The organism is Novosphingobium fuchskuhlense, from assembly GCF_001519075.1.
Classification (GTDB): domain Bacteria; phylum Pseudomonadota; class Alphaproteobacteria; order Sphingomonadales; family Sphingomonadaceae; genus Novosphingobium; species Novosphingobium fuchskuhlense.
Map to the genome: position 1 here is coordinate 340,565 of NZ_KQ954244.1, position 57,215 is coordinate 397,779.

A 57,215-nucleotide genomic window follows, 5' to 3' on the forward strand; every position below is an offset into this window, starting at 1 on the left:
CTTCGTCATTGCCTGCATTATGGCGTGGGCGAGAGCGATGGCGCAGCCTCTCATTCGGTCAAGCTGTGGGCCGACAGCGCAGAATGTTCTGGTCATTGATGATGGGGGCAGCCCGGTTCGGGTGCCTCATGCATGGCATATTGATACGCGCGAACACCGTCTGCGTCCTGATCGCAGCGACCCGCACATGCTCGATCGGCTTGGCATGTTCCTGACCAACATGGACCGGGTGATCGTCACATGCCCGCAAGAACGCCGCAAGGACTGGGCGCTCGTGTTCAAAGGATCCAATATCTGCGGCGAGATCGTGGACCCCGAAGTGCAGGAACTTGGGGTGCTAGGAGCCGGTCGCGGAAATGGCTTCGGATCGCTTGTCGTATCCGTCGGTCCGCTCGGCCTTAGGGCACGGGCAGTCAAACGCGTGATGGACCTTAGCATTGCCGGCGGCGCGATCCTTGCGCTGGCACCACTGCTGATGGTCGTCGCCTTGCTGATCTGGCTAGAAGATCGCGGCCCGGTGTTCTTCCTTCAGCAACGGCAAGGTCGGAACAACCGCCTGTTCTGGATCTACAAGTTTAGGTCAATGCGCGTCGAGAAACTCGATGCGTCCGGTACCCGCTCAGCCAGCCGGGATGATGATCGTATTACCCGAACCGGACGCTTCATTCGGAGAAGCAGCATCGATGAGCTTCCCCAACTGCTAAATGTACTGCGCGGCGACATGAGCATTGTCGGCCCGCGTCCACACGCGATCGGGTCGCTCGCTGGGCAAAAGCGGTTCTGGGAAGTCGATCCGCGGTATTTGTTGCGGCACTCGCTGAAGCCTGGGCTCACGGGCCTGGCCCAGATTCGCGGTTTGCGCGGCGCAACCGATTCGGAGCAGGACCTGGCCAGCCGGCTTCAGGCGGATCTCGAATATCTCGATGGCTGGACAGCCGTTCGCGATATGAAGATCATTTTTGCGACGTTTGCTGTTTTGGTACATGATAGAGCGTTTTGAGATAAGCTGGTTACGCAGCGCGGCAAACCGTTTGCAGATGCGAATTTGCAGCAACATTGAGTGCGATACGCTTAAACATACGGAATTTTTTGCGCTTCGCTGGCGCAGCATAAAGGTTCGCGCGGGACAATATTCGGGTTGAACGAATCACTAAAGTTCACTAAACGACATCCTGTAGAGTTAATGGAGTGTGGGACAATGAGCCTGTTTAAGATCGCCTTGGCCAGTGCGGCCACGATTTGCGTGGCGTTTGCCGGCACCGCCGCGAACGCGGAGCCCGTGCGCGCCGCAGCCGCAACGCCGGGTGTCATCTCGGTAAAGAAGGTGAAGGCAGTGCGGACCACCGCGCCGGTGTCGCGCGAATCTCGCGAAGTCAGCGGGGCGGACATTGGCCTCTCCATTCTGGCTGCCGGCGCTGGTGGGTTCGCGCTTTACGAAGCTACCAAATCGGATAGCACTGGCGGCTGAAGGTTTATTTCCCAGATTTGATCTTGAAGGGCCCGCAATTTTGAGTTGCGGGCCCTTTTCGTAGGCTCCGTTTTCCCGAGTATCTTCGCCAAGCTCTGCTGTTGGCGCAAGCCTCTGGTAGCACCAGATATTTGGGACTCCCTCTGAATCGCTCAAAATCGGGATTGCTTGTGGGAGTGGGTTTGAAATGCCGGGTGGGTTGAATTCCATGGCAATCGACGGCGGGCGTCAAATCGAAAAGCGGCGTAATCCTGCTACGGTTGCCGATATCGTGCCAGCCCTGAACAAGCGCTGGCTCCCCGGTCCAGCACTTTGCATGCTGATATTGCTGCTCGCGATGATGCTCGGCGGCGGCGGGACAGTAAACCCGCAGACCGAGATGGTTCTGCAGGTTCTGATAGCATTGACAATGATCCCGCTCGTGGGGTCAGTGAGATGGCAGCACGGCCTCGGTCCAGTCCATCCTGGTGCATGGCTTCTCGCAGCACTCATCCTTGTCCTTCCGGTGGCCCAGCTGATCCCGCTACCACCATCGCTCTGGCAAGCTCTGCCAAATCGGTCGATTGAAGCGCAGGCACTTGCGGCAGCCGGTGCCGTCGGGGTTTGGATGCCGTTGAGCATGGCTCCTGCCAGGACATTCGCGTCGCTCATCGCTATGATTTGCCCTGTGCTGGTGATGATTCAGGTCTCCCGGCTTTCGTTGCAAGGGCGTACCCTGCTCTGTGCCGCAATCATCGGCGGAGGCATCCTTTCGCTGATCCTCGGCGTCCTTCAACTTTCGCAGACAGGTGGCTGGAACTGGTCTCTCTACAACCAGTACAGCGAAGGCTTCCTCGTCGGCTTTCAGGCCAACCGCAACGCGGAATGCGATGTTCTGATGATCGCCTTGCTGGCGATTGGAGTGCTTGGCGCAGTCCGGCTCGACGATGGTCGCCAGCATCTGCTGACTATGGGGGTAGTCGCCCTCGGGTTACCAGCTTTCCTCGTAGGCGTATTGATGACAGGATCAAGGACCGGCATCGCCCTGCTCCTGCCTGCGGCTCTGGTACTTTTCGGAATATTTTGGCCAGTCCTGCATCGGCGCATCAACATGCTGCGGTGGTTTGGGGGGGTGCTCATTTTACTGGCCCTCACAGCGACGACATTGGCCCAGTTGCAATCTGTTCAGAAGGTCATCGCGCGCTTTTCGATAACCACTGAGGCAAGATGGGACCTATGGGCGGACACGTGGTATGCCATCGGGCAAGTTTGGCCTTTCGGCAGCGGCATTGGCACAATTGTGCCAATGCTCGAAGCGGCTGAAAGACTAGATGTGGTCGATATGACATCACCCGTCCGCGCGCACAATGATTGGCTCGAATGGACCCTGGAAGCCGGTCTCCCAGGGCTTGTCGTTCTTGGAATTGTCATCCTTGTTATCGGCTGGTTTGCCGTGCGCGCCATAATCAGCTCAAACCGCGCGGGGGTCGCACCGGCGAGACGTGCGCAGGTTGCCTTTGGGACCGGCGTCCTAATCATTGAGGGGCTTCACGCGATCGTCGATTATCCTATGCGGAGTATGGCCTTGGCGATCCTTTCCGCAACAGCGTTGGCATTTCTATTTGAGCCCACCGCATCGCAGCGAAACGAGCCATGAGAGCGAGGTTTCCTGGGCCGCGATCCGATGTTGCGCTCCGCCAGAGAAGCTGGCATCGTCGACAACACAGGGCAGGCTATCGCTTGAGAGGGCATTGTAAAAAGTGAAAAAAATAGCGGCCCACGTCCTGCTTTCGGTCAGTCTGGCCATCACCGGATGTTCATCCCAGTTGTATAGCGCATTGCCGGTTCGAGACGCGGCGTATGCCATCATGCCGCCGATCGACAAGGCGACTGCACCAGATCAATACCTTATCACGCCCGGTGATATCGTTTCACTTGCGGTGTTCGGCGAACCCGAACTAACACTCGAAAAGTTGCCAGTCGACGATGCTGGCTTCATTCAGGTGCCTCTCATTGGCCCGGTTGCAGTCGCGAAGTTGACACCGGCACAGGCTTCAACTTTGATCGCCACAAAACTCGGCGCGCGATACCTTCGCAATCCGGGTGTGACTCTGAACGTCGTCGAGCAAACCGGGCAGGTGGTGACCGTCGAAGGCCAGGTTTTGAAGGCTGGCTCTTATCCCATTGATGGTCAGACCACGTTGCTCGGTGCCATCGCTCTGGCACAAAGTCCGACCAGGATTGCAAAGCTAAATGAGGTTGTTGTGTTTCGCACGATCAACAACCAGCGCATGGCGGCACGCTTTGACTTGGCTCGAATTCGCGCGGGTCGAGATCCCGACCCACAAATTCTGGGTGGAGATGTTGTCGTGGTTGGCTTCTCGCAGGCGAAATCGATCTACCGCGATGTCCTGACGGCGGCGCCTTTGTTCAACGTCTTCACTCGGTTTTAACCACGGCGGTATTGTGCAACAGATCACCTCATCTTCAGATCGCGCCGAGAACGCACTCGTTCCCGAGCAGGTTGCATCGTCTGCTAGCTACGGCAGTTACGGTGACGTCAGTCCGGATGCGGATAGCGAAATGTCATTCGATATTCGCGAGATCATTGCGATCATTCGCGCAAATCTTGTCGTCATTGTCATCATCGTCGCTGCCTCACTTACGATCGCAACCGTTGTGACGATGCTGCAAACGCCGCGCTATACGGCCGAAACCACCATCCAGATCAACGACCAATCGGCGCAGGTTCTGGGTAAACAGAATGACACCATGCAAGATCCGGTGGTAGTGGCATCGGATACCGAGCGCTTCCTCCAAACCCAGGTCGACATTCTCAAGAGCCGCGCGCTGGCCGAGCGGGTTGCCCAGAAACTCCGACTAATCGGGAATCCAAAGTTCTATGACGCCATGGGAATTCGGCGTCCGAGTGGAGACATTTCCAAGGAAAAGCTCGAAGACGTCACTATCAATGCGATTGATGCTGCGCGTGGCGTGGATCTTCCGCGCAAGACCCGCCTCGCAACTGTCAGCTTTAACAGCACGCAGCCCGAATTAGCCGCGCAAATCGCGAACGCGTTTGCATCGGAATATATTCAGACCAACCTTCAGCGGCGGTTTGACAGCTCGGCCTATGCGCGGGAATTTATTTCCGGACAGCTTTATGAAGCACGAGCGAAGCTAGAGCAATCTGAGCGCGAACTGAACGCATACGCCAGAGAAGCGGGCATTATTCGTGATCGTGACGGATCTAGTGACGGTTCAGGCAGTGGCGGAGCAGGAAGCTCTGTAACCACGAAAAGCCTTTTGGAGGTCAACACCGCGGCCAACCAGGCCGAGGCCGCCAGGATCGCGGCCGAACAACGGTGGCGACTGATCTCCGGATCATCGGCGCTGAATTCGACCGAGGTACTCGCAAATCCTGCCATCACTTCGCTGTTGGCTGATCGTGCTCGCGTGACCGCCGAGCTTGAGAAGCAGCGCGCCAGTCATCTTGAAGACTATCCTGCAGTACTGCAACTTAAGGCCCAAGTCGGCGTTATCGATGCGCAGATCAATTCACTGGCACACAGCATAAGCCTCTCAGTGAAGCAGCAGTACGATGCTGCGCGGCAGCTTGAACGCAGCCTCAAAAGCGAAGTGATGCGGCTCAAAGGGTCTTCACTTGAGGAGCAAGATCGCTTGGTGCGGTATCGTATCCTTGAGCGCGAGGCCGACACCAACCGGACTGTCTATGAGGGTCTTCTGCAACGATTCAAAGAGCTCAACGCGGCGGCCGGGATCAGTGTCAGCAATATCTCGATCATCGACCCTGCCATTGCGCCGATCCGTCCGACGTCGCCCAATCTGTTCCGCAATCTTCTGCTCGCGATGCTGGCAGGCCTGAGCATTGCTGCGGTGTTCGTCTATCTTCGCACCCAGCTTGATGACACGGTCAAGGTACCCGAGGACGTCGAGGGCAAGCTGCAGATGCCGTTGCTCGGCGTCATTCCGCTTGTCCCGGAACTCGACCTCGACCTGGCGATGCTCGATCCAAAGTCGCCTATCAGCGAAGGCCACAACTCGCTGCGGAGCGCTTTGCTCTACTCGACCTCGTCTGGCCTGCCCAAAACCATGCTGATTACCAGCTCGCAACCGTCGGAAGGCAAATCGACCACTTGTTATGCTGTTGCAGCAGGTATCGCCCGTCTTGGCCGACGCGTTGTTCTGCTTGACGTCGACCTTCGGCGACCGGCGCTACATCGTTCTATTGCGTCACTCAACGGCGACAACAGCCAGGGCGTTTCTAGCATTCTGACGGCGCAGTGCTCGATCGATGACGCCATCCGCAAGACTGATGTCGAGAATTTGGATGTGGTAACGTCAGGCCCAATCCCCCCGAGCCCTACAGAACTGCTTAGTTCGATCGCGATGCATCAGTTGATCGATGATCTTTCTAAACGCTACGATCTCGTATTGATTGACAGCCCGCCGGTTCTCGGTCTTGCAGACGCGCCCGTTCTCGCGGCGCTGGTCGAGAGTGTGGTCGTCGTAATCCAGTCAGACCGCAGCCGCCGTGGTTCCCTCAAGGCCTCGTTGCGCCGCCTGAGGAGCATGCGTTCCAATATCATAGGTGGTGTGCTGACCAAGTTTGACCCAACTGATACGGGCAACCGTTACTCAGAATATTACGGGTACAGCTACTACCAGTACAGCAACTCCTCGACGAGCTGAGCCGAATGCGGGAGCAACGCGTCTCCGGTGCCATCGCGCGCCTTGGCAGAGCAGCAGCGGTGGGAGGTCTGATCGGACTTGCCATTGTGGCTCTACTGAGTGGTTCGGACCGGCAGGCGCGGGAATTCCCAAGCTCTCCGAGCTATGTCGGCTGGCCGTATGATACTGGTGCAGCGCGGGCAAAGGCACTGCTTGCCTTTGTGAGGACAGGGCCCGCGAGCGCGATACCCTATGCGCGCCGCGCGATCTTGTCGGACCCGATTTCGGCGCAGGCGGTATCGATACTCGGTCGTTCGCAGCTTTATGCACAGCAGTTTTCTGCAGCCAATAGGAGCTTTTCGGTCTCAGGCCAACTAGGTTGGCGCGATACAATGACCCAGATCTACTGGCTGGATCAGGCCCTTCAAGGCGGCGACTATCAGATCGGTGCACAGCGGCTGGACGCCATTCTTCGGCAAGCGCCATTGACCGAAGAGCGCGACCGCTTCGTGTCCGCCATCGCGGCCACACCCGAAGGACGCGCTGCGCTTGCGGATCGGCTGAAACTGGCTCCGATCTGGGCGAAGCCGCTTATGAGCGAGGTGTGGCACTTACCGGCTGATCAGGTGCTACAGCGCGTCGACCTCATGCGCCGGACAGGCAAGGGCGTTTGGGCCTGTGCGGACTCGGAGAAGATTTCTCAACGCCTCATTGATCTTGGATTGATCGATGAAGCACAGTCAGTTTGGCGGCTAAACTGCGGAACGTCGCATTCTCTGGTGTATGACGGCAGCTTCGAGCACTTTGACACGCTCAAAACGACGACCGCATTTGACTGGCAGCTATTCAACCGAGGCGATGCCAACATCTCGATCGCTCAGGATCCATCGGGAAATCGGAGCCTCGCCCTCGAAGTGACCGCATCGATTACCCTGCCGATCGTCCGGCAGTTTGTTGTTTTAAAACCCGGCCGATATCGTCTGGTTTGGCACACGCCTGATACACCGCAGTCGCAGACGAAGGGCTTGCGCGTTTCCCTCACCTGCAAGAGTGATCTGAGCTTTGCGTTGGGTGGGATGGTCATCGCCGGAGAGTCCGACGCTTGGTACCAGGATTTCTCGATCGGTAATGACTGTGCGGGGCGCCAACTAATCTTCTGGCTGGCCCCGCACCTGCCCGTCCATCTTGATGATGTAAGTCTCGACGCCATCGGCTGACGCGTGGCAGCCCGACTGGTTGTGTTGAATTTGCAGCTGCGGCCAGCAGGAAAGGCCGCACTGACGTCTCAGCAACGCAGCGGGCTCTTTGGCACGGCCGTCCCCACTTCGCCCCCCATCGCACCGGGAGGTTACTGCGCCGAGGACCCGAGCTCTACTTGCAGCTTAGCACAAGCGGTTCCTCGAAGATTTTCGGTGGACGGGCGCACATACACACCGTGTGTGCAGCGTGGCTCATGAAGTCAGCTTTTGCGCCAATATGCTGGCCAAAGGCGGTCCTGTGGTCACCCAGGTCCAGCATCTGGGACTCTCATTGGGCGCAGGTTCCACTCTCCTCAAGTAACCAAATAGGTTGTTTTCTGTTGACTTGTAGGAATGCTTTTGGAACAAACAAAGAACACCAAGCGAGCAATTTCCACCATTTGTCCGGAACTCCATCGACCCGTTCCGACAGGAGTCTGCCATGCCAGATTACACCTACACAACCATCGGCAACCGCCAAAAGCGGCTCATCGACATGGGCGACGACACTTTCGCCGAAATCACGGCACTTCCAGCGATATTGCCAAGTTCGTGGGTGCCCACAACGGCATTCAACGCACGCATGTACTCCGAAGTCGAAATACAGATCGTCGGAGCGCCGACGACACCTTACGTTTTTCAGGACAGCTTCGACGGCGTCAACTACAATGACTGCAATCTCTGGGACAAGAATGGCTTGTTGCTGACGCAGGCAAACGCCCCCGGCCGCTATCGCTTGCCCGGTGGTTGCTTCTTGCGCTCGCGCCAGGGCGCCGGCGCTACCCTACTCATTCGCGCAGGGAGTTGAGCATCATGCCAACGGACAATTTTGCCCGCACCATCGCAATGCAGAGCCAGCGGTTCTGCAACGACGTCGGCTCCAACGTGGCCGGGAAGGGCGCGTCGATGATCGGCGTCGCCAATGGCGGGACGGTCGAGGATGTGCTTGCCACGCTCAAGGGCTATGCCACCGTAACTGCATTGCGAAATGCACCAACCCAGTTCTTGAAGGACGGGGACATCGTAGCCACCGAAAGCGCCCTCAACAGTCTTGACACCAAAGGCGGCGGTGACTGGCGCTGGGACGCCACCGACAGCACATCGCTCGACAACACCGGCACCGTCCTTGCACCGGCATCCGGAGGCGCGGGACGCTGGAAGCGGATCTTCAATGGCCCCATAAATGCAGCCTGGTTTGGTGTCAGCCCGCTCAATGTGGACAATACGAGGGCCCTTCAGAACGCCGTGGATTTCGTCGGGACCGGCGCTTACAATCCAAACGGCGGCGGGATCCTGTTTATCCCGGCTGGATATTACCGGTTCAAGTTCGGCGCAGGCACCTCTGGGCTGAACACGATCTCGGTACCGTACGAGAACGTCCTCATCGAAGGCGAGGGTCGCGCCACGATCCTGCGCGTTGATCTGAGCAGTGGAACGGCAGCACGAGGAACCGCCTCAATCAGCGGAACTACGATGACGGTTACCGGCACGCCTACCGGCACGTTCGCGGTCGGCCAGACGCTCACTGGAACCGGGTTGGCACAGGGCACGCAAATCACCGCGCTAGGTACTGGCGCAGGCGGTGCGGGTACTTACACGGTCAATTACGCGCAGACAGTCGCAAGCACGCAGATCAGCGCAGCCAATCTTGTAGACTATTTCTTCACATGGAGCGAGACTGGCATCCGCGGTCAAGGCGGCGGCATTCGCAACATTCGCTTTGACGGCAACGCACAGCTCAAATGGTGCGTTTTTCTCGACTCTTGGCGCTTTTGGGCGATGGAGGACGTTGGCGCTCTGGACATCTACGGCGGACTGCTCGACGTCTGCAACAATCAGACGACTTTCGGCGAAAACATCCACGTCAATCGCGTAGACTACATCAGCAGCAGCGGCGCGAACTCGTGCTTCGCGCAGTATGGCGTGCGGTTTCGTGCCGGTGCGGTTGGTTCTTGGTCGGAATGTTCGATCCGCAACGCCATGTTCGTCAACTGTTGGGATACGGGCGTCGTGCTGGATGGATGCGTCCGCTTTACAGTAGATCAGATCGCGTCCGCCTGTGACACCACGTCGGTCAACACAATCAACGGCACCAGCAAATCGGGTTGCATGCGCGCCCTCTTGATCACCAATACCGTGGTCAACAGCTCGACTGTTGATGTGGGCCACCATACGTGCCGGAACATCTACCTCGAGTCCCATACCGGACTGGAAAACGCCAACAGCTACCAGGCCGTTCTGATCGATAGCGGGATCGGGCAGACAGGCCTGAACCGTTACAATCGGATCGAGAACGTCGATATCGATTCGATGCTGGGAAAGGCCGCGATCGTTATCAATAATTCATCCGGCGTTTTTGGTCTGGTCAGCAGCACAACCTTTATCGGCAATCGCCGTGCCTACACAAGCAATCAAGTGCTCATCGGCGCCAATGTCACCGACACCTATCTCTACCTGACGCCCAGCTCAGGCAACCTTTACGCAGTTTATGATCAGGGCGTCCGCACCTTTGTGAACGGTGTGACCGAGTATCAATACAGTACCGGTCTTTATCCGGACTCCACCCCCGCTCTGGCAAGGATGGACGTCGGCCATATCTCCCGAGACATCAACACGGGGCGCGTCTGCTTGCAGGACAAGGACAATGTGCCCGTCCTGATCTATGGCCGTCCCGGTATCGATGAGGTTTCACCGTATGGCGCGCAGCGCATCCGCGCACTGGGAACGCCTGCCGCACCGACGATCACGCGAAACGCAACGGGAACCACCACCTATACCTACTACTGGGTTGCCGTCGACAAGGACGGCAACAAGACGCCACCCAGTCCAGCTGCCACGATCGCAAATGGCCCTGCCTCGCTTGCTGGCTCCTCGCGCAACCTCATCACCGGCATGCCGGTGGACGGCGCTGTGACATATGACTTGCTGAAGGGAAACACCACGACTTCGGTAGCGACCGGGCTCGTCTCGCCATTCTTCTACGACAGCGGGGGTGCAACAGCTGCCTATACCCCTTCAGCGAGCAATCCTCCGGGTACCTTGATCGTGGACGGGCACATGATGCTTTCCGCGTTAGCCGTTCCCACGATTGCCGCCGGTACAGCAGCTGGCACCAGCCCGACGGTGTCGATCACCGGAAACGACCAACATGGCGTGATCAGCATCACCACCGGCACCGCACCGACAACGGGCATCCTTGCGACCATAACGTTTGGTAATGCCTGGAGCAGCTCGCCGCTCACTCCGGTGATCGGACCAGCGACCGGAAACGCCGGCGGTTCAGGCGTATTTGTCGATCCGGCCGATGTCGGGACGACAACCTGGAAATTGCGCACCAGCGCTGCACTGAGCGCTGGGACCAGCTACAAGTTCGCCTACCACATCGGATAGCTGCGGGGACGTCTAGACCGCACGGGACGGATGTGCCCGGGCGCTGCTTCCCTTGACACGGCCTTCCAGAAACGCCCGGTAGGCATCCTCAATGCCTTCGCGCAGGGACAATCGCGGCGACCAGCCCATCGCCGCGATTTTCTCGCCACTCATGAGCTTGCGCGGGGTCCCGTCAGGCTTTGACGTGTCTAGCTCGATGGTGCCGCCAAAACCGACAATCTCACATACGAGAGCAGTGAGCTCCGCGATCGTGACATCGGTTCCCGAGCCCAGATTGACGTGCTCCGCATCCGAATAATGCTTGAGCAAGAAAATGCACCCATCCGCCAGATCGTCGGCGTGCAGGAACTCGCGCCGCGGAGTACCGGTGCCCCAGATCTCGATACTGGCGAGGCCCGCCTCACGCGCCTCATGCGCCTTGCGGATAAGCGCCGGCAAGACGTGGCTGGAATTGAGGTCGTAGTTGTCACCCGGCCCATAGAGATTGGTCGGCATGGCCGAGATGAAATCGGCACCGTATTCCTTGCGATACGCCTGACACAGCTTGATGCCGGCTATCTTCGCAACGGCGTACCACTCGTTCGTCGGCTCTAGCGGGCCAGTCAGCAAGGCATCCTCACGGATTGGTTGCTCTGCAAACTTCGGGTAGATGCACGATGATCCGAGAAACAGGAGCTTCTCGGCCCCGGTGCGATAGGACGCCTCGATGAGGTTCGCCTCAATCATGAGATTATCATAGAGAAACTGTGCAGGAAGGCTGTCGTTCGCCAGGATTCCACCAACCTTGGCCGCAGCCACTATGACGACGTCCGGACGATGCTCCGCCATCCAGCTTCGCACGGCGGCTTGCTCGCGCAAGTCGACTGAGCGATCCGAGGTCAGGATTTCGCAATTTTCGCCGGCCAGACGGCGCACAATCGCCGAGCCGACCATGCCCTTGTGTCCGGCGACATAGACACGTTTGCCAGCTAGCTTGAAAAGCTTGGACGTCACGGGATCAAACCTCCAGAAGATCGGTACGCGGATCAGCCTCCCTTGCTGATCGGTGCATCCCGCATCACTTCAAGATCGGCAAAAACCATCTCGCGCGCCAGTTCACGCGCGGATGTCTCGTGCGTCCATCCCAGTTTCTGGTGCGCCTTGGTAGGGTCACCGATCAGCAGATCGACTTCCGTCGGTCGGAAATACCGTGGATCGATCTCGACAATGACCTTGCCTGTCTTCCGGCAAATGCCGCGTTCCTCGACTCCGCTGCCCTGGAAGTCCAGCGCGATACCTGCGTCCTCAAACGCCCAGCGTACGAACTCGCGCACCTCGGTGGTCTCGCCGGTCGCGAGCACGTAATCGTCGGGCTCGTCCTGCTGCAGCATCATCCACATGCCAAGGACATATTCGCGCGCGTGCCCCCAGTCACGCTTTGCATCGAGGTTGCCAAGATAGAGCTTTTCCTGACGGCCAAGAGCTATCGCAGCGGCGGCGCGGGTGATCTTGCGGGTCACGAAAGTTTCACCGCGCAGCGGACTTTCATGATTGAACAAGATGCCGTTTGAGGCGTGAATACCGTATGCCTCGCGATAGTTGACGACGATCCAGTACCCATAGAGCTTGGCAACGCCATACGGCGATCGCGGGTAGAACGGGGTGGTTTCCCGCTGCGGCACTTCCTGTACGAGACCATAAAGCTCGGACGTAGAGGCCTGATAGAAGCGGGTCTTGCGCTCAAGGCCGAGAATGCGAATCGCCTCGAGCAGGCGCAGCGTACCGATTGCATCCGCGTTGGCGGTATACTCCGGGGTTTCGAAGGAGACCTGGACGTGGCTCTGCGCCGCAAGGTTATAGATCTCGTCCGGTTGAACTTCCTGCACAATCCGGATCAGGTTGGTAGAATCCGTTAGATCGCCGTAATGCAGATGGAAGCGCTGATGCTCAACATGGGGATCTTCGTAAATATCTTCGATGCGACCAGTATTAAATGAAGAAGAGCGCCGCTTCATACCATGAACAATGTAGCCCTTATCGAGAAGTAGTCGGACTAGATAAGCGCCATCTTGGCCCGTTACGCCAGTGATAAGTGCCACTTTAGCTGCGGTATCAGTCATGTGGGCCCCAAACAGTATTGTGTGCAACTGCAAAAATGCTTTACCCCTCTCACGCTGCAATGCAATGCCAATTTGCGGTGTCGGGCCTTCACTCTGCCTATTTGCGGACCAGCTCGGATAGTTCGCAGGCAGCAGAGAGGGGCGACTGGAGCAGAATGGCGCTGCGGGCGCCGACGATTCGGGATACCATGCGCCAGCGAGGCACATATCCACACAAACTGAGGATTTGCGAGGCCCGGACTGATGCAGTACCCATAGCCTAAGAGTTGCCCCTACGCGGCGACCACGACCCGAGAGCCAAATGCGCGGCCAACGGACCTGTGGCAGGGCGTGCTCACATCAGTTTCCAATTGCCAGATGCTGCATTGCAGCTTAGTAAGATCCAGTATGGATCTAATTGACTGAAGCGTCAGCGTTTGATCGCAGGCATCGTTTCACTGGAGAATAACAGTGGCAGTGATATCTTTGGAGCTCAACGAGCTTAATTTTCACTTTATCAAGAAGTATACTGCCGAAGGAAAGCTACCCGGTTTCAACCGTTTTCTCCAGAATCATGTCATTTTCGAGACGGTTTCGGAAAGTGGCTATCCCTATCTTGAGCCCTGGATTCAGTGGCCGACAGTCTACACCGGACTGACCTACGATGAGCACCGCATTTTCCGGCTCGGTGATGCGGTATATCATCCGCAGCTGCAAATCTGGGAGAAGCTGGAGGCAACCGGGGCCACGGTTGGCGCCATTTCCCCCATGAATGCGGTGAATGCCTGCAAGAGTCCGGATTTCTTTCTGCCCGATCCGTGGACAAACACCGAGATCACTGCCGATCCTCGTGCAGATAAGCTGTTTCGCCTCATTCGCGATGTGGTCAACAACAACGCGTCGGCCAAACTTTCCACTATCGACCTTGGTCGTCAGATCTTGCCCTTGGCGTTCCCTTATCTCAGCCGCACCTCCATCTCGCGTTATCTGCGGATCATGCCAACGGCGCTCAAGTACAAGTGGGCCAAAGCCTGTATTCTCGACAGCCTGCTGGCGGATCTGTTTCTCCACCTCATGAATCGGCACCACACGGATTACGGGTCGCTGTTCCTCAATGCCGGTGCACACATCCAGCATCACCACATGTTCGAGAGCAAGGCCTACGAGGGCGATTTCCAGAATCCGAGTTGGTACAGCACGGCAGGAGAGGCCAACGTCGATCCGCTGCTGTTCATTTACGAGATCTATGACGGCATCGTGAGCCAGTTTCTTGCCCGGCCCGACACGCACCTGATGATCACGACCGGCCTGAGCCAGGTGCCGAACTCCAAGATGCATTATCAGTATCGCATCGTCGACTTCGAAGCCTTTATGGCAGGGATCGGAATTGTGCACGCGACGATCAAGCCTCGCATGTCGCGCGATTTCCTTCTGGCCTTTTCAAGCTCCGAGGCCGCCCAAGACGCCGCGGCTCTGCTCGCGTCGGTACAACTCGGAGGCAAACCGCTGTTTTCCGTCGAAGACCGCGGCGATACGCTGTTCTGCCAGGTCGCCTACTATGGGGCGCCCGAAGGCTTGGAGAACGCGCTGGTGGGCGAACGGCAGACCGACCTGCGCGAGCATCTGGCGCTCGTATCGATCGAGAACGGCATCCACCAGACCATCGGCTATCATTTTGACAGCCACATCCGTGGCCGGGGCGAAACGGTGCGCATTCCGCTCACCGAAGTTCATCAGCGGTTGATGGATGCTGTGGCTAAGGATGCCAAGCCGCAGCAGCGCGAACCTGTAGCAGCCTGACGGTCGCTCCGCACGGGGTCAATATTGCCGGCGCAACACGGCAGAGCCTTGCGCCGGATTGCCACGATCGTCCGTCAGGGTCGCCAGGGTTCCGGCGGCCTTGATGCCGCGTCAGCCAGACGCGGCGGCGCGTGTGAACAGCAAGTCCGTCTGCACGTTCGTACCTTCCGGCGAATAGCTTGGGTTGTAGACACCGGTCAGCTCGAACCCGTTCCGGTTCAGCCAGACGACAATCTCGTTACCCAGCGGTTGGCCGACATAGAGACTGGTGAACGAAGCCTCGAGGTAGACCCAGCGCGCGCGCTCGAGCACCTTGGGCATGCCTTTGAGCGCCTCGAGTTCAAAGCCCTGAACATCCAGCTTGACCAGGATCGGCTCCGCCAGCGCCGCGACGTTCAGCACATCGTCGATCCGCTCGACCCGGACCTGTTCGACACCCGCCTTCTCGGTTCCTGGAAACAGCGTTGATTGCTGATCCGAAATGGGCAGCATCGAAGAACTGTCGGGCTGCTTCGACACATTAAGCTCGCTTGTAGACGCGCTGGAGCCAGCAGCATAGCGATGCAGCGCGACGCGTTTGTCATCGCGGAACAGCTTGGCGTAAGTGTCCGCCATTGCTTGCAGCGGCTCGAAGGCATGGATCATCGCATGCGGATGGATCCCGCGGGTCATCAGCGAGAACTGCCCGATATTGGCACCAACATCGATGACCGTCGCGGCGGGCATCGAGCGCATGGCGCCGACATGTTCGACTGCTGCGGCCACGCCGAACTTCAGGCCCCTGCGATACACCGACACCGGGAACAGTTGCCACAGCTTGCGAGCGCGACGTGGAAAATATCTCAGATTCACGACGCCACTCCTTGTTGGGGCGATTGAAGATACGCTGTCCCAGCCTGCGCGCGCCGGCAACGACCCTGAGTTGCGCTCGCACAGCCCCAAGCGAAACTTGCCGTCTGGCCCATCACTTGATGCCGGCTTGCGTTGGACGGTCGCCCGCAAACGTGCAGGCGTATGTGAAACCGGGCGCACCGCCGCGCGCCCTGGGCAAGTCGGCCGGACAGGTCATCCTGATCCGGCTGTTGCCAAGTTTGGTGTTTTCCAAAATCCGCAGATATCCTGCTTCGTGGACATACATGGCTTCTGCGGTCGTCGTTCCGATCCTGTTGTTGATGAAGGCGATGCCGGTGCTGCCACGATCCGCATAAAGGCCCCAGCCGCCATAGGCCCGCGCGCTGCCGTTCGCGATCGCGTTGCCCCGCACCACCGTGCCGAACTGCCGCCCCAGTGTATAGATCCCGCCCATGTCGGAGAGCATGCCCTGTCCGTAGTTTTCGATCCGGTTGCCCTCGATTAGGTTGTCATGGACCGGGCTGAGTTCGTCACTCCAGACCCACCCGACCGATATGCCCGAGTAGTAAAGATCAGAGATGCTGTTGCCGCCAACCGTTGCGTGATCCGCCAAGCCAACCCAGACCCCTGTTCCAGCCAGATGAATTCGGCCGAGCGCCTCGATCGTATTGTGCAGGATCCGGATGTTAGACGTCGGCGACTTCGATATTGCCCCCCCCTCCCAGTCAGTGCCGGGCATCGGCTTGCGCAGGGCAGCCCCGATGAGGACACCGCCACCGCCAAGGTCGATCAGCCGACTGTTGGCGAGCTCCACGTTCGAACAGCCCTTCCCGATCTCGATGCCCTGCGCGCCGGCATGAACGATGCCGATCTTCCGGAATGCAATGCCCTGGCAGTTGTCGGCCTGGATCGCAGCCGGAAGACCGATCTCGGACTGCATCGCCGACCATCCTGTCGGGGGCATGATCCATGCAGCGTGCGCGAAATCGATATTCTGGATCGTCACGTCATGCACCGGATCGCCGCTCGCCCCTCGCAGATACAGCAACGTCGTGAGTTTAGGCACAATGGCTTTGAGGCTCTTGGCACTCTCCCTCGCCATCGGATGATAGCGGATCTGCGACAGCGCCGCCGTGCACTGCCATTGCCCGGGGGCCAGCCGTTCAACCGGCTGGTTCTCGATGTAATAGGCAAGGCCCGCTTCGAATTTCGGCCTGCTCTTGCGTCCACGATACTCGCCTTCCACCCGGAACTTGGAACTATCTGGCGAGAAGCCGACCAGCCTCATCCGTCCCGCAGTCCAGGCGTCGATAATGACGATTTCGGTCTCGCTGGAAACCTGGAAACCGGGCGGAAGGTCCCCCTTGCCCGCAGTGAATTGTAGCGAAGACGGCGCATTTTGAGCATCAACGGGATCGACATCAGCCATGCTGAGTGTGCCCGCTTCGGGAAAACGCGGGCGCGATCGCCGCACGCTATTGACGAACAGCTGGTTCGGGCAGACGCCGCCGTAAGGCGAGAGGTCAATCTTCGCAACAAGCTCGCCATGGCTACCGGATTGCCAACCGCTGATAGGCTGGCCTCCGCTGATAACCACCTTTTGGCCCGCCGCCCCGTAAAGTCGCAAGGGTGCCTCCGGTGAGCCTGAATCCGCCGGAGTGAGCAGCAACGGGCGATCGAGCACATACTCGCCGGCGGCCAATTCGATCCCGATCGACGCTCCCGCTTGGCCGGCCCGGATGCCCCGGACAATGGCCTGCGCCCTTGCGATCGTCCGAACAGGACCTCCCTTGCCACTGCCGCTTTGGCTTACCGAGCCGTCATTGTCGTCGGTGCCAGCGGGCGAAACATAGATTGTCTCGGCATGCACGGGAGGCGATGAACAACCCGTAACGGCAATCACGGCGAAGAGACCAAAGGCGATCGTGCCCAGAAGGTTGCGGCCAGACATGCCGACGCGCCGTTCCATCACGGAAACACGTGTGCTGCCAGCGCGGGGATCCGCGCCGCAAGGAGCTTGGCAACCAGCGAGGCGATGTCGTCGGCTCCCCTTGCATTAAGATGCAGGTAATCCGCCTGATTGCCCAGCTTGCTGCCGCCTTGACGCGCAGCCAGCGTGGTGCCGGCTTTCGCCGCCGCGATCTCTTGCTGTGTCAAGGGTCGCCCTTCGAAATCCATCGATCGCACAGGACCAAGCCTGGCAAACAACTGCTCGCTCGCCTTGTTGAGATCTAGCACCAGCGTGTTCGTCTGGCTGGCAACGTTGCGAACGACTTCCGCCCAGGGGATCATGGAATCAGCGAGTTTGCCGCCGGAGAAATGCCGCGTTGACAGTGGCGTAACCAAAACGGGAATGGCTCCGCGATCACGCACATCACGAACCATTCGAGTTAGGTTTGCCGGGAAGTCGGTATACAAGCCAGTTCCGACCGTCGGGTTCATCGACTTGTCATTGTGCCCCATGTCGATAAGGACATAGCGAGCGGGATACCCAGCAGTGCTCGCCTCGTCTAGGGCAAGTGTCCACGCCCCCTCGCTGCGGTACGTCTTTGTGCTTCGGCCGCCGCGCCCCATCGGTACACAAGCGACGTACTGCGTGACATGGAGATCGCAAAACGCGCCGCCCCAACCGGTCTGCTGAGCGATGGTCGAGTCGCCGACAAGAACAATCTTCACCGGCGTATCCGGCGTGGCAGCAGCAGCCTCCGGTACCGCATGCGACAGCATGGCGAGTCCGGGCGCAATCACATTCAGACAGCGCATCGTTTCGTCTCCAACTAGGCTGTTGTGGTGGGCGATTGCCCCCTGCCCCCCTGCTTGCGATGGATCGGTTCGTTCAAAGGTGTAGAAGCAAACCCGAGACTGTCAGAACTTGTCGAAACTGACCCCTTCGCCCTTGAGACGCCGCTGCCAGCGCTCCGGATTCTCGGTCAGGCGGCCTACCTGCGTGGCCGGGTTGCCGACGAAAATCGAATCCGATGGGATATTGCCACGCACCACGCTGCCCCCGCCGATAATCACATTGTCGCCGATGGTCGTACCGGGCAAGATCATCACGTTCATCCCGATGAAGACATTGTTGCCGACCGTGATCGGCTGCCGCACCGCAATGTCTGTTGGCGGCTGCAAACCGTTAGCGATCAGTGCAGTGGTAATCGAGTAGTCGTGTGTCAGGAAGTTGACATACATTGAAACAACCGTGCGGTCGCCCAATGTGACCAGCTCGAAATCGTCGAACTTCGCCCTGGTCGAGATGTAGCGCGGCTTGCCGGTCATCTTGAGGCCAAGACGCCGCAGCAGCATGCAATATGCTGTCATGTAGACTCTTGGAACGAAGAACTCCAACGGAGAGATCAATATCTTAGTCCCATGGAACACTATTCTCTCGATGAACCGGATGATCTTTTTCATAGGCCCCTCTTTGCCGCAGCGGCAATGATGTCCTTGTATGCCTGGGCGACAACTTGAGGTGTCATCGCCTCCATCCGTCGGCGAGCATGGTCGAGAAGTGCGGTGTTATCTGGCGCCTTGAGCGCTTTCGTGACGGTTGCGGCAACCGCAGCAGGATCCATGCGATCGGCAACGTAATAGGGGTAATCCGGGCCGTACAACGCGCGATGTTCCGGGATATCCGAAACGATCGCCAGTCGGCCCGCGGCCACGGTTTCGAGCAGCACGTTTGGCATCCCCTCGTTGTGGCTCATGCTGACGACAACCGTGGATCTGGACAGCTGGTCGGGGACATCCTTGCGGAACCCTAGAAATGCAATTCGCTCCTCGCACCCTGCGCGGGCGATGATCGACCGGAGCGCCGTTTCCTCTGTACCAGCGCCAATCACTGCGAAATCCAGCGCGGGATTGTCGCGGGCCAGCAAGGTGAAGGCAGCTGCAACTGTGGCAGGGTTCTTCTGTGGCTCCAGGCGCCCAACCGTCACGATGCGGGGCTGCACGGGGAGGCTCGTCGCGCCGGTGCCCATCACCGGAACGATGTTGGACACCGTGCGCACTTCGCATCGAGCCCCGTTGGAGCGCCAGTAGGCGGCGCCTTTTTCCGAGTTTGCGATGATGGTATCCGCATGGCAGCCAAGCCTGCGGCGCAAGTTGTAGCGAAGCTCGTTCGGATAAGCCGAATCGCGCTCGGTCATGAGCCATGCCACGCGGGGCAGGGTCTTGCGCAAGACATATCCATAGACGTCGCACGCATGCAGCCATGTCATGAGCACATCGGGCCGATCGCGATGGAGCGCACGCCACACGCGCAGCAGATTGCGCGGATCGTAGTTCGAGGTGCTGTCAAAGCGCTGGATCGCAAGCCCTTCCCGGTTCAGCAGCTCAAAGTGCACCCCGTCGTAGAAATGAATCAGTCGCAGCTCGAGATCGGGATCGTTCCGCAGCGCATTGAGCAGGAGGATACACTGCCGCTGCGCACCGCCATCCGCGAAGCCGGGGATCAGGAAAGTAACCTTGGTCGGCATGGGTCAGCTGGGCCCGACCGTCGATAGCTGCTCTGCAGGTGGCTCTCCGCGGAGAGGGGGATACCGGCCATTGACCGACGCCGGTCGCGGCTTGAGCCGTTCTGCCCGCTTCGCCAATCGAGCAGCCGGATTGATGCGCGCATAGAGCCAGAAGATGAGGTAGCCCCAGACGACGATACGCACTGGAAAGTCGACTGTGTAGCGCGGGACTTCGCTCATCATCGCGAGGGTCACGATGTACAGGAACATGCGTGGCGACGATGGCCCCTTGCGCGCGATGAAATTGCGCACGGCAGCGGCAACATACCCGAACAGGGCAAACCCCAGAACGACGCCGATCTGTCCGAAATCGAAATAGAGATCCGATAGTGGGTTGGAACCGAGGCTCCATGTCGCTTCCGGTCCGATGATGTAATAGGCGAGGACTTGCGACGTATCGGTAAAGCCACTGTTCTTGCCGATCAGGACACCCCGGACCAGCGGCACGATACCGCCGAAGCCGATCAGCTTGTAGTAACCCCAGGCGTAAGGTTGGGGCTTGGGCGCGATATCGAACGTCGCCCTGACGGTGAGAGTGGTCAGCGCGAAGCTGCTGGCATCGGCTTCTCGGTCGTTCGCGGCGAAGTAGGCCTCTTCCAGACCGGCCAGACTGCGGTCAGACGCCTGCCGATAGATCTCGACCGTGTTGTAGACGATCAGCGCGGGCACGACTGCCGCGACCAGCACCGGCAGACGAATCTCGCGAATGAATGCAGCAACGCCCCCGACCGCTCCCAGCGCAACGACGAGAAAATTGTTGCGATCACCACCAATCAGCATGAACAACATCCAGAAGCCGGTGGAACCCAGGATGATCCAGTGCCGCAAGGCGGGCCGCCGGCCGAAATAGAGATGCGAAACGAGGCGGGAAATGCCGATCAGGCAAAGCATGATCGTGAGGAGATACAAGCCGTTCACGACGGGGCTGGCGAGTTCCATCGAATCGTCGCGCTGATAGCGCCCAAGGTCATCCGGGCTCAGACCGAGATAGATGAACGTGGCAAAGAATGCCGGCATGATCGTCGCGAGCGCGAGATCGAAGTGAAGGTAGGCGTTGGTCGGCTCACGCGGAACATTCCGGGTCGGCTGCGCAACCGGAGCGATGGTGTTGCCGAGATGGAAGGCCGCCAGGCCGGCAACGGCCAGCAGCATCGCCTTGTTGGCACCGTCGGCATAGCCATCCTGAAAGAAGTAGCTATCATAATAATGCATGCCAATACCAAGCAATTCCTGCTGATAGGGCCAAAAAAACAGCAGGTAATAGAATATTACGAAGCCGAACTCCACCGTAAGGCGAATCCGTATTCCGGGAACAACCCGGATCAAGGCGACGCTGTAAAACGCAATGTAACTGTAGGCAGCCAGCAAGCTCAGCGCCGCGATCCATGGCGTGAAGCCGTATTCAACGATGTTGAACAGCGTCAACGCCGCAGCGATCACGAGGAGATCGGCAATGAGAGCCAGCCTCTGCTTGCTGGCGCGGATGCGAATCATGGCGCGGTCCCTTGCTGGAGGCGCCCTTTGACAAGGGCCACGATCTCGCGGCGCGATGCCGCCGTCAGGACGAACTGGAAGGCCGCGAAGCCGCCAAGAAGAAGCGCGAGCGCAGCCGATGCGGCAAATCCTGCCCAGCCGCTGAAGTGCCATGCCTGTGAAAGGGCGAAAGCCGCGGATACGGAAACCATCATCGCCACGGTGCCCCTCAAGTGCCGCTTGTGTCCGGGTATGACCCTCGCGACCAGCCGAGGAAAGATCATGTTCAGCGGAATGCGTCCGATCAGGATACCAACGAACAGCATGGGAAGCCAGCCTGCCATTCGATAGAGGACCGCCCCGGTGATGATCGCGAGAACCGACGAAAGCCCGGTCCAGAGCACTTTCGGACCGATCCGCAGGCTGATGTCCTGGATCTGGAAATCGAAGCGGATCAGCGCATGCTGGATCATCACCGCAACGATCCCGAGATTGGCGAGATCACCCATGTAGAACGCCGAACCGACCCAACTTCCCAAAAATGCCCCGTTGCACAGGATCAGTCCGACGGCGCCAACCGTCACCAATGCCAGCAGCATCTCGCGCGTCCGATCCTGCAGCGCTGCGGCCTCCGTGAGGTCGCCGCGGCCGATCATTGCGCCCAGCTTCGGGGTGACCGCCGTACCGGTCATCAGGCAAATCGAAAGCACGAAAGTCGAGACATACGACGTGAACACATAGCGGCTCACATCGACCGGACCGCTGAGATATCCGATGACCAGCACTTCCGACGAGAGCATCAGGGACTGGAACAGAATCCCGACCATCGTCAGGTTGCTAAACGAGAGCACTCGCATCACGTCGCTGCGGCGGGGCCAGGCAATTCCCCACCACTCGACGTGGCGCCGAGCCATCGACCAGGTCGCAAACCCGTTGAGGAACGAGCCCAGGACAGCAGCCGCACCGACACCGATAAGGCCGAAACCGGTGCTGGCAGCCACGAGCATCGCGATGTTGGAAAAGACGAGGAATGCCGTGGACAGCGAATAGGATCGGAAGCCCTGGTTCGTGCCGACGAGCGTCGCATCGGAAATCCCCAGCAGACCGCTCAGCACGATGTTGAAACCGAGCAGGGCTGCCAGCCAGCGCGCATCGGGCAGGTTTCCGACGGATATCTCCGCAACCAGTTGCGGCAGGAGCACGACTATCGCGGTCACCACAAGGGCCAAGACAGGGATCCACATCAACCAGATCACCAGCGCAGCCCCGACGTCCCGCTGCTTCTCGAGCTTTTCTTCCTCATGGTCCCGATGCGCGACAATCCACTTGAGCGCCTGCGAGGCGCGACCGTCCGCGACGGCTGTCAGGTCAAGCAGGCGAAGACAGGCCTTCCAGATGCCGAAGGCTTCCATACCCAGCGCTCGCACCATGAGCGGATTGATCACAAGGCCAATCAGCGCCAGCACGATAAAATTGGCGTAAAGCGCCAGCGCGTTGAGTTTTGTGTTGCTCATCGGCTTGCGCCATCCGAAGCGATTGCGTCTGCGCCGGACCAAGCTGTGGCAAACAACGCCTCTGCTGCCTTCCGCGCAGCGCGATGATGTGCTGCATAACGGCTGCCTGTCGCTTGCCGCTCCGTCCGGGCAGAAGCACCATTTTGAAGCAACCATTCGCGGCACCTGGTTACGAAATCACCGCCCTGCGCGACAATGAGGCCGTCATCCGCGCCGACCTGTTCAGGGATGCAGCCACGTGCGAAGCTGACAATCTTGCAACCAGCGGCCTGTGCCTCGAACAGCACGGTCGGCTGGGCCTCATGCACATACTGCGTCGGAAAAACGAAGACATCGATATCGCGATAGAATGCGTTCTTGGCTTCGCCGTACAGCGCGCCCCGGTATTCTAGCCGCCCCCCCAGTTCCTGCAGCGCGGCCTCGATCAGCGCCTTGTCCTCCGGCTTGGCCGCAGGGCCGGCGAGAATGCCGCGAACCGGCACTTCCGCAGCGGTCATGGCGCGAAGCAGATCCAGGAAGATGTGCAGACCCTTTTCCTTTGTCAGGTTGCTCAGATGGCCAAGCACGAGCGGGCCGGTTCTTGTCGTTTCGCCGGATGACGGATCAGGTGGCACGAAGGCGGCGTTGCTGAGGACAAGTCCGGCGAGGCCAGGCGACGGGTAGGTTTCCCTGAAGCCGTGATCCTGCGCCGCGCCAAGGAAGACGTGCACTAGCCGCCGGCCACCGGCAGCAACGATTGCGCGCATCAACAGGTTCCTGCGGGTGATGTACGCAAAACTGTGATGGTGCAGGAGGATACGATACCCCGCCAGGCGGGCACAGCCAACTGCCGCGAGAATGTAGATCAGCCCGAGCTCACCCTCACAGGCGACGTAGCACAACCGCCCCCGCACATTTGCGCGGCTCAAGACCCTTAGGCAGGCCTTGGCGGTCGCGAAGATGCGCGAAGGATGCCTGAAAACACCCGCGGGCCCGGAGATATTGTTGACGACGAGCTCGGCTGCACCGACCCGCGCTGTTTCGATTGTCTGCTGCGTGATGTAGGACAAGCCGTTGATCGGGGGCGGCAGCTGCCCCACCGCCACGACAAGAGGCGCTTTCATGCCATGCACCTCTTCATGCCGCAAACCACCTCGGCCGTACCTGCGGAAAAGCTACCCAGCATCGCGCCTGACAGACGACGGCTCGAGAAGGCTGCGGAATGAAAGCGCCGCCGCGCTTGGCAAGCAGACCCCCGAAAGGAAAACGACGTTCGGGATTGGATCTTCCGCATCATTAGCATTGAAAATCCATGCCCCGTTCGCAGCCGCACAATCAACGTGACCCCGCACACACAGCCGCAGACAAGATCGCAACGGCGGATGGTCTGATCGCAGCCCATCCGAGTAGTCAAAGCCAGTTGAGATCGATGTTTTTGATGTTGTTGCTGGCAATCGTCGCCTGCAGCGCAGCATGCTTGGCCTTCAGTCCCATGCTGCGCTCGTGGGTTTCTACGACAATGTAATCTATTTTCTTGTGCAACCCTGCATCGATCATGTCGGGCAGCACGTCATACTCTGCACCCTCAATGTCCATCTTGAGGAAACGTACATGATCAAGCTGTTTGATGAATTCGCTCAGCCTGACTGCTTCGACTTCCACATAGCGATCCGTCGAGACGTTGTCCTTCTCGGCCATGAGCGAAGATGCCTGGACAGCGCCCATCGAGTCGTCGTCAGGGGATAGGTAGAGCTTCAGGATGCCGGCCTCGCGGCTGACAGCCTGATTGTAGCAGTGCACCCGCGGTTCGTTGCTGAAGCGGCTGGAAAGCCGTGCATAGGCTTCAGGATGCGGCTCGAATGCATGGACGACTGCGCCGCGATCGAGGAAGCATTGGGTGATATCGCCGATATGCGCGCCGCAATCGATCACCACATCTCCGGGGCGCACCTTGGCATAATAGCGCGGCGCGACAACGCGATGGAACCACATGTTTTTTGCCCGGATCCGGATGTGGTCGGCAAGTGAGAGTTTCTGCATGTGAGCGCCTATCCAATCGTAAAGGGGAAGAGCGAATTGAGCGCCCGCGACAACATTGCATAAGACTGATGCGATTTCTTTGCATCGTCACAAGCAGTTTGCTCGGTCGTAAAGAATGCCGAAGGAAATGCCGCCGCGTGGCGCACGTGTGGTCCAACATTCGGACGCTGGCGCAAACGCCCCTTGGCCCTTCGGTCAGACATCAAACGTAAGGTCACGCTTTCCATGAACCGGCAGCCCATCTCACCGATCCTAAGTAAGTAGCTTTTAAAGCCAATACGCGCGCCTTAGCAGGCGCACAAGTGGGTCGCTGCAGTGCAAACAAACCGGGTGATCCCGTTTGGGGCAAGGACGGAAACAGCATGTGGTGGTTCTGGAACGACCCGATCCACTTCGCTACAGCCATGTGGCGTGTATTATACGAAGCGGGCATCGGGGGACTCAGCCTTCCACTCTTCCAGAGCTGACACGATATCCGTGCGGAAGGGGAAGCCATTTTCCTCAAGCCACCGAGGCACGATATTGGTGCTCTCGTAGAGCTTCTTCAACCGCTTGCGGTGAATGGGATTCTTGATGCCAATCGCATTGAGTGCTTCGAACGGGAGGGCTGCAGCATTCAGCAACCAGGGCGGCAGAACCAAGCGGACACGCGGGTAGCCACCAACCAGGCAAAAGGCATCGACAATCCGGCGGATCGTAAGACGTTCCGGGTAGGCGAAGTTGTAGAGAATCTCGCGTGCTCCGGTTTCGGTCATCCGGTCGAGTGCAAACAGGAAGGTGTCGGCAAGATCAGTGACGTATCCAGCGCTCTTGATCGTGTCGGAACGGCCTACGAACACAAAGTATCGGCTGCGCAAGGCATTGGCGAGGCGGGTGAAGTTGCCATTGTCGCGATAGCCGAAAATAACGGCCGGGCGGCAGATCACCAATCGGCGATCGGGCGCGCCCGCCAGCCATTGCCGGTGGAGTGCCTCGCCCTTCACTTTTGATGCGCCATAGGCATTGCCAGGATCGATCGGGCTATCCTCGGTCTTGGGCTCATCCCCTGTCGCATAGACCGACATCGTCGAGGTAAAGATGATCGTCCGCACGCCAGCAGCTTCAGCCAGCTCGATGATCCGCTCGGTGGTGCCATAATTGGTTTCAAAGTATTCGGCATCCGGATGACCTGGAAACGTCCGCAGAGCCGGAAGATTATAGATTTCCGTGTCGGGATCAGCGAGCTCCGCGGGGATCGGCTGACGGCAATCATGAATGCGATACTCGACCCCGTCGAGCTGCTCAACAGGTTCGGAGATGTCGAGCGAGATCACTCTCGAATAGCGACCGTCCCGCTGCAAAGCCCGCAGTGTATGCATGCCTATAAAGCCGCTGCCACCGATCACGAGTGCCTGGCGCACCATCACCTGCCCCCCTTATCTGCGACTGCCTTTTCAAAAATGGCCTCGAACCGTGCGGCAACCCCGTCGATTGCGAAGTGGGTTTCGGCATAAATCCGCCCCCGACCGCCCATCTCGGCAAGGTCCGCACTGTCGAGCAACTTTGCTGCGGCTGCCAAGAAGCCTGCTTCGTCTTCCGGTTGGACGACCAGCCCGGCGCCAGACTTGGTGACGATCGAGGTCGACAGGTTGTCGGCCGGAGCAGCAAGGAGGATCGGCCGGCCTGCACACAGGTAGGACAGCACTTTGGAAGGCACGGAGAAGGTTCCGGCATCCGGTTCGATCGTAGCGACCAGCACGTCGGCCGCAGCCAGCATGTCCGGCACGTCGCCGAAAGGCTGAAGCGGCAGGAGCCGCAAGTTGTCCAGGCCCAGCTCCGCCTTGCGCCGCTCGAGGTAAGGGACGCTCGCCCCCTGGCTCGTCACCGTAACGGTGGCACGGTTGCCAACCATTTTGGCAAGCGCGGCCAGAAGTTCAGGGTTGTGCTTCAGCCCCAGTGTACCCGAATAAAGAAAATTGAATGTTCCCGAGATGCCCATCCGGCGGGACCATGGGTTGTCATGCGGTCGCTGCGGCAGCTCATCCAGTGCACCCCAGTTGTGCACCACATCGATGTTGTCCGCACGACCGGCCCATTCTGCGGTGAGACCACGGAAATCGTCGGTGATGAGCACGATCCTGTCACTGGCCTGCAGGTGCCTGCGATCGAGGAATCGCCAGAAGCCGCCGATTGCCTTCCCGATGAAGCCAAGCCTCCGGCTGAGCAGCTTTGTCGCTGCGATCGAGTAGAAATCCTGCATCCAATAAACAAACGCAGTGCCGACTTTTCGACATGCGCCGAGGACGTAACCCTGCACCTCGGTCGGACAATTGCCGCTGAGCAGAACTTCAGGCTTCAGTTTGCGGATCAGGGCATGGATCTGACGCGCATAATCAAGATCGAAATTGCGCCGACTGAGGAAGGCGTCCTTGCGATAGGTGCCGTCGATCGCGAGCCCGTGCAGCCTTGGCGGTCGTGGCTGGGCTGCGGCCCGAGCGAAATCGCCCTTCGGCCCGGTTTCACTCGCGAAATACACATAATCCACCTCATGCCCCCGCGCTGCAAGTTCGACTGCGAGGGCGAGTGTGAAGGGATGCCCGCAAAAATCATGAAGCAGGATGTGCATGAATTCTCACTTTGCAAATCCCGGCCTGCGACATCGCCACCCACCCGAGAACCCACACAGCCCGGGGCTGGGATCACCAGCCCAAGGGCTTGGCACGATGCAGACCTCTCTGGCGCCGGGAATGGCGGCGATATAGGACCGGACCGGTAAACAAACGCTAGGTGCTGGATCCCACAGCCAAGCGGGCGACTGTCCCGATTGCCCTGATTTGGGCTTTCAGCCAGATTGCGCATCTGAGGTTCTGCATCAAGGCGCCCATCCCGTACCAAATAACGAATGATCCGGAGGGATCGAAAAGCTGTACCGCATCCGGCCTTGTAGGTAGCAATACGCTTTCGTTAGCAACCGCACAAGGGCATGCCGCAGTGCAAACGCACTTACCTTGGTCGGTGCGGATGCAAATCCGGAGGGGGCTAGTTCTTCGGAACCGTGAAGCTGCCACTTACACGGCCAGTGCCGCGCGTTTCAGCGCCACCACCCCCGACCGAACGCCCGTCGATGTTCGAGATACCCGTATTGAGATCAATCACCAGTCGACCGCCGCTGAGGGTGTCCGAACCGCGGCGGAGCGCAACATTACCGGCCATCGTGATGATCTTGCGATCGAAATCATATACCGCAACATCGCCGGTCGCGCGTTCACTGCCCCGGGTCACGACCACTCCGCCGGTTGCATCGATGCGCTGGATCTGCAGGCTACCTGCATCGGTATAGGCCACGGTGGTCCGCGAGGCGCGCATCGTGAGATCGGCCTGCGATATGTCCACATTGCCCAACAGGACAACGCGGTTCTGCTTGTCCTGCAACTCGATCCGATCAGCGGCGTAGTTGACCGGAGCCTTGCTGTTGTGCGCTGCGATTGCCTGCGCGCCAAGATGCTCGGCGCCGGCAACGAGTGCTGCAGATGCAGCAAAACCAAACGCCAGGGAACGCATAGGGCGGCTGGCGCGCAAGGCGTGGATCAGCGTGGTCATGGCATCTTCAGCTTGCCGGGTTCCATTGTCAGGCGGGCGTGACCATCAAGGGTGATCGTTCGCGCCTCAAGGTCAGCGTTTATCCGGTCGGCCGAAAAAGTGCCAGCAGGAATGCGGCCCTCGGCTCGGCCCTGACTGATAAGCCGGCGCTTGCCGATGTCGATATCGGCACCGCCCGTCACCATGCGGTAGCCATCGGATGTCGCGAAATTGACCGGCGTCGGCACGGTGATCTTCTGCTTTGCAAAGTCGTATATGCCGGCACCCGTGGTCAGACTGGCAGGCCCGTTATTGAGCATGACCCGCGCCGTGATATCGCGCATCTCCACCTCGTCGCGCGTTTCCGAGTGTTGCACCGCGCTTCCTGCGGTCACCGAGAAATTGCGGCCGGAATCGTCCTGTCCGCGGTACATCGCGCTGATGACACGCAGCCGGTCTTTGACCATGGCCACCTTGTTCCGGTCGAGCAGGAAGCTGATCTCTCCGCGCTGTGAAAACGGCGAGATCACCAGCACGGCCAGCAGCACGCCGATCAGGGCGGGCAGGCCCACCGCTATCAAGCGAACCATGCGGTCGTGAAAGCCTCCCGGTGCCGCAAAGTGCTGTCGCCGCCCGCGCAGATTGTCGGCCTTGACCGTCATCGGGGTGGAAATCCGGCGCGTGTCACCTCCAAGCCCTCATTCGTGGCTGAAGATGTCGCGCTCAGCCCATCCGGCGATGTCGAGCAGGGCCCGGGTCGGCAGGAACTCGAAGCAGGCCTGCGCCATATCTGTTCGCCTCTCGCGGGCCAGGCGCTCGACGAAGATGGCATGCATAGCGTGGAGATAGCGTACATCGGAGGCAGCATATTCTTGCTGCGCGTCGCTCAGCGTCGGTGCGCCCCAGTCGCTGGATTGCTGCTGCTTTGAAATCTCCTTGCCCAGCAACTCGCGCACAAGTTCCTTGAGGCCGTGGCGGTCCGTGTAGGTGCGGACGAGCTTCGAGGCGATCTTCGTGCAGAACACCGGCGCGGCCATCACCCCCAGATAATAGTGGATCGCCGCCAGATCGAAACGCGCAAAATGATAGAGCTTCACCCGTGATGGATCGGCCAGCACGGCTCGCAAGTTGGGCGCTGCATAGTCGCTACCTGCAGCAAAGCGCACGAGATGCTCGTCACCCTGTCCATCGGAAATCTGCAACAGGCAGAGACGGTCACGCGTCGTGATCAGCCCCATCGTTTCGGTGTCGACAGCAACCGGGCCCGGCGCAAGTACGCCCTCGGGCAGGTCTTCTTCATGAAGGTAAACAGCCATGTGCCCCGCTTAGGCTTTCGCTGCGGTGGCGGCAAGCGGGGGAATCAGCCCCGCCGCACCCCTTACTGCCGACCGATGCTGCTATAGTGCCATCCGGCGGCGCGCACTTCCTCCGGATTGTAGACATTGCGCAGATCGACCAGCACGCGGCTCTTGACCAACTGCGCGACGCGATTGAGATCGATACCACGAAAAGCGTCCCACTCGGTCACGAGCACCACCGCATCCGCCCCTTCGGCGGCCTCGTACGCGCTCGACGCCATGGTGATTTCAGGCATGAGCGGTGCCGCCGCTTCCATGCCTTCGGGATCGTAGGCCACGATTTCCGCACCAGCGTCGAGCAGCGCCCGGACGATCGCGATAGACGGCGCGTCGCGCATGTCGTCGGTATTGGGCTTGAAGGTCAGGCCAAGCAGCGCGATGCGCCGCCCGCGCGGTTCACCGACGCCCGCGTCCGCCATGGCCTCGATCACCTTGCGGCCCATCGCCCGCTTGCGGCTGTCATTCACGCGCACCACCGCCTCGATGATCCGCACGGGGCTGGCATAGTCTTCCGCAGTCTTGAGCAGCGCCAGCGTGTCCTTGGGGAAGCAGCTGCCACCATAGCCGGGCCCGGCATGGAGGAACTTGGAGCCGATCCGGTTATCAAGTCCTATCCCGCGCGCGACATCCTGCACATCGGCGCCAACCTTCTCGCACAAGTCCGCCATCTCGTTGATGAAGGTGATCTTGGTGGCCAGGAATGCGTTGGCGGCGTACTTTATCAATTCGGAACTGCGGCGTCCGGTGAACAGCAGCGGGGCCCGGTTGAGAAACAGCGGGCGATAGACCTCGCTCATCACGCCGCGCTCCCACTCGCCCTCGGCTCCGACAACGATGCGGTCGGGCCGCTTGAAATCGCCGATGGCAGCTCCCTCTCGCAGGAACTCGGGGTTTGAAACGACGGCGAACTGCGCGCCCGGCGCACGCTCGCGGATGATCCGTTCAACCTCGTCGCCGGTGCCCACCGGCACTGTCGACTTCGTGACAATGACCGCTGGGCCGGTCAGCCCGTCAGCGATTTCCTGGGCCACTGCATAGACATACGAAAGATCAGCATGGCCGTCTCCGCGCCGCGACGGAGTACCCACCGCGATAAAGATTGCCTGAGCGCCAGCGATGGAGACGGCGAGGTCGGTCGAGAACGAAAGCCTGCCGGCCTTGACGTTTGTCTCCACGAGTTCGGCAAGACCAGGTTCGTAGATCGGCATGACACCGGCAACAAGCCGGTCGATCTTGCTGGAATCCTTGTCGATGCAGACCACATCGTGGCCGAAGTCAGCAAAGCAGGCACCAGACACGAGCCCGACGTAGCCCGAGCCTACCATTGCAATCTTCATACCGACATCCCCATCTTCACAATCAAAGATACGTAGGGGCGGATAGCAAGCGGAGCCTCACCCATGCAAATGGTATTCCCGCACTGCAGCAAAGGCTCTAGACCGGATGTATTATGGCAACTGCAGCTATCCCTGAAACCTGGCGCTCCGTGCTGGAAAACGTGCTAATGAGCCAGCCGTTGCGCGCGTTGGGCGGCTATCTCCGGTCTGAGGAAGCAGCCGGCAAGGCGATCTATCCGCCGGCTGGGACGCGCCTTGGCGCGCTTGCCCTCACCCCGCTCCCGGCGGTCAAGGTCGTGATCCTCGGCCAGGACCCCTATCATGGTCCGGGCCAAGCTCACGGTCTCGCATTCTCGGTCCGCCGCGAGATACCGACCCCGCCCAGCCTGCTGAACATCTTCAAGGAGCAGGAAGCCGATCTCGGTTTGCCCCGGCCCGCCCACGGTCATCTCGAAAGCTGGGCGCAGCGCGGTGTGCTTCTTCTCAACACGGTGCTCACGGTCGAAGCGGGGCAAGCCGGCTCGCATCAAGGCAAGGGCTGGGAACTGTTCACCGATGCGGCGATCCGCGCTGTGGCCGAGCGCCCGACGCCGTGCGTCTACCTCCTCTGGGGCAGCCATGCCCGTGCCAAGGCGGCCCTGATTCGCGAGGCGAGTGGCGGGCCGCACCTGATCCTCGAAGCACCGCACCCCAGCCCTCTTTCCGCTCATCGCGGCTTTCTCGGTTGCCGCCATTTCAGCCGCGCGAACGCGTTTCTGGAAGAGCAGGGCGCCGGCGCGATCGACTGGCGGCTACCGGCCTAAAGCCATCCGATCCGGCGGAAGCGCCACAGCAGGCCACCGCAGATCACCAAAATCAATCCCCAAACCATCGGATAGCCCCAACGCCAATGGAGTTCGGGCAGGTAATCGAAGTTCATACCGTAAATGCCGGCAATCGCGGTCGGTACTGCGAGGATCGCCGCCCACGCCGCCAGTTGCCGTGTGATCACGCCCTGCCGATGCTGCTCAAGCAATCCCGCTGTCTCGACGGTCGCCGCCAGCGTTTCCTTGAGGCCCTGCATCCGCGCCATCGCGCGGCGTACGTGATCAAGCACATCGCGGAACCAGATTCTCGCCGAAGGATCGATCACCGGCAGGTCCGCCTCCGCCAGGCGCAAGGTCAGTTCCTCCATCGGCCCGATGATCCGCTCGAAGCGCCTCAGTTCACGGCGCAGGCGGAAGATCCGCCGGATCGTGGCTGGATCGGGAAACCGGTCGATCGCGGCTTCCTCGATGGCGTGCGCCACCTCTTCGAACTGGTCGGAAATCGGCAGATAGCCGTCGACGATGAAATCGAGCACAGCGTGGAGCACATAGTCCGTTCCCTCGGCGAGGTGCTCGCTATCCGCTTCAAGCGCTCGCCGCAGGTCCGTGTGCGCCCGGGCCGAACCAAGCCGCACCGTCACGATGAACCGCGCCCCCAGGAACACCGCGGTCTGGCCGTAGGTGATCGAATCCTCCACCTCGCCCTTCATCGCGGTGCGCGCCACCACGAAAAGCTGCTGGCCATAGACATCGACCTTGGGCAACTGGCGCGGGTTGAGCGCGTCCTCCACCGCCAGCGGATGCAGCCCGAACTGCTGCGCGACGCGGGCCATTTCCTCGTTCGTCGGGTCGGCCAGACCGATCCAGTCGAAGCACCCGCGCGGCACGGCCTCCTCCGGCTCCGGGACACCGGTAAGCGCAATCGCGCCGTGATGGGCCTTCCCCTCGGTATAGCGGCGCGCGGCGATGATCGGCATGGCACCCTTTCTGTCGCTGCAGCGGGCAAAGCGCAATCGTGCCGTTTAACCGCGCGATGAAACAGACTCGCAATCACGCGCACGGCTGTTATCATGCGTGTCAATAACGATGGAGAACGGCATGGGTTTCGAGGGCACGCGGCGGAGCGAAGAGCCAGACATCGACGTTGCGATCATCGGTGCCGGGCTTTCAGGCATCGGCATGGCGGCGCACATGCAAATGCTCTGCCCCGATCGCAGCTATGCCCTGTTCGAACGCCGCCCTCAACTCGGCGGAACCTGGGATCTGTTCCGCTACCCCGGCGTCCGCTCTGACAGCGACATGCACACGCTGGGCTTCATCTTCGAGCCGTGGAAGCACGAGAAATCCATCGCCGATGGCCCTGCAATCCTCGAGTATCTCAACCGCATCGTCGACGAACGCCGCATCCGCCAGCACATTCGCTTCGAGACCAAGGTCGTCTCCGCCAATTGGGAAAGCGCCCATGCCTGGTGGGTGATCACGACCGAGGCGGCCGATGGTCAGCGCAGCCGCACCACCGCGCGGTTTCTCTATCTCGGCTCTGGCTACTACGACTACGACACGCCCTATGATCCCGCGATCCCGGGACGCGAGGACTTTGCCGGCACGATCATCCACCCGCAGTTCTGGCCGGAAGACGTCGACTATACCGGCAAGCGCGTGGTCGTGATCGGCTCGGGCGCAACCGCTGTCACCATTGTCCCGGCGATGGCGCAGAAGGCAGCGCACGTCACCATGCTCCAGCGCACGCCGACGTGGTACGCGATCCGCCCTGCGCGCGATGCCATCGCCAACACGCTGCGCAAGTTCCTGCCTGAAAAGCTCGCCTACCGGATCACGCGCTTCAAGAACGTGTTCATGCAGGACATGGTGTTCAAGCGCGCCCGCAACGAGCCGCAGAAGGTCAAGGACTTCCTTACGAAGAAGCTCCAGGAGGCGCTTGGCCCCAAGTACGATCCGGCCACCTTCACTCCGCCCTACAACCCGTGGGAGCAGCGCCTGTGCCTCGTGCCCGATGGCGATCTGTTCAAGGCGATGCAGGCGGGCAAGGCCGACATCGTCACCGATCACATCGAACGCATCGATGCCGCCGGCATCCAGCTCAAGTCCGGCAAGCGGCTCGACTGCGATGTGATCGTCACTGCCACCGGTCTCGCGCTCGCGATGGCGGGCAAGATTGCGCTGGGCATGGACGGCCAGCCGGTTCGGATGAACGAGCGCTGGTACTACAAGGGCTGCATGTATTCGAACCTGCCCAATCTCGCGCAGGTTTTCGGCTACCTCAACGCCTCGTGGACCCTGCGCGCGGATATCGACGCCGACTTCGTGTGCCGCCTGCTCAACCACATGAAGACGGTGGGCGCGGACAGCGCGACCCCGGTCCTCACCGACGAAAGCGCGCTCGAGGCCGACACGCCGCTCGATCTCTCCTCCGGCTATATCCAGCGCGGCCTTGCGATCCAGCCGAAGAACGCGAAGGAAATGCCCTGGCGGCTCAATCAGGACTATCTGTTCGACCGCAAGTACCTGAAGGAGAACCCGCTCGACGACGGTATCATGCGCTTCGCCAAGGCGGCCGGCGCGGTACCTGCAAAGTCTGGCGAAGTGGTCGAACGGGCAGAGTGACCGCCCTCGAGGTTGACACGGTTGACACAGTCCAGAAGAGAAAACCACGCCCTCCGGCAAAACTACTCTATCGTATTGATTTTAAAAGATAATCGGCAGGCCTTCTTTCCAACCTGCCGCGAGATGGGCTGACACGCCGTCGGTTGGTCCTCTGCCGGACACGACGCGACAGCCTCCTGACCACGATGGCAGCAGGGAGGCGGACCGCGTGCGGCTCTGCATGGTTGCACGGTTCAAGGAGCGAATGCCTTCATGCGCCTCATCGAGGCGTGTAGGAAAGGCGTTTGTGGTCTGCACGGGCGCGGCCCGGCAGGCACGGATGCCGATGAGAATCGGTCTCCTCGAGATTGGTCGCAATACCTCGCTTCGCGCTGGACTTGTCGGGGCCACCGTGGAACGAGGGCGGCGATGGCGGTTTGGTCATCGGGCTCTTGATGATGCGGTCGGATCAGATGGCGCGGATATCGGTGAAGGACTTGATGGCCGAAAGCGGCGTTGCTTTCGGAACCAGCGGTGCGCGCGGGCTCGTTTCGGCGATGACCGACCGCGTCTGCTATGGCTATGCGACAGGTTTCCTGTCCTATGTGCGCGAGCTGGGCGAGTATCCGGCCGGAGGGCGTGTCGCGATTGCAGGCGACCTTCGCCCGAGCACACCGCGCATCGTGGCGGCCTGCATCCAGGCTGTGCGCGACCTAGGCGGCGAGCCGGTCTTTTGCGGATTTGTGCCGACACCGGCGCTGGCGCTCTACAGTTTTGCCGAGCGCATTCCGAGCATCATGGTGACAGGAAGCCACATCCCGGCCGATCGCAACGGGATCAAGTTCTACCGGCCCACCTCGGAAGTGCTCAAGGACGACGAGGCCGGCATGGCCGCGCAGATGGTGGCCTTCGGAGACGACACCTTCGACGCCAGCGGTGCGCTTCGCGAGGCACAGGCGCTGCCCGCAATCGTCGACGTGGAAGCGGCTTATCTGGAGCGCTATGTCCAGCACTTCGGAGCGGGCGCGCTGCGCGGCAAACGCGTCGGGGTCTACCAGCATTCGGCGGTAGGCCGCGATCTGCTGGACCGCATCCTGCGCGGTCTCGGCGCCGAGACGGTGCTGCTGGGGCGTTCGGATACCTTCGTTCCGGTCGATACGGAGGCCATTCGCGACGAGGATGTGGCCCTGGCGCACGAATGGGCCAGCGGCATGGCGCTGGATGCGATTGTTTCTACCGATGGCGATTCGGATCGTCCGCTGCTGGCCGATGAGGCCGGCACGTGGCTGCGGGGTGATGTGCTGGGCGTTCTGGCGGCAAGGCGGATCAAAGCCGAGACCGTTGTCACGCCGGTCAGCAGCAATACAGCGCTCGAGCTTTCCGGCGCGATCCCCCGGTGTTTCCGCACACGGATCGGCTCGCCCTATGTCGTCGCGGCGATGCAGGAGGCGTCTCGGACCACCTCAGGGCTGGTTTGCGGATATGAGGCGAACGGCGGTTTCCTGCTCGGCTCGGACTGCTCCGGCGTGGGGGGCACCCGAACGTCCGCGCTCCCGACACGCGATGCCGTCCTGCCCATGCTGCTGGTGCTGACGGCGCATGACGGGCCCCTGTCAGCCCAACTGGCCACCCTGCCGCCCCGCTTTACCTTCAGCGACCGGCTGACGGATTTTGCGTCCGAGCTGGGCACCCGGCTCTTTGCCCTGCTCGAGGCCGGCGGCATGGATCAGAGGCTGGCCTTGCAGAACGAGTTGTTCGGCGCGTTTGCGGGCGTGGCGGTAACCATCGACGATACCGATGGAATCCGCACGACCTTCGATTCGGGCGAGATCATTCATCTGCGGCGATCGGGCAATGCCCCGGAACTGCGCTGCTATGCCGAGGCGGACACCGCTGAGCGTGCCGCAGCGCTGAGCAGGCTGGCGTTGCCCCGTGTCATGGCGAAGCTGGGGATTGCAGCGGGCGCGGATTGACCGCCGGGCGCGGTCAATCCGGAGCACAGGGAAACGAGGCGCGGCGCGAACTGCAAGCAGCGCGAAAGGCCCATTGCGCCTGACCCCGTTTGCGCTATCGCTGCGCGCATGACCGACCAAACCCGTATCTGGACCGCCGCGCTGATCGTCGTGGGCGACGAGATCCTTTCCGGCCGCACGCATGACAAGAACATCGCGCAAGTCGCGACCTGGCTGGGGGTACAGGGCATCCGCCTGCGCGAGGTACGCGTGGTGCCGGATGACATGGCGGCGATCATCGAGGCGGTGAATGCGCTGAGGGCGCGCAACGACTACCTGTTCACCACGGGCGGGATCGGGCCGACACACGATGACATCACGGTGGACGCGGTGGCCGAGGCGCTGGGTGTGCCGGTGGTGATCCATCCCGAGGCAGAGGCGATGCTCACGCGCTATTACGAAACGCGCGGCGGGATCAATCCGGCGCGGCTGCGGATGGCGCGCGTGCCGGAAGGGGCGGACCTCATTCCCAACCGGCTTTCGGGCGCACCCGGGATCCAGGCAGGCAACGTGTTCCTGATGGCCGGCGTGCCGGGGATCACCGCGCAGATGCTCGACGGGCTGACAGGGACGCTGGAGGGCGGCCTGCCGCTGCTCTCGACCACGGTCGGCTGCTGGGTGGCCGAAAGCGAAGTGGCGGACCTGCTGCGCGAGACCGAGAAGACGCATGAGGGTTGCCAGATCGGCAGCTATCCCTTCTTCCGTGAAGGCAAGGTGGGCGCGAACTTCGTGATCCGCTCGACCGATCAGGCGGTGCTTGATGCCGTGGCGCAAGTGCTGATCGACGGGCTGGCGGCGATTGGCCGCGATTCGGTGCCGGGGGGCATCTGATCCTTCGGCTGGCAGCGGCAGCGGGCCTTGCGCTTGGGCTCGCCGCATGCGCCCCGACGCTTGCCCGGTTCGAGCAGACCCTCGCGGCGAATGACAGCGCCACGGCGGCGCTGCGCCAATGGTGCGCAGCGCGCGGGATTGCCGCGCCGGCCGAGATCGTGGCCGATACCGAACAGGGCGCAAGCGAGGCCGCCACCCCGGCAGTTCGTGCGGCGCTTGGCGTAGGGACCGGGGAGCCGCTGGCCTTCCGCCATGTGCGGCTGCGCTGCGGCGGCACGGTGCTTTCCATCGCGAAGAACTGGTATGTACCGGCGCGGCTCACCCCGGCGATGAACACCACGCTGGAGACGACGCGCACACCCTTCGGCACGGTGGTGCGCCCGCTGGGCTTCCACCGCGAGCGGCTGGAAAGCCGGCGGTGGCGGGCGGCGGAATGCCCGGCAGGAACGGTGCTGTCGCACAAGGCCGTCCTGCGGCTGGCGGACGGGCGGGGGATCAGCTTTGTCGCCGAGTGCTACACGAGGGCAAATCTGATGCAGGGCGCGCGCTGATGCGCGTGCTGCTGACGGGATCTTCAGGCTGGCTGGGCCGGTTCCTGGCCCCGGCACTGCAAGCGGCTGGCCATACCGTGACGGGCCTCGATCTGGCGCCGGGGCCGGAAACGCAGGTGCTGGGAAGCGTAGCGGATCGCCGGGTGGTGGACCGGGCGATGGGGCTGGGGATCGACGCGGTGGTCCACACGGCGGCGCTGCACAAGCCTGATATCGTGCGCTACCCCGTGCAAGCCTTCATCGATGTCAACGTCACCGGCACGCTCAACCTGCTTGAGGCGGCGAAGGCGGCGGGGCACGATCGCTTCGTGATGACCTCGACGACCTCGCTGATGATCAGCGAGGCGCTACGGAAAAATGAGGGTCGGCGCGAGGAAACGCCCGAGGCGGTGTGGCTCGACGAGCAGACCGGGCCGCTGGCGCCGCGCAATATCTATGGCGTGACCAAGCTCGCGGCCGAGGGGCTGTGCCGGCTCCATGCGGCGGAGCATGGCCTTGCGACGGTGGTCCTGCGCACCGCGCGGTTCTTTCCCGAGGACGACGACACCCTCAGTCAGCCCTCTGGCGAGAACCTCAAGGCGATCGAACTGCTGCATCGGCGGCTGACCGTGGAGGATGCGGCGGCAGCACATGTGCAAGCGCTGGCAAAAGCGCCAGCGCTGGGCTTCGGGCTCTACATCGTGAGCGCGTCGCCACCGTTCACCCGCGCGGATGCGGCGGCGCTGAAGGCAGATGCCGCCGCTCTCATCCGCGCCCGCTTTCCGGACGCCGAGACGCTGTTTGCCGCGCGCGGCTGGCAGCTGCCGAAGAGCCTCGGGCGGGTCTATGATCCCGGGCTCGCCGAGCGGGAGCTGGGTTTCCGTTGCCACACGGACTTCGCAGCGGTGCTCCAGGCGCTGCGAACCGGCGCGCCCCTGCCTTTCGCGCATGATCCGGACTACAGCTCGCCGCTCGCTCGGAACCGTTGACCGCGCCGATCAGGAAAATCGGCGCAATTTGACCGCCGCCAATTCGCTGGTCGCGGATCGGGGATAGGCCCATGCCATCACCAGCAAGGAGCGACCCCGATGCCAAGCGAAAACCGCCACGCGCCCACTCGCCCTGCCTGCCTTGTGCCGCGCCACGTGCTGCCTGCCACGCTCCCGCTGGCAGCGGCGCTCGCGGTGCTGGTCATCGCCCGCCCCGCGCAGGCTGTGCCGAGCTATGCCGAGCAGACCGGCCAGCCCTGCCAGGCCTGCCATGTCGGCGGGTTCGGACCGCAGCTCACGCCATTCGGGCGCGAGTTCAAGCTCGGCGGCTACACCTTGCGCACCAAACCCTTCAACGTACCCCTCGCGGCGATGGCGATTGCTTCCTACACGCACACCAACAAGGATCAGGTGCCCGCGCCCGATCACATCAAGGCCAACGACAACATCGCTTTCGATCAGGGCAGCGTGTTCCTCGCCGGCGGAGTGGGCCAGCATTTCGGCGGCTTCGTCCAGGTCACCTATGACGGGGTCGGGCGGGCGTGGGCATGGGACAACGTCGATCTGCGCGCGGTGACGCAAGGAAAGGTCTTCGGGAAGGACGCGGTGTTCGGCCTGACGTTCAACAACAGCCCGACCACACAGGACGTGTGGAACACCACGCCCGCCTGGGGCTTTCCCTATACCGACACCGCAGTCTCGAGCACGCCGGGCGCGGCCGCGCTGATCGACGGGGGCCTTGCGCAGAACACGCTGGGCGTTGCAGCCTACAGCTGGATCGATCACAAGCTCTATCTCGAGGGCGGTGCTTATACCTCCCCGAAGGCCGGAACCTTGCGCTGGCTTGGTGCCGACCCCGCCGATCCGGGCGATATCCATGGTCTCGCGCCCTATGGCCGGGTGGCATATCAGACGGATATCGGCGGCGGCACGCTGGAAGTGGGCGCCTTCGCGCTCAAGGCCGCGATCAATCCGGGGCGCGACCGGAGCACCGGGCGCACCGACCACTACACCGATGCAGGGCTCGACCTTTCCTGGCTCAAGCCCGATGCAAACGGCGACACATTCACTGCCGATCTGCGCTATGTCCATGAAAATGCGGACCTCCGCGCAACCTGCCTCCTTGCGCTGGCACCGGCGAACTGCGCGGGGGTGACCCTGAACGAATGGCGTGGCACGCTGGGCTACAACTGGCGCGGCAAAGTGGGGACGACGGTCAGCCTCTTCGCCAGCGGCGGCAGGCCCAACGGCTTCCTCTACGGCGGAAGCGGAAGGCCGAACAGCAACGGGGTGATGGCACAGGTGGACTATACGCCGTGGGGCGCGGGCAATTCGCCGCTGGGCCCCCGCGCGGCGCTGCGGATGGGGGCGCAGTTCACCGCCTATGGCCGCTTCGACGGCGCGCGCCGCAATTACGACGGGGCCGGGGCCAACGCTGCCGACAATAACGCGCTGCGCCTGTTTACCTGGATCGCCTTCTGAAAAGCAAAAGGCCGGGAAGGTTTCCCCTCCCGGCCTTTCGTGTTCTAGCTGTCCGGCTGGATCAGCCCCGGAGTCAGCCGCCGTGGACTTCCGCCACGTCGACCTTGAGGCCGGGGCCCATCGACGACGACAGACCGACCTTGCGCAGGTACTTGCCCTTGGCGCCGGCGGGCTTCGCCTTGACGATCGCATCGACGAACGCGTCGAAGTTGGCGCGCAGCGCCTCGTTCGAGAAGCTCATCTTGCCGATGCCGCCATGGATGATGCCGGCCTTTTCGACGCGGAATTCGATCTGGCCGGCCTTCGCCGCCTTGACCGCATCCGCGACGTTGGGGGTGACGGTTCCGAGCTTCGGGTTCGGCATCAGGCCCTTGGGGCCCAGCACCTTGCCGAGGCGGCCGACGATGCCCATCATGTCGGGCGTCGCGATCACGCGGCCATAATCGAGGTTGCCGTTCTGCATGTCCTCGAGCAGGTCTTCGGCGCCAACCTTGTCAGCACCCGCCGCAAGCGCGGCTTCGGCCTTGTCGCCACGCGCGAACACGGCGACCTTGACGTCCTTGCCAGTGCCCGAGGGCAGCGTGACCATGCCGCGGACCATCTGGTCGGCGTGGCGCGGATCGACGCCGAGGTTGAGGGCAACCTCGATGGTTTCGTCGAACTTGGTGCGCTTCAGGTCCTTGAGGAGCTGGATCGCTTCGTCGACCTTGTAGAGCTTCTGGTTATCGCCCAGCTTTTCGGCGAGGGCCTTCTGGTTCTTCGTCGTCTTCATCGGATCAACCCTCCACCTGCAGGCCCATGGCGCGCGCCGAACCTTCGATGATCTTGATCGCCGCGTCCTCGTCGTTCGCGTTCAGATCCTTCATCTTGAGCGCGGCGACTTCGGCGAGCTGCGCGCGGGTGATCTTGCCGGCCGAGATCTTGCCCGGCTCCTTCGAGCCGGACTTGAGGCCGAGCACCTTCTTGATGAGGAAGGTCGCCGGCGGGGTCTTCGTCACGAAGGTGAACGACTTGTCCGAATAGACCGTGATGATGGTGGGCAGCGGGGTGCCCTTTTCGACTTCTTGAGTCGCGGCGTTGAATTCCTTGCAGAAACCCATGATGTTGACACCGCGCTGACCGAGCGCGGGCCCGATCGGCGGCGAGGGCTTCGCTTCACCAGCTGCAACCTGCAGCTTGATGTAACCATCGATTTTCTTGGCCACGATTGGCCTCCTTTCGTCCTGTTGGGGGCCGAAGCCTCCGCAGAGTGAGCGGTCAAACGGATGCCGGGGCATCCTCCCGCACGGAATCAGGCGAGGACGAATCCCTGCCGGAAGCGCGGGCGATTAGCGGGGACGTGGGCGTTTGGCAATGGGGGCTGCCGATAGGCCGTCATTGGTGGCATCCCCTGTGCTGTCGCAACACAAGGCACCGCACCGTGTGGGCTCTGCACCGCAACATCCGTATGCGGCTCACCGGGGGCTGCCGGATGCCTGCCGGCCTGACCCGGCCATGCCTCGCATAATGGGCGCGCCGCCGGACAGGGACTGTGAATGGTGGCGAAAACAAGGTGTACCGCAACCGGGGCGGGCGTTTAGGTCGTTTTGCAAACCATCCGCAATTCTCGCTACGTAATACCTTTAGCCAACGTCCAGAAATCGCGGTGCCTGCCACGGCGCCCCCCTGTTGCGAGGTTGAGCATGAGGGTACAGTCAAAATACATGAAGGTGCGCGCGCGGACCTTGAGCCGGCTTGCACCAGCACTTGTTGCGGCGCTGGCCTACGGGCTTGGCGGTGCCCTCGTCCTCCCTGTAGCCGCGCAGGCCCAGACCGCCCCGGGGGCGACGATTTCGGCGCAGGATGCGGAGCGCTTCCTCCAGCAGGCAACGTTTGGCTATTCGGACGCGGACATCGCACTTGTGCAATCAATTGGCTATTCGGCATGGATCGACAAGCAATTTGCCATGCCGGTGCAATACTCTCACCTCGATGCATATAATAGCATCTTTCCGACTATAAAAGATTCAAACATTAACCCCATTCATCCCGGGATGTGGATTGGTTTTACAAAAGACGATCAGCTGAGACAGCGCTATCTTTTTGCAATATCGCAAATACTGGTCAATTCTACTTATGTGAATGCGACGCAGGATTATGGGCGAGCCATGGCGCGCTACGTGGATATCCTGCAGACGACAGGTCTGACGACATTCGGTGAGCTGTTGACGCAAGTGTCGCTGAGCCCGGCGATGGGTGCCTTCCTTTCCAACCTGTACAATCGCGGTGACAGCAGTTTGCCCGGGACACAGCCTGACCAGAATTATGCCCGCGAGGTGATGCAGCTGTTTTCGATCGGCTTGTGGCAACTCAATCCGGATGGAAGCCGCAAGCTCGATGCCAATGGGCAGCCCATCCCGACCTATACGCAGGCTGACGTGGTGGGAATTTCCAAGGCCCTCACCGGTTTCGGGCTGAAGGGCGCGACTGCGGATGATTGGGAATACACCAACTGCTTTTGCCAGCCCCCCGCAGAGCCGGCTGTGCAGATGAAGCCCATGGAGGGCAACAACTCGTACCACTCCTCGTCGGAGAAGAAGTTCCTCGGCGTCACGATCAAGGCTGGTGCGACCAAACCGATTACGGATCTCAAGGTCGTGATGAACCGCCTTGTGAGGCATCCCAATGTCGGCCCCTTTATCGGCCGGCAGCTGATCCAGCGCTTCGTGACAAGCAATCCGAGCCCGGCTTACATCGCCCGCGTCTCAGCCGTTTTCGACAACAACGGGGCGGGCGTGCGCGGCGACATGAAGGCGGTGATCAAGGCCATTCTGCTCGATCCGGAAGCGCGCGATCCAGCCAAGGCAGCCGACCCCACGTTCGGCCGCATCCGCGAACCGATCCAGCGCTATGCCCAGATCCTGCGCGTGTTCAACGCCAAGCCCGGCGATGATCCCAATGATTTCGGCATTCCGACCTGGGACTATGACAGCCACAAGGGCCTGTGGCAGTCGCCGCTCCATGCCCATACCGTGTTCAACTTCTACTATCCCGATTACAAACCGGCCGGGACCGAGCTTTTCAAACGCGAACTGGTCTCGCCCGAGATGCAGATCACGACCGCTGCGTCAGTCGGGGATATCGACGACTTCATGTGGAACACGCTGCTTTATGCAGGCCTGACGAAATATGTCGATGAGGCGCATCCCAATGCCATCACACTGCAACTCGATTACAGCGATTGGCTGCCGCTGGTGCGGACGCCCACAGCGCTGATCGAGAAAATGAACCAGCGATTCATGGCCGGGCAGATGTCTGCCGCTCTCAAACGGCAGATCCGCGATTCCATGGCGGCCATTACGGACGATTGGGCTCAGACCAGCGGCGGCCTTCCCCAGCTCAAATTCGCCCGGGCCATGCGGGTCATGATCGCATCCGCAGAATACGTCGTTCAGAAGTAGGAGAGGAAGTCCATGACCCACGCAGCCTCGCGCCGCGAATTCCTCCGCCAGGCCAGTGCCTTTGCTGCTGCCGGCATTGCCTCCCCATTTGCGATGAGATTTGCCGGAATTGCCGCAGCATCGGCGCAAACCGCGAGCGATTACAAGGCCCTCGTCTATGTCGCGCTGGGTGGTGGCAACGACCATCTGAGCAGCATCGTGCCCTACGACATGCCATCCTATACGAACTATGCGAATGTGCGGAAGGACCTGGCCCTTGCACGCGCCAAGCTGCTGCCGCTCACCGCAGCGAGCCAGCAAAAAGGGCTACAGATCGCCCTCAGCCCCCGCTTGACCGGCATTCGCAAGCTCTACAATGCCGGCCGTATCGCCGTCGTGGCCAACGTCGGCCCGCTGCTCGAGCCGACTACGCGCGCCGACATCGATGCTGGCCGGGCGAAGCTGCCCCGCCTGCTGGGCTCGCATTTCGACCAGAGTAACATGTGGGCGAGCCTCAACGAGGCCAGCGAATATGGCTGGGGCGGGCGCATGGCAGACATCATGGCCTCCACCAATGCCCATCCCATCGCCACGACCATTTCATCGGCGGGATATACCCGCTTCGGGATGGGCGCCAACACGTATGCCTTTGCCGTCTCGAACGATGGTGTGCCGCAGCCCTATTTCGAACCGGGATCGCCCTTTGAACGCGCGGTAACCGGATCGGGGACGCGGACCAATCTGCTCGAGAAAGCCTATGCGCAGGCCCATGAAACCCTGCGGGACGAATCCGCCATCCTGAACGGCGCCATTTTGCCGGACGCGACATTCGGCCAGACCCCCGGCGGCGGCGAGAACGAACTGGCCAACAGCCTGCGCACCATCGGCCGCCTGATCGGCGCAAGCAGCGCGATCGGGGCGCGGCGTCAGGTATTCTACGTCGAACTGGGCGGGTTCGACACCCACAGCGAACAGAACATCTGGCACCCCCAGCTGATGACCAAGCTGAACAGTGCGCTGGTCTTCTTCGATTCCATGCTCGGCAAGCTCGGGATGCGGGACAAGGTCACGCTGTTCACCACATCAGAATTCGGTCGCAACTTCGTGCCCAATGAAGATGGCACCGATCACGGCTGGGGATCGCATCATCTCGTCATGGGCGGCGCGGTCAACGGCGGGAACATCTACGGCAAGCTGCCCGCCATCAACGTCAACGGTCCGGACACGACCTATGAGGGTGGGCCGATGCTGCCTAGCACGTCGGCCTCGCAATACGCTGCAACACTCGGGAGGTGGATGGGGATCAGCGAGAGCGACCTTGCCGATATTCTGCCCGATCTGGCGCGCTTCGATGCGAAAGATCTGGGCTTCATGAAAAAGGCCTGAGGCCCGGCGTTGATGCCGAATCCGGAGCTAACGGCGGCATTTCAGGCAGCCCACAACACTTCGGGCTGCAAAGGCAGCTGGCCCTTGCAGCCCGTAAGGCTGGTTCTATCGCTTGAAGGGCCCCTTCGGTCCGCCTTTGGCGAACCACCTCGCCCAGACCTCTCCCCACCGGGGAGGGGAGCGCATGGGGCATGGTTCGTGCGGGCTGATGTTACTTGACGAGTTCGACTTCTTCGAAGCTCAGTTCGACCGGGGTGGCGCGGCCGAAGATGGAGACGGCGACCTTGACGCGCTGCTTCTCGAAATCCAGCTCTTCCACGGTTCCGTTGAATGAGGCGAACGGACCGGCGTTGACCTTGACCGAATCGCCGATCTCGTAATCGACGAGGACCTGCTTGCGCGGTTCGGCGGCAGCGGCCTCGCGCGCGCCGAAGTAGCGGGCGGCTTCCTTGTCGGAAATCGGCTGCGGCTTGTTGTTGTTGCCGAGGAACCCGGTGACCTTGGGCGTGTTCTTCACGAGGTGGTAGATGTCATCATTCATCGCGAGCTTGGCGAGGACGTAGCCGGGCATGAACTTGCGCTCGACCTGGACCTTCTTGCCGCGCTTCACCTCGGTGACGGTTTCGGTGGGCACCTCGACCGCCTCGACCAGCTGCGAGAGGCCGATGCGCTCGGCCTCGGAGAGGATCGCTTCCTTCACCTTGTTCTCGAAGCCGGAATAGGCGTGAATGATGTACCAGCGGGCCATGGGCAGTCCTTGAATTGGGTCGAGAGATCAGGCGAGCGACAGGAGCGAGCGCACGATCAGGCTGAAGATCGAATCGATGCCGAGGAAGAACACTGCAAGGATGAGCATCATGATGCCGACGAAGATTGCGGTCGTGGTCGTCTCGGCGCGGGTCGGCCAGATCACCTTGCGCGCTTCGGCGCGGACCTGGTTGATGAATTCACCGGGGCTGATCTTTGCCATCGTGTTCCTGCCAATCACATCAACTTGAGGCCGCACGTCCATCGCGCGGTTTCCACGGCTTCCGGCTAGGCCTCATCGCCGCCCCGGACAGGTCCGGGAGGGGCAGGCGAGGTTTCCGATGTCGGAAGAGCCCTGCATTTAGGGCCTAGCCCCGCCCTTGGCAAGAGCGCGGGACTCCGTTTGCGCCCCGTGCGGATGGCACGGGGCGTGGCTGCACCGGGGCAAGCCACAGCCCGGACGCCCGTTCAGCGTCCTCGCGGGAGTGGCCAGGCGGGGAATTGGCCGGTGCGCAATCCGCCCCAGCGGCTCAAATGGTCTTCGTATCGATCACGAAGCGGTAGCGCACATCGCTCTTCACCATGCGCGCATAGGCGGCCTCGATCTCGTCCATGCGAATCAGCTCGATGTCCGAGACCACGCCATTCTCGGCGCAGAAATCCAGCATCTCCTGCGTTTCCGCGATGCCGCCGATGAGCGAGCCGGCAATGCTGCGGCGGCGCGTCAGCAAGTGGAACAGCGTGGGCATCGGGTGCGGCTTTTCCGGCCCGCCGACCATCACCATCGTCCCGTCACGGGTGAGCGTGAGCAGGAAGGGATCGAGATCGTGGCTGTGCGAGACGGTGTTGATGATGAGATCGAGGCTCTCGCGGGCGGCCTTCATGGCGGCCTTGTCGGTCGAGACGACGACATGGTGCGCGCCGAGATCGAGGATGGCCTGCCGCTTGGCGGGATTGGTGGTGAAGCCGGTGACTTCGGCACCCAGCGCGCGGGCGAGCTTGATGCCCATGTGGCCAAGACCGCCGATGCCGACGACGCCGACTCGCTTGCCGGGGCCCGCTTGCCAGTGGCGCAAGGGCGACCACGTGGTGATCCCGGCGCAGAGCAGCGGCGCGACCGCGGCGAGTTGCTCCGGCTTGTGGCGGATCGAAAGAACATAGGCCTCGTCCACCACGATAGTCTGCGCATAGCCGCCGAGCGTGTGCCCGGGCGCATCGGGCGAGGGCGAATTGTAGGTGCCGGTCATGCCGCTGGCGCAGAATTGCTCCAGCCCATCGCCGCAGGCCGCGCAAGTCCGGCAGCTATCGACGATGCAGCCGACACCGACCGTGTCCCCAGCGGCGAATCGGGTGACGGCGCTGCCCACGGCGCTGACCGTGCCGACAATCTCGTGCCCCGGCACGCACGGGAAGAGGGTGCCGCCCCATTCGCCGCGCACCGTATGGAGATCGGAATGGCACACGCCGCAAAAGGCGATGGCGATCACCACGTCCTTCGGACCGGGCTCGCGGCGCTCGATGACGAAAGGGCCGAGCGGCTGGTCGGCGGCGTGGGCGGCATAGGCCTTGACGTTCATGGCACGGAAACTTTCGGCAGGAGGAGCGGCACTGGCGCGCACCATGGCAGCCGGCGCGTGGCGCGACAAACTCTCGAAAGTGGGAAGCGGGCGCCAGGTCCTTCAGCAGGACCTGGCAGGAGTGGAGGGACTCGAACCCCCGGCCCTCGGTTTTGGAGACCGATGCTCTACCAACTGAGCTACACTCCTGTGCCGGAGGAGTGCCCTTAGTGGGTTGCCGCGCGCAGCGCAACTGCAGATGCGCCAACTGCTCCGGCATGACGGATCGGCGCCATGCGATCAGAAAAAGAACGGCGGGACGACCGAAAACAGGCTGAAATCGAGCAGTGGGTGGTGATCATTGCCGACAATCGCGAACTGGACTGCCGCCTGCCCACCCGCGCCGTCCGCATCGAAATAGAGTGCGCCGGTCGCCGTGTCGTAGACGATGCGATCCGAGGCGTCGTGCGCCTGCGTCGCACCGTCTGCGGCGTAGAACTGATCCGCCTTGAGGGCGCCATTGGACATGCCGACAAAGGCGGATCGGGAAAGACGGATCGTGTCGCCCTGGCCGGCGCGCATGTCCACAATCGTGTCGATCCCGGTGCGAATATCGGAAAACCCGAACATGTCTGCACCGGTACCGCCGATGAGGATATCGCTGCCTTTCCCGCCGACCAGAAAATCATCGCCGGCACGCCCGTCCAGCCGGTCATTGCCAGCAAGCCCGCGAAACTCGTTGGAGCCGTCTGTGCCGGTGAACCGGTCTCCAAAGGCGCTGCCTTCGATGTTTTCGACAAGAACTAAGGTATCGCTGCCAATTCCGGTAGCCTGTGCGCGCGTCAATGCGAGATTGACCGTGACCCCCGCCCGGGCGCCGACGAAATGGACGGTGTCGTACTCCGCCCCGCCATGGAACAGGTTGTTGCCCTCGACATCATAGAGATCATCGTGGCCCGGGCCGCCGTAGAGCTTGTCGTTCCCCGCTCCGCCGTAGAGCGTATCGTAACCGCCCCCGCCGCTCAGTCGGTCGTCCCCGGCGTACCCGTTGGCGACGTCGGCATTGTGGCCAAGTTCGATATCGTCATTGCCCGAAAAGATGCGCGCGGCGAGCGTGGCATCGGGATTGGACGACTTTTGCGCGGCCGCGATGTCTGCCGCGGTCAGGGAAAGGCCGGACAGCGTGTACGCCTCCGACGCATAGTCGCCCCACGTGACATGCAGCGCACTGATGGTTCCCGCGGCAAGGGCGCTTGTGCCTGAGGCAAAGGCAAGGCCTGTCCCGCCGAAATGAAAGTCGTAAGGCTCGGTCACGATATCAGAAAGGGGAATCATAACACGAAAGCTCGCGACATCGGGAAACGTTTCGGTCCCGATCGTGAGATCGCCGTGCGTAATTTTCGGTTCGAGCCCGGCGCTGAAATAGGTTGCCACCTTGAACTGGCTCAACTGGAAGTTGCCGCCCCAGCTGGTATTGAGCTTGACCATGGCACAATTCTCCTGCTTCTGATTCATAACAATGCTTCATCTTCAGACCAACCAAGAATTGGGTGATGAACACCGGATCGGACCCAGCCACGCAGGCGAGGCTTGACGCAGACACAGCAAGCGGCAGAAGCTGCGTGTGCCGATGAAGAGCGACACCTCGATCATCCCGCCCGAGCTTTTGCTGCAGGCCTATCGTGCCGGCATTTTCCCGATGTCGGACAGCCGGGACGATCCGGACGTCTATTGGGTCGAGCCGCGGATGCGGGCAATCCTGCCGCTGGAGGGCTTCCACCTCTCGCGCAGCCTGGCGCGCACCTTGCGGCGGGGGCGCTTCCGGGTGACCTGCAACGAGGCGTTCGATGCGGTGATCGATGCCTGCGCCGCCCCGCGCCTCGATGCCGAGGACAGCTGGATCAGCCACCGCATCGCCGCAAGCTACCGCGAGCTGCATCGCCAAGGACACGCGCATTCGATCGAAACCTGGCAGGATGGGCCCGGCGGCACGGAAATTCTGGTCGGCGGGCTCTATGGCGTCGGATTTGACCGGGTGTTCTGCGGCGAGAGCATGTTCAGCCGCACCAGCGACGCTTCCAAGGTCGCGCTGGCATGGCTCGTTGCGGCGCTGCGGCGCGCCGGGGCGGAACTGCTCGATTGCCAGTTCACCACGCCGCACCTTGCTTCGCTGGGCGCGGTGGAAATCACCCAGGCCCGCTATCTCGATCTGCTCAAACGGGCGCTGATACCGGCGGCCCGGCGTCAGGCCGGGGGCGAACCTTCGGCGGCGGCCGGCGCGGCGGCAGCCGGAGCAGACGTAACGGCCGCGGGCGCTGGCGGCTTGCCCGCCGGCTTTGCCGCGCTGCTCGTCGATGCGGCGGCGGCAGGGCTATCCTCCTCGCCGGGGAACTTCATCGCACAGTCCTTGACCCACACGTCGTAGACCGGATGCTCGACCACGTTGAGGGCGGGGGCATTCTTGAACAGCCAGCCCGAGAAGACCTTGTGCCAGGCGAGCCGTTCGCGGGTCGTCGCGCGTTCCTCGACGAAGAGCTGGACAAATGCGCCCGTTTCCGGCGGATCCTCCCACGGCGCGGTCCGCTCGCAGGTGGCCAGCTTGATGATCGCATTGCCGATGCGGCGCGATTCGCCGCTCTTCAGCTGGACGATCTGCGTGATGTTGTTGCGCTTGTTCAGGAAACCCAGCGTCGCGACGCGGTCCTTGACCGGTGTGCCGAACTCGCTTTCGACCACGCCCGATGCATTGGCAGCCGGGCCGGCGCCTTGCGTTGCCTCGCTAGGCGGCGGGGCTTCGGCGTTCTTGTTGCCGCCGCATGAACCAAGCGCCAGCAAAGCCGGCGCCAGCAGCAGCGGTGCGAAGCGGCGCATCAGCCTTCGGGCGACCAGGCTTCGTAGTCACCCGTGGCGCGGGCGCGCTTGCCACCGCGCTCGAGCGCACCCTGCGGGCGATAGGCGGCCGAGGTACCGGTAGCGTTGGGCGTGAATTCCACTTCCCAGATACGCGGCGCAGGCAGGTTGCTTTCCGGCGTGCCATCGAAATTGCCATGGAGCCACCCGTGCCATTCGGCAGGCACGCGGCTGGCATCATTTGGGCCGTTGTAGATCACCCAGCGGCGCTCGCTCCCCGCGAAGGGGTGGCCCTTGGGATAGGGTTTGCGCGAGCGGTAGTAGGTGTTGCCCTGCGCGTCCTGGCCGACTTTCACGCCATTGCGGGCGCTGTCGAGCATGGTGCCGAAGGTGGCGCCGTCCCACCAGGTGAAGATCTTGCCGAGGATGCTCATGGGTTGCGCGCTTAGCGTCTCAAAGGGGGTTTGGGCAAGAGGGGGTTGGGCTGGCGATGGATGGATCGTTTCGGTACGTTCGCACGGCATAGGGGATTGCATTGCCGCCCTGCCCCCATAGTCTGACGCGGCAACCCCTCGCAGCGGGACAGACACATGGCCTGGCAGCATATCCGCATCAGCCACTTCGGAGGGCCGGACGTCCTTGAACTGGCAACCGAGGAAGCCCTGCCCGAGCCCGGGCCCGGCGAAGTGCGCATCAAGGTGCTGGCGGCGGGAACCGGCTTCACCGACACGTTCATCCGCATGGGCCGCTATCCCGATTTCAAGGGCCCGCTGCCCTTCACGCCGGGCTACGACCTTGTCGGCACGGTCGATGCGCTGGGCGCCGGCGTGACGGGGTTGACCCCGGGCCAGATGGTGGCCGACCTGACTGTCGTGGGCGGCTATGCGCAATACGCAGTGCGCCGGGCTGCCACGCTGGTGCCGGTGCCGGAAGGGATCGATCCCGCCGAGGCGGTGTGCCTGCCACTGGCCTACATGACGGCCTACCAGATGCTGGCGCGGGCGGCGGGCATTGAGGCTGGCGCCACGATCCTCGTGATCGGCGCTTCGGGCTCGGTCGGCTCCGCCCTGCTCGATCTGGCACGGGCCATGGGACTGCGCGCGATCGGCACCTGTTCGGCCGCGAACATGGCGGTCGTCGAAAGCCACGGCGCGGAAGCGATCGACTACCGCGCGGAGGATTTCACCGCCGCCGTGCTGCGCGCGACCGGCGGGCGCGGGGTAGATGCCGCATTCGATGCCATCGGCGGCGCGCATTTCAAGCGCACCTTCGCCGCGCTGGCGCCGGGCGGCGTGCTTGTCGGCTATGGCTCGCAAACCATGGCGACCGGCGGGGAAAGCCTGATTGCGGCGGGGCTCGGCCTCCTGCGGCTCAGGCTGTGGACCCTGCTGAGCCCGCTTTGGGGCGGACGACGCGCGGTGTGGTATTCCATCACCGACCGCCGCAAGGCCCATCCAGAGCAGTTCGCCGAGGACATGGCCAAGCTGCTGAGCTGCTTGAAGGATGGCAGGATCCGGCCGGTCGTGGCAGCCCGTCTGCCCCTTTCCGCCGCCGCCGATGTCCACCGGCGGATCGGAAAGGGCGGTATCGGCGGAAAGGTCGTGTTACTGCCCTGGTGATGGCGCCGGGGGCTTACCAGGTGACAGTGTCGCCCGGTTTGAGACCGATCTGCGCCGCACGGCCACCGTTCAGTTCGAGCACGCCCGAGGCATTGCCGTCCGACGGCAGCGGGGTCTCGTCATAAGGTACCGCATTGGCCGCCACGTTGAGCACCTTGTGGTCCGGGCCGATGAAGATGATATCGAGCGGAATCACCGTGTTCTTCATCCAGAACGCGATCGGCCGGGGCGCAGCCATCGGGAAGATCATCCCCTCGTCCGCACCCATCTTCTCGCGGAACATGAGGCCGCGCTCCTGCTCGGCAGGGCTGGCAGCGACCTCGACCTGGAAGACGTGCGGGCCGCCGGCGGTCCTGACGGTGAGCGGCACCACAGTGAGGCCCGAAACCGGATGGACCGGAGCAGCAGCTGCAGGAGCGGCGCTGGCCGAGCCCTGCGCGCTGGTCGATCCGGCGGCGAGCGGCGAGCACCCGACAGCAGCAATCAGGAGGGCGAGACCGGCAGCTCTATTCCACGGCATCTTCAGCATGTTCATCAGCCCATTCTTCCAGTTCGTCCAAACCCTGCGCATCCATCACCCGGCGAACATGGTCAAGCCCGTGCCCGGCACGCATGTAGGCAGCCAGATGCTTGGCACGCATGGCAGGATCAAGACACGGCCCGGCTGAATAGGGCCAGAACCGCTTGCGCCGGGCAAAGGCCAGCACGGCGCGGCGCCGCTCGGTCTCGCTACCACGCACTGCGCTGCGCAAGGCCGGCGCGATCCCGTCGTGATCCAGCGCCGTCTCGATCCGCCGCACGCCGTATCCGCGCCGACGCAGACCCTCGCTCTTGGCCGCGGCATAGGCGGCATCATCAAGATAGCGGCGGTCTGCCATGCGCGCGACAATGGCCGCGACATCCGGGGGCGAATCCCCGGCCCAGCCACGTTCGCGCAGTTTACGCCCGAGATATGTCGATAGGCGCCCGGAACTCGTGGCGAAGCGGGCCACATAGGCGAGCGCCAGTGCATCGAGCGCGGGCTGATCGAGCGGTGGCGGCGGTGTTTTCTGCCGTGTGCCGCCGGCTCGGCCCGTCGTGCGCCCGGAACTGGTAAACGCCATGCCACATTCGTGCCACAGTCCCGCGCAAATGGGAACATCCCGCAAGATTTGCGGGGACAGAGCAGGCCGTTAGGGCCCCATTTTACGTTTCAACAAGACCAAAAAGACGGGGTAACGCAATGACTGTCCTGGATACCGCCGCCCGCCCGGCGCTGGTTCCCACGCCCAATGACGATGGGCGCCCCCGGCGTTTTGCCGATTTCAGCACCTTTTGCGAGGCGCTCGATTTCGCCGCAGAAGGGCCATGCGGCCTCAATTTCCACGATGCGCGCGGGACGCTGGTCCGCGTCTACCCCTTTGCCGAACTGCGCGGCGATGCGCTGATCGCCGCACGCCGGCTGATCGCGATGGGTGTCCAGCCGGGTGACCGGATCGCCCTGATCGCCGAGACCGGTGCCGATTTTGCCGCGCTGTTCTGCGGCGCGATGTATGCGGGCGCGTGGCCGGTGCCGCTGCCGCTGCCGACCAGCTTCGGTGGCAAGGAGAACTACATCGACCAGCTATCGGTGCAGATCACCAGTTCGGACCCCGCGATGCTGATCTACCCGGACGAGATTGCCGCGATCTGCGCGGCGGCCGCGGCACGCTGCGGCTGCAAGGGGCTGACCTGGCAGGAGTTTGCGGCGGCGGCGGAGCCGGCGGATACAGCGCTGCCGACGCCGGACCCGGACGCGATTTCCTATCTCCAGTATTCGAGCGGATCGACCCGCTTCCCCCATGGCGTGGCGGTGACGCACCGGGCGCTGATGTCGAACCTCGCCGGCCATTCGCACGGCATGAAGTTCCAGCCTGGCGACCGCGCGATCAGCTGGCTGCCCTGGTATCACGACATGGGCCTTGTCGGCTGCTTCCTCTCGCTCATCGCCAACCAGGTTTCCGCCGATTACCTCAAGACCGAGGACTTCGCGCGCCGTCCGCTGGCGTGGCTGGATCTGATCAGCCGCAACCAGGGCACCTCGATGTCCTACTCGCCGACCTTCGGCTATGACATCTGCGCGCGCCGCATCTCGAGCCAGAGCAACGTGGCCGATCGTTTCGACCTTTCGCGCTGGCGCATCGCGGGCAACGGGGCGGACATGATCCGGCCCGACGTGATGCAGAACTTCGTCAACGCCTTTGCCGATGCCGGCTTCAAGGCTGCCGCCTTCCTGCCGAGCTATGGCCTTGCCGAAGCGACGCTGGCCGTCACGGTCATGCCGCCGGGCGAAGGCATCCGTGTCGAACTCGTCGAGGAAGAGCGTCTTTCGGGAACCCCGCGCGATCTGTCTCGCCCGGCGCGCTACCGCGCCATCGTCAATTGCGGCAAGGCGGTGCGCGGCATGGAAGTGGCCGTGCGCGGCGAGCAGGGCGAGGCGCTGGCCCACCACCATATCGGCAAGGTGTGGTGCCGGGGCTCCTCGGTGATGCATTCCTACTTCCGCGATCCCGAGGCGACCGCAGCCTGTATGGTGGATGGCTGGCTCGATACCGGCGACATGGGCTACCTCAACGAGGAAGGCTACCTGTTCATCGTCGGCCGGGCGAAGGACATGATCATCATCAACGGCAAGAACCACTGGCCGCAGGATATCGAATGGGCGGTGGAGCAGCTACCCGGCTTCCATCAGGGCGATATCGCGGCATTCTCGGTGGAAACCGAAAACGGCGAGGAAACGCCCGCCGTGCTCGTGCACTGCCGCGTGTCCGATCCCGAAGAGCGTGTGAAGCTGCGCGATCAGATCCGCGAGAAGGTGCGCGCGATCACCGGCATGAACTGCGTGATCGAGCTCGTGCCGCCGCGCACGCTGCCGCGCACCAGTTCGGGCAAGCTGAGCCGAGCGAAGGCCAAGAAGCAGTACCTGTCAGGCGAGATCGAGCCCTACAGCCTGGCGGCGTGAGCCGAGATCCAGTCCCTCCTGCTGCGTCATTGCAAGGAACGCAGTGACGGAGCATCAAGAGCGTTAGTGCACGTCGCTCCGGATTGCTGCGCTGCGCTCGCGATGACGAAGGTAGACCGAGAGCGCCCAGGCCCCTACCCCACCAGCTTCTCGCCCTTTTCCCGCACGGCGGCTTCGATCATGCGGCGGGCAAAGCCGGCACCGGCGGGGATCTCGACCTCGAAGTCGAGCGCGGTTTCGGCAATCGTGGCGGTACAGGGGATCGTGTAGCCCATCGCGCTGACCATGAGCCCGAGGGTGTCTTCGTCAGTCCAGCTGGTTTCGACAGTGGCAAGGCCGCCCAGCATGCCCCTGGCCTTGTCTTCCGCCTCGCCCAGCCTGGCCGCCATGCGGCGGCGCAGTTCGTCCTTGCCGAGGGTGTGGGGGATCGAGACGCGCATCAGTTTTCGGCCTTCGGAGCGGCGAGTTGCGGCGCGGCCTGTTCGAGCCCGTCGCCATACTTGTAATCGAGGAAGCGGCCGCGCACGGCAAGGGCATCGAGATCGCCCGCCGCGAGCTGACGGGTGACGGCGTCGATCTCCGCGCTGATCTTGCCGAGGCCGTCGGCCAGTTGCTGATCGGCGGTGCGCCCGTCGCGCTGTTCGCGGCGCAAGTTCGCCGGGATGCGGCGATAGGTTTCGACCATGCCGGGCAAGTGCTCGCCCACCAGCTTGCGGACTTCCACGACGGCGGGCTCGGCGGGATCGACACCTTCGAGTTGGAGGCCAAGGCTATCGAGCTGGACGCCGATCTGATCGACGAGGGTGACGGCCGGCACGGGCAGCGCGGGCCGCTGCGCTTCAAGCCACAACTCGGTGCGCGCGACCATCGCGCGCACGTCGCCGCGGTTGAGCGTGCCGAGTTCGGGCACTTTCATGCGAGGGTAGGTGCCCAGCAGGGCGATCGCGCCGACGATGGCGAGGAAGGTGAGCACGATCCCGGTGAAGCCGATGCCATCGATCACCAGCCCGGTGACGAGCGCGGCAAACAGGATGGCCATGACCGCGAAGGCCATGCGTGCGGCCTTGCGAGCGAAGTGCAGCCGTTTCAGTTCGGCAGAGCGTCGCCCGATGGACCTGCCGCCCCCCAGAGTCACAGTGGCGCGCCGCCCGCCCGCCTGCTGACGCTGCAGGCTGGCGCGCGCCTCCGCGAGGATGCGGCTGCTGTCGGTCGCGGATTCGGCCATGGCGAAATCAGCCCTCGATGCTCAGCAGCGGCGAGGTGGCGTCCCCCTCCAGCTTGGCCTGCGCAGCGCCTTCGGCACGCGCGATATAGCCCTTGGACTTCTCGACCTCGCCCGAAAGCGTATCGACCGTCTGCTTCATCGCATCGAGCGCCTTCAGCTTGAACGTATCGATGGTGTCCATCGTCTCGTAGATGTTCTGGAACGCGCGCTGCAGCGTTTCCAGCGGGATCGTGGAGGAGGCAGCCATCTCGTGGATCTTGCCGGTCTGCTCGCGCAGCAGCTTGCCCGTGGAATCGATGATGTTCGCGGTCGTCGTGTTCAACGCGGTGATCTGCGAGAGCACAAGGCGCTGGTTGGTCATCGCCTGCGCGACGGTGACGGCGGTGCGCAGGGCGGCAACAGTGGTCGTGCTGGCGCGGTCAACACCCTTCACCAGCTCGACGTTGTTCTTCTTGACCAGATCGAGCGCGAGATAGCCCTGCACGGTGACAGCCATCTGCGTGAGCAGATCCTGCGTGCGCTGGCGGGTATAGAACAGGGCGCTTTCGCGGACCGCCTTGGCCTTGGCCGGATCGGTGTGATCGAGATCCGCCGCGGCATCCTCCAGCTTCTGATCGAGCACCTTGGAGATGTGGATCATCTGCTCGAGGTTGCCCATCGCTTCCCAGAGCTTGCCGCGCTCCACGTCGATGGCGGCATTGTCCATCAGGAGCTCGTCCTTGCCCGAAGCGAGGCGATCGAGGATCGCCTTGATGTGGCCCTGCGAGGACTGGTAGCTGTCGAAATAGGTCTTCAGCCTGTTGCCGAAGGGGATGATGCCGAAGATCTTGCGCGGGCCGGAGAGCTTGCCCTGCCGGCCGGGATCAAGCTCCTCCACCGTGCGGCGCAGCGCGGCGAGATCGGCGCCGA

At 62.0% G+C, this 57,215-nt stretch carries 50 protein-coding genes, 1 tRNA gene and 1 pseudogene (2 of these 52 running past the window's edge); 20 read left to right on the forward strand and 32 right to left on the reverse strand.

Going from position 1 to position 57,215, the window contains the following annotated elements; translation table 11 throughout:
- Positions 1 to 1,000, forward strand: partial view of a sugar transferase gene (locus tag AQZ52_RS18970; protein ID WP_240481403.1) — the 3' portion only. The gene continues 434 nt to the left of window position 1, outside the view; only the last 1,000 of its 1,434 coding nucleotides appear in the window; its start codon lies off the left edge, out of view; its stop codon occupies positions 998 to 1,000.
- Positions 1,001 to 1,071: 71 nt separating this feature from the next.
- Here the strand turns inward: AQZ52_RS18970 and AQZ52_RS18360 are convergent, their stop codons facing one another.
- On the reverse strand, positions 1,072 to 1,389 hold the full coding sequence (locus AQZ52_RS18360) for a hypothetical protein (RefSeq protein ID WP_156424742.1): 318 nt from the start codon (positions 1,387 to 1,389) through the stop codon (positions 1,072 to 1,074).
- Between the two features lie 287 nt (positions 1,390 to 1,676).
- On the opposite strand from AQZ52_RS18360, the gene AQZ52_RS01555 reads away from it, so the two are divergent.
- The 6 genes from AQZ52_RS01555 to AQZ52_RS01580 all read left to right on the forward strand — a co-directional run bounded on the left by AQZ52_RS01555 (position 1,677) and on the right by AQZ52_RS01580 (position 10,767).
- Positions 1,677 to 3,104 carry an O-antigen ligase family protein gene (locus tag AQZ52_RS01555; RefSeq protein WP_067906198.1) on the forward strand — a complete coding sequence of 476 codons (1,428 nt, stop codon included), beginning with the start codon at positions 1,677 to 1,679 and terminating at the stop codon, positions 3,102 to 3,104.
- A gap of 103 nt (positions 3,105 to 3,207) precedes the next feature.
- Positions 3,208 to 3,900, forward strand: coding sequence for a polysaccharide biosynthesis/export family protein (locus AQZ52_RS01560; protein ID WP_240481404.1), 693 nt, complete (start codon positions 3,208 to 3,210; stop codon positions 3,898 to 3,900).
- A gap of 13 nt (positions 3,901 to 3,913) precedes the next feature.
- Complete coding sequence (locus tag AQZ52_RS01565) at positions 3,914 to 6,160, forward strand: GumC family protein (protein WP_240481405.1); 2,247 nt, start codon at positions 3,914 to 3,916, stop codon at positions 6,158 to 6,160.
- 371 nt (positions 6,161 to 6,531) lie between these two features.
- Positions 6,532 to 7,356, forward strand: coding sequence for a hypothetical protein (locus AQZ52_RS01570; RefSeq protein ID WP_067906200.1), 825 nt, complete (start codon positions 6,532 to 6,534; stop codon positions 7,354 to 7,356).
- A gap of 463 nt (positions 7,357 to 7,819) precedes the next feature.
- A complete protein-coding gene (locus AQZ52_RS01575) occupies positions 7,820 to 8,185 on the forward strand; it encodes a hypothetical protein (protein ID WP_067906201.1) in 366 nt (121 codons plus the stop codon).
- Positions 8,186 to 8,190: 5 nt separating this feature from the next.
- Complete coding sequence (locus tag AQZ52_RS01580; RefSeq protein WP_067906202.1) at positions 8,191 to 10,767, forward strand: hypothetical protein; 2,577 nt, start codon at positions 8,191 to 8,193, stop codon at positions 10,765 to 10,767.
- A 12-nt stretch (positions 10,768 to 10,779) separates the two neighbouring features.
- Here AQZ52_RS01580 and fcl read toward each other — a convergent pair whose 3' ends face one another.
- Positions 10,780 to 11,760, reverse strand: coding sequence for a GDP-L-fucose synthase (fcl, locus tag AQZ52_RS01585; protein ID WP_067906203.1), 981 nt, complete (start codon positions 11,758 to 11,760; stop codon positions 10,780 to 10,782).
- A gap of 32 nt (positions 11,761 to 11,792) precedes the next feature.
- Positions 11,793 to 12,866 carry a GDP-mannose 4,6-dehydratase gene (gmd, locus tag AQZ52_RS01590; protein ID WP_067906204.1) on the reverse strand — a complete coding sequence of 358 codons (1,074 nt, stop codon included), beginning with the start codon at positions 12,864 to 12,866 and terminating at the stop codon, positions 11,793 to 11,795.
- Between the two features lie 450 nt (positions 12,867 to 13,316).
- Here gmd and AQZ52_RS01595 point away from each other — a divergent pair, with 450 nt between their 5' ends.
- Entirely contained in the window at positions 13,317 to 14,645 is a 1,329-nt protein-coding gene (locus AQZ52_RS01595) for a hypothetical protein (RefSeq protein ID WP_156424743.1), read from the forward strand.
- 111 nt (positions 14,646 to 14,756) lie between these two features.
- Here the strand turns inward: AQZ52_RS01595 and AQZ52_RS01600 are convergent, their stop codons facing one another.
- The 14 genes from AQZ52_RS01600 to AQZ52_RS01670 all read right to left on the reverse strand — a co-directional run bounded on the left by AQZ52_RS01600 (position 14,757) and on the right by AQZ52_RS01670 (position 31,270).
- Positions 14,757 to 15,497 (reverse strand): FkbM family methyltransferase, encoded by a 741-nt coding sequence (locus tag AQZ52_RS01600; protein WP_156424744.1) that lies wholly within the window; start codon positions 15,495 to 15,497, stop codon positions 14,757 to 14,759.
- Positions 15,498 to 15,609: 112 nt separating this feature from the next.
- A complete protein-coding gene (locus tag AQZ52_RS01605; protein ID WP_169793701.1) occupies positions 15,610 to 17,448 on the reverse strand; it encodes a right-handed parallel beta-helix repeat-containing protein in 1,839 nt (612 codons plus the stop codon).
- Positions 17,449 to 17,465: 17 nt separating this feature from the next.
- A complete protein-coding gene (locus tag AQZ52_RS01610) occupies positions 17,466 to 18,260 on the reverse strand; it encodes a GDSL-type esterase/lipase family protein (RefSeq protein WP_067906208.1) in 795 nt (264 codons plus the stop codon).
- Between the two features lie 102 nt (positions 18,261 to 18,362).
- Entirely contained in the window at positions 18,363 to 18,908 is a 546-nt protein-coding gene (locus AQZ52_RS01615) for an acyltransferase (RefSeq protein WP_082697491.1), read from the reverse strand.
- Positions 18,905 to 19,972 (reverse strand): glycosyltransferase, encoded by a 1,068-nt coding sequence (locus AQZ52_RS01620; RefSeq protein WP_067906210.1) that lies wholly within the window; start codon positions 19,970 to 19,972, stop codon positions 18,905 to 18,907. Before AQZ52_RS01620 ends, AQZ52_RS01615 begins: the two co-directional genes overlap by 4 nt.
- A gap of 3 nt (positions 19,973 to 19,975) precedes the next feature.
- Positions 19,976 to 21,505 carry an O-antigen polysaccharide polymerase Wzy gene (gene wzy, locus AQZ52_RS01625; RefSeq protein ID WP_067906211.1) on the reverse strand — a complete coding sequence of 510 codons (1,530 nt, stop codon included), beginning with the start codon at positions 21,503 to 21,505 and terminating at the stop codon, positions 19,976 to 19,978.
- A 1,489-nt stretch (positions 21,506 to 22,994) separates the two neighbouring features.
- Positions 22,995 to 24,101: a glycosyltransferase family 4 protein gene (locus AQZ52_RS01635; protein ID WP_067906213.1), complete on the reverse strand. Its 1,107-nt coding sequence runs from the start codon at positions 24,099 to 24,101 to the stop codon at positions 22,995 to 22,997.
- Between the two features lie 286 nt (positions 24,102 to 24,387).
- Entirely contained in the window at positions 24,388 to 24,969 is a 582-nt protein-coding gene (locus tag AQZ52_RS01640; protein ID WP_067906214.1) for an FkbM family methyltransferase, read from the reverse strand.
- 464 nt (positions 24,970 to 25,433) lie between these two features.
- Entirely contained in the window at positions 25,434 to 26,420 is a 987-nt protein-coding gene (locus AQZ52_RS01645) for an NAD-dependent epimerase/dehydratase family protein (RefSeq protein ID WP_067906215.1), read from the reverse strand.
- The gene (locus AQZ52_RS01650) at positions 26,420 to 27,622 is read right to left on the reverse strand and encodes a glycosyltransferase family 4 protein (protein WP_067906216.1); all 1,203 of its coding nucleotides are present in this window, start codon (positions 27,620 to 27,622) and stop codon (positions 26,420 to 26,422) included. Before AQZ52_RS01650 ends, AQZ52_RS01645 begins: the two co-directional genes overlap by 1 nt.
- 413 nt (positions 27,623 to 28,035) lie before the next feature.
- Positions 28,036 to 28,596, reverse strand: a complete 561-nt coding sequence (locus tag AQZ52_RS01655) for an LptA/OstA family protein (RefSeq protein WP_067906217.1) — start codon at positions 28,594 to 28,596, stop codon at positions 28,036 to 28,038.
- On the reverse strand, positions 28,593 to 29,165 hold the full coding sequence (locus tag AQZ52_RS01660) for an LPS export ABC transporter periplasmic protein LptC (protein WP_338045461.1): 573 nt from the start codon (positions 29,163 to 29,165) through the stop codon (positions 28,593 to 28,595). Before AQZ52_RS01660 ends, AQZ52_RS01655 begins: the two co-directional genes overlap by 4 nt.
- 108 nt (positions 29,166 to 29,273) lie before the next feature.
- Positions 29,274 to 29,891, reverse strand: coding sequence for a ribonuclease D (locus AQZ52_RS01665; protein WP_067906219.1), 618 nt, complete (start codon positions 29,889 to 29,891; stop codon positions 29,274 to 29,276).
- A gap of 62 nt (positions 29,892 to 29,953) precedes the next feature.
- On the reverse strand, positions 29,954 to 31,270 hold the full coding sequence (locus AQZ52_RS01670; RefSeq protein WP_067906220.1) for a UDP-glucose dehydrogenase family protein: 1,317 nt from the start codon (positions 31,268 to 31,270) through the stop codon (positions 29,954 to 29,956).
- 113 nt (positions 31,271 to 31,383) lie between these two features.
- Here AQZ52_RS01670 and ung point away from each other — a divergent pair, with 113 nt between their 5' ends.
- Positions 31,384 to 32,073 carry a uracil-DNA glycosylase gene (ung, locus tag AQZ52_RS01675; RefSeq protein ID WP_067906221.1) on the forward strand — a complete coding sequence of 230 codons (690 nt, stop codon included), beginning with the start codon at positions 31,384 to 31,386 and terminating at the stop codon, positions 32,071 to 32,073.
- Here the strand turns inward: ung and AQZ52_RS01680 are convergent.
- Complete coding sequence (locus AQZ52_RS01680) at positions 32,070 to 33,053, reverse strand: magnesium and cobalt transport protein CorA (RefSeq protein ID WP_067906222.1); 984 nt, start codon at positions 33,051 to 33,053, stop codon at positions 32,070 to 32,072. The genes ung and AQZ52_RS01680 overlap by 4 nt on opposite strands.
- A gap of 121 nt (positions 33,054 to 33,174) precedes the next feature.
- Here AQZ52_RS01680 and AQZ52_RS01685 point away from each other — a divergent pair, with 121 nt between their 5' ends.
- The 6 genes from AQZ52_RS01685 to AQZ52_RS01710 all read left to right on the forward strand — a co-directional run bounded on the left by AQZ52_RS01685 (position 33,175) and on the right by AQZ52_RS01710 (position 40,524).
- Positions 33,175 to 34,701, forward strand: coding sequence for a flavin-containing monooxygenase (locus AQZ52_RS01685; RefSeq protein WP_067906223.1), 1,527 nt, complete (start codon positions 33,175 to 33,177; stop codon positions 34,699 to 34,701).
- Positions 34,702 to 35,168: 467 nt separating this feature from the next.
- Complete coding sequence (locus AQZ52_RS01690; RefSeq protein WP_338045462.1) at positions 35,169 to 36,653, forward strand: phosphomannomutase; 1,485 nt, start codon at positions 35,169 to 35,171, stop codon at positions 36,651 to 36,653.
- A 108-nt stretch (positions 36,654 to 36,761) separates the two neighbouring features.
- The gene (locus AQZ52_RS01695; protein ID WP_067906224.1) at positions 36,762 to 37,523 is read left to right on the forward strand and encodes a competence/damage-inducible protein A; all 762 of its coding nucleotides are present in this window, start codon (positions 36,762 to 36,764) and stop codon (positions 37,521 to 37,523) included.
- Between the two features lie 158 nt (positions 37,524 to 37,681).
- The gene (locus tag AQZ52_RS01700) at positions 37,682 to 38,074 is read left to right on the forward strand and encodes a hypothetical protein (RefSeq protein ID WP_240481406.1); all 393 of its coding nucleotides are present in this window, start codon (positions 37,682 to 37,684) and stop codon (positions 38,072 to 38,074) included.
- Positions 38,074 to 39,042: an NAD-dependent epimerase/dehydratase family protein gene (locus tag AQZ52_RS01705; RefSeq protein WP_067906226.1), complete on the forward strand. Its 969-nt coding sequence runs from the start codon at positions 38,074 to 38,076 to the stop codon at positions 39,040 to 39,042. Before AQZ52_RS01700 ends, AQZ52_RS01705 begins: the two co-directional genes overlap by 1 nt.
- A gap of 99 nt (positions 39,043 to 39,141) precedes the next feature.
- Positions 39,142 to 40,524: a hypothetical protein gene (locus AQZ52_RS01710; protein ID WP_067906227.1), complete on the forward strand. Its 1,383-nt coding sequence runs from the start codon at positions 39,142 to 39,144 to the stop codon at positions 40,522 to 40,524.
- Positions 40,525 to 40,597: 73 nt separating this feature from the next.
- On the opposite strand, the gene rplA is transcribed toward AQZ52_RS01710, so the two are convergent.
- Both rplA and rplK read right to left on the reverse strand, forming a co-directional pair.
- Complete coding sequence (gene rplA / locus AQZ52_RS01715; protein WP_067906228.1) at positions 40,598 to 41,296, reverse strand: 50S ribosomal protein L1; 699 nt, start codon at positions 41,294 to 41,296, stop codon at positions 40,598 to 40,600.
- A 4-nt stretch (positions 41,297 to 41,300) separates the two neighbouring features.
- Positions 41,301 to 41,729 (reverse strand): 50S ribosomal protein L11, encoded by a 429-nt coding sequence (gene rplK, locus AQZ52_RS01720; RefSeq protein WP_067906229.1) that lies wholly within the window; start codon positions 41,727 to 41,729, stop codon positions 41,301 to 41,303.
- A gap of 498 nt (positions 41,730 to 42,227) precedes the next feature.
- Here rplK and AQZ52_RS01725 point away from each other — a divergent pair, with 498 nt between their 5' ends.
- Together AQZ52_RS01725 and AQZ52_RS01730 are read left to right on the forward strand one after the other, a co-directional pair.
- Positions 42,228 to 43,964, forward strand: a complete 1,737-nt coding sequence (locus AQZ52_RS01725; RefSeq protein ID WP_067906230.1) for a DUF1800 domain-containing protein — start codon at positions 42,228 to 42,230, stop codon at positions 43,962 to 43,964.
- Between the two features lie 12 nt (positions 43,965 to 43,976).
- A complete protein-coding gene (locus AQZ52_RS01730; RefSeq protein WP_067906231.1) occupies positions 43,977 to 45,329 on the forward strand; it encodes a DUF1501 domain-containing protein in 1,353 nt (450 codons plus the stop codon).
- A gap of 211 nt (positions 45,330 to 45,540) precedes the next feature.
- On the opposite strand, the gene nusG is transcribed toward AQZ52_RS01730, so the two are convergent.
- The 5 genes from nusG to AQZ52_RS01755 form a co-directional block, all read right to left on the reverse strand.
- Positions 45,541 to 46,077, reverse strand: a complete 537-nt coding sequence (gene nusG / locus AQZ52_RS01735; RefSeq protein WP_067906232.1) for a transcription termination/antitermination protein NusG — start codon at positions 46,075 to 46,077, stop codon at positions 45,541 to 45,543.
- Between the two features lie 27 nt (positions 46,078 to 46,104).
- On the reverse strand, positions 46,105 to 46,299 hold the full coding sequence (gene secE / locus AQZ52_RS01740) for a preprotein translocase subunit SecE (RefSeq protein ID WP_067909189.1): 195 nt from the start codon (positions 46,297 to 46,299) through the stop codon (positions 46,105 to 46,107).
- Between the two features lie 307 nt (positions 46,300 to 46,606).
- Positions 46,607 to 47,653: an NAD(P)-dependent alcohol dehydrogenase gene (locus AQZ52_RS01745; protein WP_067906233.1), complete on the reverse strand. Its 1,047-nt coding sequence runs from the start codon at positions 47,651 to 47,653 to the stop codon at positions 46,607 to 46,609.
- Between the two features lie 113 nt (positions 47,654 to 47,766).
- Positions 47,767 to 47,842, reverse strand: a tRNA-Trp gene (locus tag AQZ52_RS01750).
- A gap of 90 nt (positions 47,843 to 47,932) precedes the next feature.
- Complete coding sequence (locus tag AQZ52_RS01755) at positions 47,933 to 49,120, reverse strand: calcium-binding protein (protein WP_067906234.1); 1,188 nt, start codon at positions 49,118 to 49,120, stop codon at positions 47,933 to 47,935.
- 142 nt (positions 49,121 to 49,262) lie between these two features.
- On the opposite strand from AQZ52_RS01755, the gene aat reads away from it, so the two are divergent.
- Complete coding sequence (aat, locus tag AQZ52_RS01760) at positions 49,263 to 50,057, forward strand: leucyl/phenylalanyl-tRNA--protein transferase (RefSeq protein ID WP_205626402.1); 795 nt, start codon at positions 49,263 to 49,265, stop codon at positions 50,055 to 50,057.
- 35 nt (positions 50,058 to 50,092) lie between these two features.
- On the opposite strand, the pseudogene AQZ52_RS17995 reads toward aat, so the two are convergent.
- Both AQZ52_RS17995 and AQZ52_RS01770 read right to left on the reverse strand, forming a co-directional pair.
- A pseudogene (locus tag AQZ52_RS17995) lies at positions 50,093 to 50,503 on the reverse strand (DUF2155 domain-containing protein); the annotation flags it as partial.
- Positions 50,503 to 50,916, reverse strand: coding sequence for an NADH:ubiquinone oxidoreductase subunit NDUFA12 (locus AQZ52_RS01770; protein ID WP_067906236.1), 414 nt, complete (start codon positions 50,914 to 50,916; stop codon positions 50,503 to 50,505). The gene AQZ52_RS01770 and the pseudogene AQZ52_RS17995, both read right to left, overlap by 1 nt.
- Positions 50,917 to 51,072: 156 nt before the next feature.
- Between AQZ52_RS01770 and AQZ52_RS01775 the strand changes: the two genes are divergently transcribed.
- Positions 51,073 to 52,101 carry a medium chain dehydrogenase/reductase family protein gene (locus AQZ52_RS01775; protein ID WP_067906237.1) on the forward strand — a complete coding sequence of 343 codons (1,029 nt, stop codon included), beginning with the start codon at positions 51,073 to 51,075 and terminating at the stop codon, positions 52,099 to 52,101.
- A 13-nt stretch (positions 52,102 to 52,114) separates the two neighbouring features.
- On the opposite strand, the gene AQZ52_RS01780 is transcribed toward AQZ52_RS01775, so the two are convergent.
- Positions 52,115 to 52,636: a DUF192 domain-containing protein gene (locus tag AQZ52_RS01780; RefSeq protein WP_420806437.1), complete on the reverse strand. Its 522-nt coding sequence runs from the start codon at positions 52,634 to 52,636 to the stop codon at positions 52,115 to 52,117.
- Positions 52,608 to 53,204, reverse strand: a complete 597-nt coding sequence (locus AQZ52_RS01785; protein WP_067906238.1) for a regulatory protein RecX — start codon at positions 53,202 to 53,204, stop codon at positions 52,608 to 52,610. Before AQZ52_RS01785 ends, AQZ52_RS01780 begins: the two co-directional genes overlap by 29 nt.
- A gap of 119 nt (positions 53,205 to 53,323) precedes the next feature.
- On the opposite strand from AQZ52_RS01785, the gene AQZ52_RS01790 reads away from it, so the two are divergent.
- On the forward strand, positions 53,324 to 55,081 hold the full coding sequence (locus tag AQZ52_RS01790; RefSeq protein ID WP_067906239.1) for a fatty acyl-AMP ligase: 1,758 nt from the start codon (positions 53,324 to 53,326) through the stop codon (positions 55,079 to 55,081).
- A 134-nt stretch (positions 55,082 to 55,215) separates the two neighbouring features.
- Here the strand turns inward: AQZ52_RS01790 and AQZ52_RS01795 are convergent, their stop codons facing one another.
- The 3 genes in view from AQZ52_RS01795 to AQZ52_RS01805 are tightly spaced (at most 7 nt apart) and all read right to left on the reverse strand, a layout consistent with a single transcriptional unit that may run on beyond the window.
- Positions 55,216 to 55,521, reverse strand: coding sequence for a polyhydroxyalkanoic acid system family protein (locus AQZ52_RS01795; protein WP_067906240.1), 306 nt, complete (start codon positions 55,519 to 55,521; stop codon positions 55,216 to 55,218).
- The gene (locus AQZ52_RS01800; protein WP_067906241.1) at positions 55,521 to 56,306 is read right to left on the reverse strand and encodes a hypothetical protein; all 786 of its coding nucleotides are present in this window, start codon (positions 56,304 to 56,306) and stop codon (positions 55,521 to 55,523) included. Before AQZ52_RS01800 ends, AQZ52_RS01795 begins: the two co-directional genes overlap by 1 nt.
- A gap of 7 nt (positions 56,307 to 56,313) precedes the next feature.
- Positions 56,314 to 57,215 carry the 3' portion of a toxic anion resistance protein gene (locus AQZ52_RS01805; protein WP_067906242.1) on the reverse strand. 304 nt of this gene lie beyond the right edge of the window, so only the last 902 of its 1,206 coding nucleotides appear in the window; the start codon falls outside the window, past its right edge; the stop codon is at positions 56,314 to 56,316.

What these genes read in the sequence shown, in the direction of transcription:
- AQZ52_RS18360 (WP_156424742.1), bottom strand. Translation starts at nt 1,389, where the DNA reads ATGTCCGCCCCGCTGACTTCGCGAGATTCGCGCGACACCGGCGCGGTG.
- AQZ52_RS01555 (WP_067906198.1), top strand. Translation starts at nt 1,677, where the DNA reads ATGGCAATCGACGGCGGGCGTCAAATCGAAAAGCGGCGTAATCCTGCT.
- AQZ52_RS01570 (WP_067906200.1), top strand. Translation starts at nt 6,532, where the DNA reads ATGACCCAGATCTACTGGCTGGATCAGGCCCTTCAAGGCGGCGACTAT.
- AQZ52_RS01575 (WP_067906201.1), top strand. Translation starts at nt 7,820, where the DNA reads ATGCCAGATTACACCTACACAACCATCGGCAACCGCCAAAAGCGGCTC.
- AQZ52_RS01580 (WP_067906202.1), top strand. Translation starts at nt 8,191, where the DNA reads ATGCCAACGGACAATTTTGCCCGCACCATCGCAATGCAGAGCCAGCGG.
- gmd (WP_067906204.1), bottom strand. Translation starts at nt 12,866, where the DNA reads ATGACTGATACCGCAGCTAAAGTGGCACTTATCACTGGCGTAACGGGC.
- AQZ52_RS01605 (WP_169793701.1), bottom strand. Translation starts at nt 17,448, where the DNA reads ATGTCTGGCCGCAACCTTCTGGGCACGATCGCCTTTGGTCTCTTCGCC.
- AQZ52_RS01610 (WP_067906208.1), bottom strand. Translation starts at nt 18,260, where the DNA reads ATGCGCTGTCTGAATGTGATTGCGCCCGGACTCGCCATGCTGTCGCAT.
- AQZ52_RS01615 (WP_082697491.1), bottom strand. Translation starts at nt 18,908, where the DNA reads ATGAAAAAGATCATCCGGTTCATCGAGAGAATAGTGTTCCATGGGACT.
- AQZ52_RS01620 (WP_067906210.1), bottom strand. Translation starts at nt 19,972, where the DNA reads ATGCCGACCAAGGTTACTTTCCTGATCCCCGGCTTCGCGGATGGCGGT.
- wzy (WP_067906211.1), bottom strand. Translation starts at nt 21,505, where the DNA reads ATGATTCGCATCCGCGCCAGCAAGCAGAGGCTGGCTCTCATTGCCGAT.
- AQZ52_RS01635 (WP_067906213.1), bottom strand. Translation starts at nt 24,101, where the DNA reads ATGAAAGCGCCTCTTGTCGTGGCGGTGGGGCAGCTGCCGCCCCCGATC.
- AQZ52_RS01640 (WP_067906214.1), bottom strand. Translation starts at nt 24,969, where the DNA reads ATGTGGTTCCATCGCGTTGTCGCGCCGCGCTATTATGCCAAGGTGCGC.
- AQZ52_RS01645 (WP_067906215.1), bottom strand. Translation starts at nt 26,420, where the DNA reads ATGGTGCGCCAGGCACTCGTGATCGGTGGCAGCGGCTTTATAGGCATG.
- AQZ52_RS01650 (WP_067906216.1), bottom strand. Translation starts at nt 27,622, where the DNA reads ATGCACATCCTGCTTCATGATTTTTGCGGGCATCCCTTCACACTCGCC.
- AQZ52_RS01655 (WP_067906217.1), bottom strand. Translation starts at nt 28,596, where the DNA reads ATGACCACGCTGATCCACGCCTTGCGCGCCAGCCGCCCTATGCGTTCC.
- AQZ52_RS01660 (WP_338045461.1), bottom strand. Translation starts at nt 29,165, where the DNA reads ATGGTTCGCTTGATAGCGGTGGGCCTGCCCGCCCTGATCGGCGTGCTG.
- AQZ52_RS01665 (WP_067906219.1), bottom strand. Translation starts at nt 29,891, where the DNA reads ATGGCTGTTTACCTTCATGAAGAAGACCTGCCCGAGGGCGTACTTGCG.
- AQZ52_RS01670 (WP_067906220.1), bottom strand. Translation starts at nt 31,270, where the DNA reads ATGAAGATTGCAATGGTAGGCTCGGGCTACGTCGGGCTCGTGTCTGGT.
- ung (WP_067906221.1), top strand. Translation starts at nt 31,384, where the DNA reads ATGGCAACTGCAGCTATCCCTGAAACCTGGCGCTCCGTGCTGGAAAAC.
- AQZ52_RS01680 (WP_067906222.1), bottom strand. Translation starts at nt 33,053, where the DNA reads ATGCCGATCATCGCCGCGCGCCGCTATACCGAGGGGAAGGCCCATCAC.
- AQZ52_RS01685 (WP_067906223.1), top strand. Translation starts at nt 33,175, where the DNA reads ATGGGTTTCGAGGGCACGCGGCGGAGCGAAGAGCCAGACATCGACGTT.
- AQZ52_RS01695 (WP_067906224.1), top strand. Translation starts at nt 36,762, where the DNA reads ATGACCGACCAAACCCGTATCTGGACCGCCGCGCTGATCGTCGTGGGC.
- AQZ52_RS01705 (WP_067906226.1), top strand. Translation starts at nt 38,074, where the DNA reads ATGCGCGTGCTGCTGACGGGATCTTCAGGCTGGCTGGGCCGGTTCCTG.
- AQZ52_RS01710 (WP_067906227.1), top strand. Translation starts at nt 39,142, where the DNA reads ATGCCAAGCGAAAACCGCCACGCGCCCACTCGCCCTGCCTGCCTTGTG.
- rplA (WP_067906228.1), bottom strand. Translation starts at nt 41,296, where the DNA reads ATGAAGACGACGAAGAACCAGAAGGCCCTCGCCGAAAAGCTGGGCGAT.
- AQZ52_RS01725 (WP_067906230.1), top strand. Translation starts at nt 42,228, where the DNA reads ATGAAGGTGCGCGCGCGGACCTTGAGCCGGCTTGCACCAGCACTTGTT.
- AQZ52_RS01730 (WP_067906231.1), top strand. Translation starts at nt 43,977, where the DNA reads ATGACCCACGCAGCCTCGCGCCGCGAATTCCTCCGCCAGGCCAGTGCC.
- nusG (WP_067906232.1), bottom strand. Translation starts at nt 46,077, where the DNA reads ATGGCCCGCTGGTACATCATTCACGCCTATTCCGGCTTCGAGAACAAG.
- secE (WP_067909189.1), bottom strand. Translation starts at nt 46,299, where the DNA reads ATGGCAAAGATCAGCCCCGGTGAATTCATCAACCAGGTCCGCGCCGAA.
- AQZ52_RS01745 (WP_067906233.1), bottom strand. Translation starts at nt 47,653, where the DNA reads ATGAACGTCAAGGCCTATGCCGCCCACGCCGCCGACCAGCCGCTCGGC.
- AQZ52_RS01755 (WP_067906234.1), bottom strand. Translation starts at nt 49,120, where the DNA reads ATGGTCAAGCTCAATACCAGCTGGGGCGGCAACTTCCAGTTGAGCCAG.
- aat (WP_205626402.1), top strand. Translation starts at nt 49,263, where the DNA reads ATGAAGAGCGACACCTCGATCATCCCGCCCGAGCTTTTGCTGCAGGCC.
- AQZ52_RS01770 (WP_067906236.1), bottom strand. Translation starts at nt 50,916, where the DNA reads ATGAGCATCCTCGGCAAGATCTTCACCTGGTGGGACGGCGCCACCTTC.
- AQZ52_RS01775 (WP_067906237.1), top strand. Translation starts at nt 51,073, where the DNA reads ATGGCCTGGCAGCATATCCGCATCAGCCACTTCGGAGGGCCGGACGTC.
- AQZ52_RS01780 (WP_420806437.1), bottom strand. Translation starts at nt 52,636, where the DNA reads ATGAACATGCTGAAGATGCCGTGGAATAGAGCTGCCGGTCTCGCCCTC.
- AQZ52_RS01785 (WP_067906238.1), bottom strand. Translation starts at nt 53,204, where the DNA reads ATGGCGTTTACCAGTTCCGGGCGCACGACGGGCCGAGCCGGCGGCACA.
- AQZ52_RS01790 (WP_067906239.1), top strand. Translation starts at nt 53,324, where the DNA reads ATGACTGTCCTGGATACCGCCGCCCGCCCGGCGCTGGTTCCCACGCCC.
- AQZ52_RS01795 (WP_067906240.1), bottom strand. Translation starts at nt 55,521, where the DNA reads ATGCGCGTCTCGATCCCCCACACCCTCGGCAAGGACGAACTGCGCCGC.
- AQZ52_RS01800 (WP_067906241.1), bottom strand. Translation starts at nt 56,306, where the DNA reads ATGGCCGAATCCGCGACCGACAGCAGCCGCATCCTCGCGGAGGCGCGC.